The organism is Ruegeria sp. YKSD179, from assembly GCF_059612885.1.
Genome location: NZ_JBXWRL010000012.1, coordinates 57672 through 109515, shown reverse-complemented (window position 1 = coordinate 109515; position 51844 = coordinate 57672). Strand labels below are relative to the sequence as shown.

The window sequence follows — 51844 nt, the reverse complement described above, 5'->3', positions numbered from 1 at the left end:
GTCAGAGGTCACCCTGACATACTCTGTTTCAGGCGACATTCTTGAGGAACGCGACTTGCCCATTCGCATGACGGCTCATACGGTCTGTTTTCGTTCCGAGGCGGGCAGCGCTGGAAAGGACACCGCGGGAATGTTGCGACAGCACCAGTTCGAAAAGGTCGAAATGGTCTCTATCACACATCCCGAGAAATCGGATGACGAACAAAAGCGCATGTTGCGCTGTGCCGAAGGCATTCTGGAACAATTGGGTATTCCGTACCGTACGGTCGTTTTGTGCACTGGGGATATGGGATTTGGTGCACGCCGCACCTTTGATATCGAAGCTTGGCTGCCCGGCCAGGGTACCTATCGCGAGATCAGTTCGGTTTCGACCACCGGAGATTTTCAAGCACGTCGCATGAATGCTCGCTTCCGTCCCGAGGGAGGCGGTAAGCCAGAATACGTCCATACACTAAATGGATCGGGCCTCGCGGTCGGTCGTTGCTTGATTGCCGTTTTGGAAAACGGTCAAAACTCAGACGGCACCGTCACCCTTCCCGACGTCCTTGCGCCCTATCTCGGCGGTAAGCTGACGCTTTTGAATAACGGTTCGCTGTCATAGAAAACCAGCGCATTTGCGACGCACTGGTTTTGGAGTAAAAACGCGGAGAAGAACTACTTCTTCGCTTTTTTCTTGCCGGACTTTTTGTCTGATTTTTTGTCAGACTTTTTCTTTTCATCCTTCTTTGATTTCTTGTCCTTTTTGGACTTTTTCTTGACCTTTTCCTTGGCCTTTTTAAAGGCGGCTTCCATCTCAGACTTCTTTTTTGCGGCTTTTTCTGCCTTGGCTTTTGCTTTGGCCTTTTTCTTGGCCTTAGCCTCTGCTGCCGCCAACTCTGCAGCCGCGCGTTCCTCGGCCGCTTTGCGCTCAGCTTCCGCCTTTTTAGCGGCGGCAGTAGAGCGTGCAGCTGTTGGTCGCGTCGACGGTTTCCGGGTCGTCGTTTTGCGAGCCGGCGCACGGCGGGCAGGAGCCTTAGCTGCGGGTTTTGACGCAGCGGCCTGTTTTGCGGCAGCTATCAGTATCGGAGCGCGCGAAGCACCGATGCGTGGGACTTTCAGCAAGTCTTCAGGCTTGGCCTTTGCCAAGTCTTCGGCAGTTTTGAAGCCATTCGCGCTCAGAGCTTGCGCCAGAGCGGGTCCTACGCCTCGCACTTCGGTAACAGCGGTCATTTGAGGTCCTTTCTTTCTCTCCCTGCAGATTTATGTATATACTTTAAATATACATTTTAACAAGAGCGCACTACCTGAGCAAAGCCCAACGTATTCTCAACCATTTTGTATAACTTGCGAACCCGATATTTTCCCCGGGAATGGGACCAACCTGTTCGTTTCTTCATCCCATAGTTTTAGGTTCAAGGCAGCAACGGCCTCGGGGAACTTGATCCGGCGGGGCGTAAATTCTGGCGGTAGGTTGTAGTGGCAAGCTCGTAACCGATAAGATGGAATGCGCGCATTGAAATGGTGAATGTCGTGTAGGGTGATACACGCGACGGCATTGTCGAACCACCAGCCAAAATCCAACGCTGATGACCCTTGCAAGGCAGCCAATTGCGGATCCAAATCCGGTCGCCGATCCCAATAAGTGTCTTCAAAATTATGCTGAAGATAAACAAGAAAGACGCCCAACATACCGCCCAGAAACGAAAATACCAGCCAGACTAAGATCCCCGTGGTACCTGAAACAAGGTATAAAAGCCCAAGGAAGACAACGATAGAAACGTTGTGCAAAAGCACGCCTTTAGCTCCAAAACGCATTGTATTCTTGGGCCAACGATAGCGGATAAAATAAGTAAACAACGCGCCAGCAGGAACCAGAATGAACGGGTTTCTATACAGACGATAAAACAAACGTGTTTTCCAGTCGGCCGCGTTCCATTCCCGCAGGGTCATTGTGTGGATTTCACCAGTCTCCCGGTGATCGAGATTGCCAATGCCAGCATGATGCAGGTTATGGTTCTGTTTCATCACCTCAAACGGTGCGAAGGTGAAAGGTGAAAGGCCATGGCCCGCCCATTCATTCTGCTGTCTCGTTTCAAACAAAGAATGGTGGCCGCAGTCGTGCTGCAGTACATAAAGTCGAACGGCAGAAAACGCAAAAACGACTCCGGCCGGGACCATGACATACCATTTTTCGACATAAACAATCGCCAAAGCCAGCGACGCGAAATAAACCGCAAAAGTCCCGAAATAGCTTAGCGCGGCCAACCGGTTGTCCTGCACCGCGTATTGCCGCGTGTATTCCCTCAAATCCATCAAGACCGCTCCCACGATGCCCGGCCGAAATCTAATTCAAAGCTAAGGCGGAATTCCCGCAAATCATGGTACGAGAACAAATTCTCGCAATCAAATGCTAATGCGCCGCAGCTGGGCTGTCACGCCTTCAACTTGAAAATGTAAGAATTGGGCAGGGTTATGCCCTGCCCTTAAGATGTTTAGCCAATGCACCAGCGTTCTTTTTTCGGCGCCCTTTGTAGGGGTTCTTGTCACCTTGCCCGCGTAACGTCAGGCGAATTGGGGTCCCCGGCATGTCAAAGTCCTCGCGCAGGCCGTTAATCAGATAACGCGAATAGCTGTCCGGCATTTTGTCTGGGTGCGAGCACATAACGACAAATCCAGGCGGGCGCGTCTTGGCCTGGGTCATATAGCGCAGTTTGATTCTGCGACCTTGAGGCGCAGGAGGCGGGTGTTGTTCCAACATAGCCGTCAACCAACGGTTCAAGGCGGCGGTTGGCACTCGGCGGTTCCAAACTTCGTGTGCCTTTAAGATAGCTTCGCGAAGACGCTCTAACCCCCGTCCTGTTTTGGCTGAAACCGTAATCAGCGGTGCGCCTCGCAACTGGGGAAGCAGTCGTTCAAACGATTCTTTCAAGTCGCGCAGTTTTTGCTGCTTTTCGTCTTCAATATCCCATTTGTTGACAGCGACAACCACGGCGCGGCCTTCCCGCTCGGCAAGATCAGCGATCCGCAGATCCTGCTGTTCAAATGGAATGGCTGCATCCAACAACACTACGACGACTTCGGCAAATTTCACTGCTCTCAGGCCGTCAGAGACTGATAACTTTTCAAGTTTTTCCTGAACCTTGGCCTTTTTGCGCATGCCAGCGGTATCAAATATCCGCATTGGAGTGCTGTCACCGTCAGGCCCGGCCCAATCCACCCTCAGGCTAATTGCATCTCGGGTAATGCCGGCCTCGGGACCGGTCAACAGACGATCTTCGCCAATTATCTTGTTGATCAGAGTGGATTTTCCAGCATTGGGACGCCCTACAACCGCCACCTGAAGCGGTTTCGCATCAGATATTATGGGCTCTTCGCCCTCGCCCTCTTCATTCAATTCTATGTCGGTCGCTGGCGCATCGTTTGTTTGTTGCGCTTCTGCTGCGTCGGCCAATGGCATTAGCTGCGCATACAGGTCCGTCATCCCTTCGCCATGTTCGCCCGACATCCGTACAGGCTCGCCGAGGCCCAAATTATAAGCTTCAAGCACACCAGCGTCCGCCGCGGAACCCTCAGCCTTATTGGCTGCTAAGATCACATGTTTTGCCCGTTTTCGCAGGATTTCAGCAAACATCTCATCAGTTGGAGTAAGGCCGGTTCGCGCATCGATCATGAACAGGCAAACGTCTGCCATATCAACTGCGCGTTCAGTCAGGCGACGCATCCGCCCTTGCAAACTGTCGTCCGTCGCGTCCTCAAGACCTGCGGTGTCGATCACAGTAAATCGAAGATCGCCCAGCCGACCTTCGCCTTCACGCAGATCCCGCGTTACCCCCGGTTGATCGTCAACCAAGGCCAATCGTTTGCCGACAAGGCGATTGAACAGAGTGGATTTACCCACATTGGGGCGCCCCACAATTGCGAGGGTCAGCGACATGATACTCAACTTTCAAAACTCAAGAAGCGCCCTTTAGCGCATCTTTCCGTCAACGGAAAGCGTGCAGTTCGCCCTTGGTCGAAACGACGTATAGCGTTTGCCCTGCTACGACAGGGGCGGTAGTCGCGCCGTTCGGAACCTCGACTTGGTGCACCAGCGACCCATCGACCGGGCTAAAAAAGCGCAAGAATCCGTCATTTGAGGCGACAACAACTCGGCCTCCGGCAACAATTGGGCCGTAATGGGCAAAGATTGGTCCCCGACGCCCTGGCCTGTCCTTGACAAAACCTGGCAGGTCTTGGGCCCAGACTATCGATCCGTCAGAAGCATCCAGGCGGACCAACTGACTGCGATCGCTGATCAGAAAGATGCTGTTACCTGCAGGCCAGACCGTATCAACTGCGCCTTCAGGCGCGGTCCAGCGGCGCTCACCCGTGGCGGCATCAAAGGCGACAGTGCGACCAGAATGGTTTCCGATATAGATCGTGCCGCCTGAGACCATGGGACCTCCGGTTACGTCTACGACACGCGCAGCAGCGCGCCCGCGACGTCCACCGGCAACAGAAGCGTTCCAGCGCCGGATACCTCCTTTGCGAAAAGTCGCCGCGACATCGCCGGACCCAAATGCGAAAACCGCTAAGTCCGAGGTCACAACCGGAGCTGGAGCCCCAAGCACGTTGCCAACGCTTGGAGTGCCTTGAACCTGCCAAGCAATGCGCCCATCCTTGGTGTTGACTGCCCAACCAGTATCGTCACCAGCAACAAGATACAGCAGCCCGTCGCTAACCAATGGCGCACCACTGCCTGTAGCATTCAAACGCTTTTGCCAACGCTGAACTCCAGTTTTGGCATCCAAAGCCGTCAGCCGACCAAATCCGGACGAGACGTATAGAATCCCGTTCGCATATGCTATGCCACCGCCGGTCGCATCAATTTCTTTTTCGGTGGCAGGGATAACATTAGTGCTCCACGCGACTGCCCCTTGAGGAGTAACGGCTGAAACTGTTGCCGCTGCATCGAGCGTGTAAATCAATCCCCCAGCAACAACCGGATCAGCAGTTATGCGCTGTTTGCGCGCGTCGCCCGCTCCGATCGAGGTTGACCAAATCCGCTGAGGCGTAGCGCGAAGAGCGGCATTTGTTGTCCGAAATGCAGCTGTACCTGGGCTTTGCGGCCAGCTGGCATTCGCAGACTGCCCGGGCAAACTGATCGGTTTTGATCCCCGCGTCTCAACTGTTTCATTGTCTATCGCAGGACGAATGTCTTCACGCTCGCCAGGTAAAATAACCTCAGGCTCCTGACAGGCGCTGAGAGTCATTAGGGTCAGCGCAGAAACCACTAGTCCAAAATGAGAAATATATTTTGCTGCCATGATCTCTTGCACCAGCCTGTCACATCCCGTTTTGCCGACCCGAAGGATCAACCTTTCTGCGCCACAAGTGGTTCCGGCTCACCGCCGAGTGCCACAATCAGCTGACCAGCACGTTGTTGAAGGTCAAAGCTGGCCTCTGCGTCCTGGCGAAGAGCCTGCAGGCGTTCAATCGCGGCCTGTGTCTCTCCCTCTGAAATCTCGATAAGAGCGAGCTGCTCTTCGGCCAGCAGCCGCAAAGGTGCACCAGGTGCTGCCAGGGCCTCAAATTGCTGACGCCGATCAGCGGCCGGCAAAGAATCAGTTTGCAGTAACAACGCTTTGAAACTGGCGATAGCGCGATAAATCTCCGGCAGATCGCCCTGAACCGCGATAGCATTCAACTTTTCGACAGCCTCAGCCTCGGAACCCGCCTCGAATTGTGATGCGGACGAAAGCATGTTCAGAACCGCGTCCCCGCCAGCTGATTCAGCATCAATCTGGCTTAGACGTTCAGCGCGCTCGGTCGACCCGTTCTCGGCCAGCGCGGAAAGGATTGCGTCGCCCAGTGCCTCGGCTTGGCCGGTTTCGCGGGCCTTACGGTATTCGTTGAACGCTGCGCCGCCAACGATCGCGACTACAGCAACTACCCCGATCCATCCCCAACGACGCAAAAGCAGGTACATGCGGTCGCGTCGTACCTCTTCGGTGACTTCATCAATAAAACTATCGGCGTCGCTCATCCTGCCCCCGGGCGTTGTATTCGGCTTTCTGGCGCCATGTCATACCCCGCCGCCACGGCCAAGCCAAGTGCCCGAATTCACACATTCTGTGATATACTGGCGCCTCTTGCCTAAAAAAGTGAACCGAACTATTCAGTTCAGTATGGACATGCATGGGGTTCGGCCCCATTTCAAGGCATGTGCGCCAAGGTTCAGTTTGGCCAAGGTATTGGTAGAGAGGCTTTGTATGCGGTTGATTTCCCTGATCAACGCGGTTTTGGTCACCGTCGCATTGTATTTCTTGGTTTTTCAACGGGATGAACTGTTTGCGTTCGCTGGTCGTGGCGAAGATCAATCCGCATCGGCCGAAGAATCCGTTGAACAGGGTTCTGTCGTCGCCGAAAACGCTGTTGGAGTCGTCGCACTCCGATCGACCGCACGCGAGATAGGCAGTGCCGTGCTCTTGCGGGGACAAACAAAAGCGAACCGTCAGGTTGAAGTTTTGGCAGAAACTACGTCGACAGTGGTCTCCGAACCGATGCGCAAAGGCGCATTTGTCGAAGCGGGTGATCTTCTTTGCGAACTTGACCCCGGCACACGTCCTGCGGGTCTGGCCGAAGCGATGGCAGGAAAACTTGAAGCAGAAAGCCGAATACCCGAGGCTGAGGCTCGTTTGGAAGAAGCTCACGCTCTGGTCGCCGAAGCCGAAATCAATCTGAAAGCAGCCAGCCGACTATCTGAAAGTGGATTTGGATCAGAAACACGCCGAATTTCCAGCGAGGCCGCTATGAGCAGCGCCGATGCCGGCGTGAAATCTGCTGAAGCAGGATTGGAAGCCACTCAAGCGGGTATCGAGGCAGCCGTAGCCGAAGTCGCCGCAGCCCGTCGCGAAATGGACAGGCTTACCATCGAGGCTCCGTTCAAAGGTTTGCTGGAAAGCGATACCGCAGAACTAGGGAGCTTGATGCAACCCGGATCACTGTGCGCGACTGTTATACAGCTTGATCCGATAAAACTGGTCGGTTTTGTTCCGGAAACTGAAGTGAATCGCATTATTGTAGGGTCCTTGGCCTCGGCCAAACTGGTTACAGGGCTTCAGGTTGAAGGTCGCGTAACTTTCTTAAGTCGTTCGGCAGACGAAACAACTCGCACATTTGAGGTGGAAGTAACCGTACCCAACCCCGAACTGTTGATTCGAGACGGCCAAACCGCAGAAATTCAGATTGCAGCGGAAGGCGTCAAAGCTCACTTGCTACCGCAATCTGCTCTTACACTCAACAATGACGGCCAGTTGGGTGTACGTACAGTCGGGGCGGGCAACATCGTCGATTTCATGCCGATTGAGTTGCTGCGCGACACGTCCGAAGGCGTATGGATCGGTGGCCTTCCAGAAACAACTGATGTGATTGTTGTAGGGCAGGAATTTGTGACAAGCGGTGTGGCCGTGGCGCCGACTTACATGGAAGAATCGCAATGACGGGTATCGTCAGTTGGGCCGCTGGCCGCGCCAGAATGGTTCTGGCGTTCATTGCGATCTCACTTGTTGTGGGGGGGTTCGCCTATGTCAGCTTGCCTAAGGAAGGCGAGCCGGACATTGAAATCCCCGCCCTGTTCGTTTCAGTGTCATTCCCCGGAATCTCGGCAGAGGATTCCGAAAACCTTTTGGTCAAACCAATGGAAACCGAACTGGCGGATTTGGATGGCCTAAAGGAAATGACCGCCACCGCTGCTGAAGGCTATGCCGGCATCGGGCTGGAATTTGACTTCGGCTGGGACAAGACAGCCATAACCGCCGATGTGCGTGATGCAATGAACAGCGCACAGGCCGAATTTCCCGATGGCGCTGAACAATATTCACTGTTCGAAATCAACTTTTCGGAATTCCCGATAGTCATCGTGAACTTGACGGGCGCTGTACCTGAACGCACAATGGCCCGCATTGCCAAAGACTTGCAGGATGAACTTGAAGCATTGGATTCTGTGCTTGAAGCTGGAATAGCGGGTAATCGCGACGAGTTGCTGGAAGTTATCATCGATCCACTTCGACTCGAATCCTATAACGTTACAGCGGCCGAATTGATCGACGTCGTGCGCAACAACAACCAATTGATTGCGGCAGGCGAAGTAGAAACGGCGCAAGGCACATTCTCGGTTAAAATTCCGTCCTCGTTCAAAACCGCACGGGATGTGTACGAACTGCCCGTCAAAGTTAACGGCGACCGCGTCGTAACTCTGGGTGAGTTGGCCGAAATCAATTACACCTTCGAAGACCGCTCGGGTACTGCCCGCTTCAATGGCGAAGCCACCGTGGCGTTGCAAGTGGTCAAACGCAAGGGATTCAACCTGATTGACACAGTTGAACAGGTGAAACAGACAATTGATGCAGCCCAGACTAAATGGCCACCTGAATTGCAGGCGGCCGTCGATGTCGGAACTTCTAACGACCAGAGCCGTATCGTTGGATCAATGGTCAGTCAGCTGGAAGGATCTGTTCTGACTGCGATCGCTTTGGTGATGATCGTAGTGCTTGCGTCATTAGGAACGCGTGCCGCGCTTTTGGTTGGATTTGCCATTCCGACATCATTCCTCCTTTGTTTTGCATTTCTTGCTGTAATGGGTGTCAGCATTTCCAATATCGTGATGTTCGGTCTCATTCTGGCAGTCGGAATGTTGGTAGATGGCGCCATCGTTGTTGTCGAATACGCTGACAAACGCATCAAAGAAGGCGTTGGCCCCATGCACGCCTACGTTCAGGCCGCTCAACGGATGTTTTGGCCGATCGTGTCGTCAACGGCCACTACACTTTGTGCCTTTCTTCCCATGCTGTTTTGGCCCGGTGTTCCTGGCGAGTTCATGGGGATGTTGCCCGTTACGCTTATTTTCGTACTTTCGGCGTCGTTAATCGTCGCGCTTATCTATCTTCCGGTCATGGGCGGCGTTTCCGGACGCCTTAGCCGCACTTTCGACCGTATGTCGAAATGGTTAAGGGCACGTACTCCATGGTGGGTACGCGCAGCATTGGTCCCGCCTTCACTTTATTTGATTTTCCTTGGCGCGATGCAGATGCTGAACCCCAGCTATTTGTTGCCCGGCGGCTCTATCGTTGGAGCGTTTCTATTTTTGTTTGGAGCTTTTGCAGGTTCGGTTACGCTCAGCGCGGCGCGAATTGAACGTAAGGTCGACGAGAAGGTTCAAACATCAAAAGAACACACCCCTTTTGGTTATTTCGTCAAATTTCTGGTTGGAAATCCGGTAATGCCGATCGTCGCTATCGCAGCGGTGTTCGCAATGGTTTTCTACATTGCTTTTGTACTTTTCCCACAGAACTCTCGCGGAGTTGAGTTTTTCGTCGAAAACGAACCGGAACAAGCCACTGCGTATGTGCGCGCCCGGGGAAACCTGTCTCTGGCTGAAAAAGACGCGATGGTATTGGCGGCAGAAGAGGTCATCAGCGCCCATCCCGCAGTTATTAATGTCTTTTCCTTTGCTGGCGAAGGCGGTTTGGATCAAAACAATGGCGGTGCCCAAGCCCCGGCTGATACGGTAGGGCGAGTTCAGTTCGAGATCATACCATGGGAGGATCGGCCCACCGTATCGGAACCTGTCGCTGGAGGACGTTTGGAACGGCAGGTTATTGCGCCTGAATTCGATGGCGATTTCGTGCTGGAAGAGTTGAGTTCCGAACTTGCCAAGTTACCGGGTATCGTGGTCGAAATTTTGGCCTTAGAACAGGGACCCGCGTCGGCCAAACCGGTACATTTGCGTATCAAAGGCGACAGCTGGGAAGATCTGACCACAGCCGCGTCAAACGCACGCTCGGTGTTTGATTCAATGCCCGGCCTGATCAAAGTCGAAGACACCCTACCGCTTCCCGGAATCGACTGGCAAATCGACGTCGATGTCGCCAAGGCCGGGCGTTTTGGCGCCGATGTTGCGACCGTTGGTGCAATGGTACAATTGGTGACACGCGGCATCCTGTTGGGCGAAATGCGCCCTGACAGCACGGATGAGGAAATCGAAATAAGGGTCCGCCTGCCCGAGGAAGACCGAGTGTTATCAACTTTGGATACTCTAAAAGTGCGAACCCAGGATGGGTTGGTGCCTCTTTCGAACTTTGTCACGCGTAAGCCAGTGGCCAAACTCGCGGTAATCGACCGGGTCAATCAGGAACGTTACTATGACGTAAAAGCGGATGTCGAACCCAGTTTGAGCAAAGTGTTCATCGAAGGTTCAGATGGGGCAGAACAACGTTTGGCCGTAATGAAAGAGGTCGCCGAAGGGGCAGAACCTTCCGGAACGGTTTTGACCAACTCAGAAGGCAAGGCTTTTGAGCTTGTGCAGCTAACAGGCGCCGAAAGTATCGATGACCTGCAAAATGCCATTGAAAGCGGAGATGCCAAGTTTGGTCTGATCAACCCGAATGAACGTATCGCGGTTCTGACCGAATGGTTAAACACCGATCCCTTTACCAACACGGTAAGTTGGGAATGGACCGGAGACCAGGAAGATCAAGAAGAATCGGGCGCCTTTCTGGTCAACGCGTTTGCTGGTGCGTTGGGGCTAATGTTCGTAATTCTGCTGGCGCAATTCAATTCGTTCTACAACTCTGTTCTTGTTCTTTTGGCCGTCGTGCTTTCCACAACCGGTGTACTGATCGGAATGATGTGGATGCAACAGCCCTTTTCGATCATCATGACCGGGACAGGTATTGTGGCGCTTGCAGGGATTGTGGTGAACAACAACATTGTTCTGATTGACACTTATCAGGAATACAGCCGCCAAATGCCCAGAATCGAGGCTATTGTACGAACGGCCGAGGCGCGAATTCGACCCGTTTTGCTAACAACTTTGACAACTATGGCGGGCCTCACGCCAATGATGTTCGGTTTGTCTCTGGACTTTATCAATGGTGGATATTCAATCGACAGCCCCACTGCGCTTTGGTGGAAGCAGCTTGCGACAGCAGTTGTTTTCGGCCTGGGCACGGCAACCGTGCTGACTCTGATCGTAACGCCATCGTTTCTTGCGCTTCGGGTTTGGGTTGTCACCTACTCGGTCTGGCTGGCCAAGGCATTGGCCGGTCTAACCGGGGGCCGGTCCAGTCAAATTGCGCAAGATATGAAAATTGGCCGCACGGCGCGCCAGATGCAATCCACCGAAGTCGTCTGGACTGACAACGCCGACGTAATTTTCGAGTCGCAAAGAACAGATAATGACAATCCGGACCATCCTCCTTCAACGCCATTGAAGGCCGCTGAATAGTCTGTTGCGACGGCGTTTCGATTTAGAGTTTAACCTTAAAGTATGCAGTGATCACGCAACCTGCGCATCCAGTTGCTGCCTGTTCCAAAGCTGTGCATAGCGCCCCTCATGCAAAAGCAATGCATCATGGGTGCCTTGCTCTATGATTTTGCCTTTTTCCAAAACGACAATCTGGTCGGCCTCGGCAATAGTACTTAGACGGTGCGCGATCGTTATCACAGTCCGCCCTTCACCAGCACGAGCAAGCGCATCCTTGATATCCTGTTCCGTATCTGTGTCCAAAGCTGATGTCGCTTCGTCCAGCAGCAGAATCGGAGGGTTCTTCAACAGTGTTCGTGCAATGCCGACGCGTTGCTTTTCTCCCCCTGATAACTTAAGTCCGCGTTCGCCGACTTTGGTATCATAACCTTGCGGCAAACCTTCGATAAACTCGTGTATTTGGGCCGCTTTAGCAGCGGCCTCGACATCTGCTTGGCTAGCACCATCCCGACCGTAGGCGATGTTGTAGCGGATCGTGTCGTTGAACAGGACCGTGTCTTGAGGAACTACTCCAATAGCTGAATGAAGGCTGGATTGTGTAACGTTCCGAACGTCTTGCCCGTCAATCTTCAACGCGCCACCGGTAACATCATAAAAACGGAACAACAAACGCCCAATTGTGGACTTTCCTGAACCGGTTGCACCCACAATAGCCACGGTTTTCCCGGCTGGCACTGTCAAGGACACTCCACGCAAGATCTCCCGATCTGGATCATATCCGAAACGAACATTGTCGAGGGTGACTTGCCCCCCAGCCACCTCAAGATCACGCGCACCGGGCTTGTCGGTTACCTCAGATGGCTGTTCCAGCAAATCGAACATTTGTCCCATATCAACCAACGACTGACGGATTTCGCGGTAAACCGTGCCAAGGAAATTCAGTGGGACCGTAATTTGGATCATGTACGCATTGACCATGACGAAATCCCCCACAGTGAGCGTTCCGTTTTGTACTCCAATGGCCGCCAGAACCATGACACCAATCAATCCCGCAGTGATCAGCATGGATTGACCAAAATTCAAAAACGCAAGCGAATAAGCCGTTTTTAGCGCTGCCTGAGCATACGCCTTCATCGACACATCGTAACGTTCAGCTTCGCGCGTTTCCGCATTGAAATACTTGACAGTTTCGAAGTTCAATAGGCTGTCGATCGCTCGTTGATTGGCTTCGGTATCCTGATCGTTCATTTCACGACGCAGTTTTACGCGCCATTCGGTCACCGCAAATGTGAACCAGATGTACAGTGTGATTGTCGCTGCGACCACGACCAGATACCATACATCGAACAACCACATTAATATGACCGCCACCATCAAAAGTTCTAAAATCAGCGGTCCAATGGAAAAGAGTAAAAACCGCAGCAGGAATTCTACGCCTTTGACGCCCCTTTCGATAATGCGGCTTAGGCCACCAGTGCGCCGGGTCACGTGATAGCGCATCGACAATTGGTGGATGTGCCGAAATGTTTCTAGCGCCAGCGCTCGCAGTGCCCTTTGCCCCACCGGTGCGAACAGCGCGTCCCGCAACTGCTGAAATCCAACGGTCATCATTCGAGCTATGCCATAGGCAACGGTCAAACCCACCGCTCCCAACGCCAGCGGGGGCACACCTTCGCCAGCTAACCCATCAACTGCGCCTTTATATAAAATCGGGGTGTAGACAGCGATCAGCTTGGCCAAGACAAGCATCAACAATGCTATTACCACACGCCGCTTTACCCACGGCTCATCATCAGGCCATAGATATGGTGCAACTTTGCGGATGGTGCGCCATCCCGACTTGCGCTCGTCCTGGTCTCGCGTCTCAATAGGCGGATTCGCGGGCTTTCGTCTCATCACGTACCTTAACATCGGTCTGAGATTGACCCTGGCCCGCACTGGGCCAGTGTCAGCGTTCTATTCGGGGATCGTGAAGATTTGCCCGGGATAAATCAGGTCTGGGTCGCGGATTGACTCGCGATTGGCATCGAACAGCCTGACATACAACACTCCATCGCCATAACGCTCGCGCGAAATAGCCCACAAGGTGTCGCCTTTTTGAACTGTGACGGACCTGATCGGAGCTGCCGTCGACGAGTTGGGGATGGCCGCTGCCTCGGCAGCCTTCAACGTTTCGATGGGTTCACGTTGGAAAGGTGTCTCGATCCGGCTAACCACGTCGCCTTCGGGTGAAACCTCGTCTACGCGCAATGTATAGACACCGGGATCCACACCTTCGATTTCTCCGCGCCACTGACCGTCGTTCGAAGGATCCAAATCTGCCACAAGATTGTTGTCCAAATACAGACGCACCGAGGAATCATCCTGAACGCGGCCTGTCAGCTCAACCTCGCCTTCGTCTGAATACCCAATTGTGTCGAGTTCAACTTGATCCGGCGGTGTTTCGCTTGCTGCAGGCGGCTTAACCAGTTCGACGCCATCTTCGCCAGACCTCAGGATAGCCACCTGTTGGCTCGGCTTGTCGGGGTTCGTGGTTGGGGTGATAGCCGCAGGTTCTTCGTCGGTTTCGGTTTCAGCAACAGAGGTTGCTGTCTCCGAAGACTCTGTCTGCGGCTCTTCTAATTCTTCGATTTTTGGGTCAGGGCTTTCTGCGTCAGAAGCCTCCAATCCGGCGGTTTCGGGGTCCTCGGTTTCCTGAGGAGCATTATCCGTTAGCTCAGGCCCAGGCTCAGGCAGAGCGGCGATCAGATAGTCATCAGAACGAACAGGCTCATCCTCATTTTGAGTTTCCAATACCAACCCTCTCGCATCATCATCAAAAGGAATTGACAGAAATTCGGCGAACTGACCAGTTTCGTCCACGGTAAAGCTGTGAACAGTTTCGCCATCCAGCACGACGTCGACTTCGGAACCCGGATCTGCTGTTCCTGAAAGCAAAGAATTCCCGTCTGGTTCGACAAAAATCTGATCCAGAACCGGAGCGGCAGTGGCGATTTCATCAGTTGCGGGGTCTTCAGACTCAGATTCAACGGCGGGTTCGGAAATATCCGCCGATTGGTCCGTGCCGACATTTTGTTCCAGAGCTTCGGCCTGAATATCCTCTGTCGACGCCGCAGGCTCATCTGTTTGCAACTCTTCCGACGGTTGCTCAACAGCAACGTCGGTTTCGGTCGGTGACTGTGTAGGTGTCCTGTTGAAAATCCCCGATAGATAAAGCCCCCCTGCCACCAAAACAGCGACGAGCCCCGCAACCAGCCCCCAAATAAATGTTTTAGAGCTTCCGCTTCCCGATTCGGCGTTCATTCTTTTCCTTTCACCCCGCCACACAAATACCCCGAGTGTCGAGCATTCGATCGGACGGTTGAGCCAATCTATCAATGTCGCTATCAGGGGTCAAAACCTCTGACACAAGCCCGGAGAAGTCATTCCATGTCTCAGAAATCTGTTTGTGTGTATTGCGGGTCACGCAATGGCACTAATCCGGCCTATTCACAAGCTGCCAACCAATTTGGACAGTTGTTGGCTAAGGAAGGTTGGAGATTGGTTTACGGCGCCGGAGACGTAGGGTTGATGGGCGAAGTTGCGCGCGCAGCGCAATCGACCGGCGGTGAAACCTTTGGTGTGATCCCTGTTCACCTTTTGCAACGTGAAGTGGGTAAGACAGACCTTACGCGATTCATCGTAACCGAGACGATGCATGAACGTAAGAAAGTCATGATCATGAACGCTGATGCCGTCGTCGTGCTTCCCGGAGGAGCGGGGTCTTTGGACGAGTTGTTCGAGGCCCTGACCTGGCGACAGTTGGGTTTGCACGACAAGCCCATACTGGTCTTGAACATAGACGGTTACTGGGATGCATTGCGCACTCTTCTGCAGCAAGTCATCGATCAGGATTTCGCTGATGCATCACTGTTAGATTTTATTACCTGGGTCGACAGTCCTAACGCCGCGATGTCTGCCCTGCGGCAGGTTTTAGACTGACGTAATAGATGGGCGGTGTGTAACCGCCCTTATCTTTCCCGTTCACGGAACAGACGATTTCAACCGATTGCTCAACAAAGCTTCTACTTTGCGTAAGGGGTGATTGGTCATGGTCTTGTCGACTTCGGCGACAACTTTAGCCAAGACTTTACTGTGAAGCCGACGACGTAGAAGCCCCAGTACATGCGGACTTGCAACTAAAACCAATCGTTTATACGCGCCTTTTAAACCCTTTCGGTTCAGTAAATTTGCCAAATCTTGCACAAAAAGAGATTTCGCATGGGTTTTCCAGTCGGGCTCCTCTATGGCCGACTTTTGGTTCGGCCCCGCGTCATACCTACGACCGGCACGATCCGTAGGTCTGGGTTGAGGCGTATCAAGCTCCTCGACGGAGACGACAACCAGATTGGGGTCCTGCGCGTCGGTGATATTCTCCATCACCAGCGCCTTTTCTCCGTCCGCGATAATGACCCAAGTTCCCTGTTCAAGTGCAGCCATAGTGACCTCCTGTATCGATTTATTTGCTCATCCCTCATCCAGCGGGCACAGCCCATCTGGTCGCGTGAATGGTGTCTTTCACGCAGCACAGTGTTGTTTTTCAACGATTTGGCGGTTCTCTCCCTCCGCCTACTATAGCTAGGTACTGCGGGAGGCGGTGCAATAGGTTTCAACATGAAAGTTGACGTGTCGGCAGGTTTCCACCCGTCAGGTGGACAATTCGATCACCGTGATCTCAGGCGACACTCCGAATCGCACCGGCAAGATGGAGCACCCGATCCCGCCCGAGACAATCAGATCACGCCCATCCTCGTGCACGTGGCCATAGGCGTAACGGTTGCGGCACTGGGACGGGACAAACGGCGCCCAACCCGCAAACCGAATCTGCCCGCCATGGGTGTGACCAGAGACCGTCAAGGCAACCCGCTTGGGCATCTCGGGGAACATACCGGGCTCATGGGCCATCATGATGACAGGCGCGTCATCGATAACTTGCGCCAATGTTGCCGGTAAGTCGTGCAACCTTCGGCATTTTCGTAACCCGCGCGGGATCGCGCGTTGATCCTCCAACCGCGCCGACCAAACTCTGGCATCATCCAAATTGACCTCGGCATTGGACAAGACCTGAAAGCCCATACCGTTCAAGCGTCTGGACATAGCCATTCGACCCAACCGCGTCGTCGCACATGCCATTTGCGCACATGCAGCCGCAGCGCAGGTTCAAGAAAGAACCTGTAGCCCAAAGAAAAAAGGCCCGCTTGCTTTCGCGCCAGCAGGCCTTTGATAAACCGTCTTCGGTTCAAACGATCACATCCGCGACGCGACGTTTTCCCAGTTCACCAGATTGTCGAGGAAGTTCGACAGGTAAGCCGGGCGCTTGTTGCGGAAATCGATGTAATACGAATGCTCCCACACGTCACAACCCAGCAGTGCTGTCTGACCAAAGCACAATGGGTTCACGCCATTTTCTGTCTTAGTCACCGCCAGCGAGCCGTCTGCGTTCTTGACCAGCCACGCCCAGCCTGAACCGAACTGACCAGCGCCAGCCGCACTGAACTGTGACTTGAATTCGTCAACCGAGCCAAAGTTTTCCACCAATGCCGCTTCCAGCTCACCCGGCATCGCATTACCGCCAGGGCCCATCATTTCCCAGAATTGGTTGTGGTTCCAGAGCTGACTAATATTGTTAAAGATTCCGTTTTGCGCGACGGCATCTGCATCATAAGTGCCGACAATGATATCCTCCAAAGACTTGCCGTCCCATTCAGTGTCAGCGATCAATTTGTTGCCATTGTCCACATATGCCTTGTGGTGCAGGTCGTGGTGATACTCCAGCGTTTCCGCGGACATACCTTTGGCTGCAAGCGCGTCATGTGCATAAGGAAGATCAGGAAGTTCAAAAGCCATCTCGGCCCCCTGTTAAATATAAGTTTCGGTTCCCAAGGGTTAAATGCTTTGGCAAGTGGCCGAGGTCAAGGGCGGAGATTACAAATCCATGCGTCCGCCACCTTGATGAAGCCGCCCAAGAAGCGCTGCGCCTTCTAAAAATGTGAAACAAGTGTATCGACCGATAACGACCACATCTCACATGGTAAAATTGGATTTTTTGACGAGACTTCTGGACGACAAAAAGACAACTTTTTTAGACCAATTGAGCCGGACAAATGATGAGAATGCTGGGTCAGTAAACCCCAACCTCGCTGCCGGGCTGCGCCGCGACCTTCAACAGCTCAAAAACATATTCTGCAGCGGATCGAAAACAGACAACTCGGAACGTATCGGTGTCGTCCATCCAGAAAGCCGCCGCTACCTGCGCCAAGCGTGAACGCCGGATTTGACCCGGTTGGAAGGCCTCGGGCGACAAATCTACCGGTGCCAGTTTGGCCAGAACTTCGCGCGCCGAATTGCCGGATACACGAAACACAGCCCGCGCATCTGAGACGTTGACTGCCAGAGCATGAACGCCACTCAGCGCGTCTGTCATTGCTGCCAACTTTGCATTCAATTCGGCATAAGGCACCAGTACCAGCAGTTCGTCGGGCGACATCCAACAGACACCGGTGTCGCCTTCGACAAATGCTTCGCGCTGTCCGGGCACTTTTTGGCCGGTCGCATCCTTGACCGCCTTGGCTAACACTTTGTCGGACAGATTTCCACGCACGGTAATCATCCCCTGCAGGCCGCTTTCCTCAACCTTGGCAATGCCGTCATAGCTGGCATGGTTCAATGCGCTGATGGGCTCAGACATTCTGCTTCTCTCCACCTTTGTCGAAGAAGACCGGATCAACGATTTTGGCCTTGTAGATTTTGTCGTCAGTGCCGGGAAATTCGATGATCTCGCCCATCCGGTCCGGTCCGTTCTTGACTAACCCCATTGCGACACCCTTGCCCAGATTAGCCGAGAAATAAGTTGAGGTTACGCGTCCGATCATGTTCCGTTGACCGTTGGCGTTGACGCCCTCGCCTACTGCATAGGCGCCATCGGGGATAACAGAACCATCCACAGTCTCAAGCCCCACCAGTTTCCAGCGATCAGGATCCGTCATATGGCTACGCGAATGGGCACGTTTGCCCAGGTAATCCTCTTTCTTTTTTGAAAGCGCCCAGTGCAGGCCAAGATCTTGTGGGATCACGGTTCCGTCTGTTTCGTCTCCTATCATTATGAAGCCTTTTTCGGCGCGCAGAATATGCAAACATTCTGTGCCATAAGGCATCACACCAAACTCCTGCCCCGCCGCAAACAATGCATCCCAAAACGCTTGTCCCTGGCTGGCAGGTACTGCAATTTCATAACTGAGTTCACCGGAGAACGAGATGCGATAGGCGCGGCAATCGAAGTCACCTATTTTGCCATCTCGCCATTCCATGAACGGCAGGGCATCTTTCGATACATCCATACCATCCAACTTCTCAAGCACCTTGCGGGCATTCGGACCGACAACCGCAACCTGTGCATACTGTTCGGTCACATTGGCGACATAGACTTTCCAATCCCACCATTCGGTCTGAAGCCATTCTTCCATATGCGCGTGTATTCGCTCAGCCCCGCCTGTCGTCGTGTGGCAAAGCCATGTGTCCTCGTCGATACGAGCGACAACGCCATCATCTATCAAAAACCCGTTTTCCGAGCACATCAGACCATAGCGGCATTTACCCAATTTAAGCGTGGACATCATGTTCGTGTACAACATGTCCAGAAATTTGCCGGCGTCTGGGCCTTTGACGATCAATTTTCCCAGAGTCGAAGCGTCTAGAATGCCAAGATTATCGCGAGTATTTTTAACCTCTCGATTCACTGCGTCATGCACAGATTCCCCGGGACGGACATAGGCATAGGGGCGTCGCCATTGACCAACCGGTTCCCAGTCTGCACCGTTCGCGTCATGCCAATCGTGCATCGGTGTACGGCGGATAGGCTGGAAAACCTCGCCCCGCGCTTCGCCACCAATAGCGCCTAAGGAAATCGGGGTGTAAGGCGGACGAAATGTTGTCGTGCCAACCTTTGGAATATCGGAGTCTAATGAGTCAGCAAGTATAGCTAAGCCATTAATATTGCTTAGTTTGCCCTGATCGGTGGCCATGCCCAACGTTGTATAGCGCTTGGTGTGCTCAACGCTTTCATATCCCTCGCGCGCTGCCAGTTGAACATCCGACACTTTGACGTCGTTCTGAAAATCCAGCCAGGATTTCATACGCAGCTGCACCTCGGCATTCGCAGGCATCAACCAGATTGCCTCCATCGGTGCCTCTTCGGCTGCTTCACCTGATGGAGCTCTGGTGTTTTTAGGCTTAAAGCCAGCAGCCTTGGCAGCCGCCTTTCCGGCAGCATGTGCGTCGGCAATCGCTTCACCCAGCGACAAATGCCCATTGGACGACCCCGCAGCCACAACGAACCCGTCGCCATTTGCTCCCAAAGGTGGTCTATTGGGATCAGGACGGAAATGCGCGTTTGCGTCATCCCAGATCAGCTTACCTCCACAATGGGACCACAGATGGACAACCGGCGACCAGCCGCCCGACATTGCAACTGCATCGCACTCGATCTCTTCACGAGCACCACCGATACCGTCCTGGTTACATAGCTGGACATTCTTGACGCGCTTGCCACCTTTGACCTTGGCAATAGCTTTACCCGGATCGACACGTACCCCAAGCTGACGGACTTCCTCTGCCATTGGACCCGCCGTTGCACGCGTATCAACGACACGGATTACGTTCACACCGACCTGTTTCAGGGCAATTGCTGTTCGGTATGCATCATCGTTGTTGGTCGCGATCACGACCCGCTGTCCTGGAGTCACTCCCCAGTTCACAACATAATCGCGCATCGCGGATGCCAGCATGACTCCCGGCACATCATTCCCGGCAAACGACAACGGTCGCTCGATTGCACCTGTAGCGGTGACGACCTGTTTCGCCCGTATACGCCACAAACGATGGCGCGGACCCTGTGTCCCGGGTCTGTGGTCACTCAAACGCTCGTAGCCCAATACGTAACCGTGGTCGTATACTCCGGCCCCCATGCAGCGTGTGCGCATGGTCACGTTATCCATTGTTTCTAGCTCAGAAACCAATTGGTCCACGAACTTATCCACAGGTTTCCCGCCAACGGTTCCACCATCGACCAAAGTACGCCCGCCCCAATGCGCGGTCTGCTCGATCAGCATGACCTTGGCGCCGGACAGTGCTGCGGCTTTTGCCGACTGCAATCCTGCGATACCACCACCGATCACTAAAACGTCGGCAAAACTGTAAAAGTGCTCGTAAGTGTCCGCATCTCGAGAGTCCTTGTCTGGGGCTTTGCCCAGACCTGCAGATTGGCGGATGAACGGCTCGTAGATGTGTTTCCAGAACGGTTTAGGATGAATGAACATCTTATAGTAGAACCCGGCTGGCAAAAATCGGGCCAGCGCAGTGTTAACCGAACCGATGTCGAATTCCAGACTCGGCCAATGGTTCTGCGAGATCGCGGTCAGGCCATTGAAAAGTTCTGTGGTTGTGGCGCGCTGGTTCGGCTCGAACCTATTGCCCTGCCCCAAACCGACCAGAGCGTTGGGTTCCTCTGCACCGCTGGCAACAACTCCGCGAGGACGGTGGTACTTGAAAGAACGGCCAACCATCATCTGATCGTTCGCGAGCAGGGCCGAAGCGAGCGTATCTCCCTCGTACCCCTGCATTGAATTGCCGTTGAAGGAAAACGTGACCGGTTTGGAACGGTCAATCAAACGACCTTGTTTTGCCAGACGGGAGCTCATGCTGCGGACCTTTCGCAGGTTAAGGCGTAGACGCTTTGGGCAGAAGTTTTTTCAAGAACAAGCAGCATCAGGAGTGTCCCCTCCAAGACCACCCTGGGCGTTTAGCCGAGATGGCATTTTTGACTTCTTTCGGAGGCTCGGTGGTTTGCGCAGAATAAGTACCAAAAACTTCGAGCGTTTGCGTACAACGGGCGGCGTGAAACCACTTGCCACATCCGTATGAGTGGCGCCAGCGTTCAAAATGTACGCCTTTGGGATTTTCACGCATGAACAGGTAATCGTGGAATTCGTCATCTGACGAACCCGGGCCATAGCGTTTCAGATGCGCCTCTCCACCTGCGGACAGCTCGGTTTCTTCGGCTTCGACACCGCAATAAGGGCAAGTAAGGACTAGCATAGTTTCATCCTTTCAGTAGCCGGTTGCAGCCAAATCCGGCTGACATTCCACTCAAAAACACGCAAGAGCCTCGATCGAATGCTCGTACTCGGGGTCTGCGATCAAAACGTCTCATCAATGCGCCACCCCTGCTGCAACGCTTTCGTCGATAAAACGGCCTTCTTTGAAGCGGTCCAGCGTAAAGGCTTCGGTTAAAGGCGAATGACCGGTTGCCATCAACTGCGCCATGCCCCAGCCCGAGCCGGGAATGGCTTTAAACCCACCAGTGCCCCAACCACAGTTAATGAAGCAACCGGTCAACGGCGTTTTCGACAAAATGGGTGAGCGGTCGCCGGTCATATCGACGATCCCACCCCATTGACGCAGCATCTTCAGACGCGAAATCATCGGAAAAGTTTCGACAAGTGCACGCACAGTTTCCTCTATATGATGGAACGAGCCGCGCTGGGTATAGTTGTTGAACCCGTCGGTTCCACCACCGATCACCATCTCACCCTTGTCAGACTGTGACATGTAGCCATGTACGGTATTGGCCATCACGACCACGTCCATGCAGGGCTTGATCGGCTCGGACACCAGCGCCTGAAGAGCAATAGCTTCCAGCGGCAACCGGAAACCTGCCATTTCGGCCAATTGTCCCGAATGGCCAGCAACCACAATCCCCAGCTTATCGCAATCGATGGCACCTTTGGTGGTGTCGACACCCACAACGCGGCCGTTTTCCGATCTGACATCAGTGACTTCGCACTGCTGTATGATGTCCATCCCCATCGCCGAACACGCACGTGCATAGCCCCACGCAACGGCATCATGGCGCGCAGTACCGCCACGTTCCTGCCAAAGCGCGCCCAACACTGGGTATCGAGGGCCGTCGATATTGATGATCGGCACCAGTTCTTTCACACGCTCCGACCCGATCCACTCTGTCTTGACGCCCTGCAAAGCATTTGCATGAGCAGTGCGTTGATAGCCGCGTATTTCGTGCTGAGTCTGCGCCAGCATCATTACCCCGCGCGGACTGAACATAACGTTATAGTTCAGCTCTTGGCTCAGATCCTCGTAGAGGCTTCGAGCCTTTTCATAAAGCGCCGCCGATGGATCCTGCAGATAATTCGATCGAATAATGGTTGTGTTTCGGCCCGTATTGCCGCCACCCAACCAGCCTTTTTCGATCACAGCGACATTTTGAATGCCGTAGTTCTTGCCCAGGTAATATGCTGTCGCCAGCCCGTGACCCCCAGCACCGACAATAATGACATCATATCGCTTTTTTGGCTCGGGCGAACGCCACGCCCGTTCCCATCCCGTGTGATATCGCAGCGCCTCACGCGCTACAGCAAAGGCTGAATAGTGTTTCATAAGCGAATCCGTCCGGTCTTCGGTGATTGGGCGCAGATATGCCGCGTACCGTCATTTTACCTGTGCCGTGCAACGTCACAATATCGCATTATTGCGACATGATCGCGCTTCGCGGCTTTTTGCCCCTTTTTTCGTCCGGCCCGGGGGTCTAAGTCTGATGAGCCACTCCGGAGGGACAATGACATTCTGGATTATCACTTCGCTGATAGCATTGCTTATCGCTGGGTTTTTGATTGCCCCTCTTGTGCGTAACCGCCGGGCAGAGGAGTCAACCGCGGCGTATGATCTGAGGGTGTATCGCGAACAGTTGGCCAGTGTGGACCGTGACCTTTCCCGAGGTGTGATCGCAGAGGCTGACGCAGATCGTGTGCGGACCGAAATTTCCCGTAGGATATTGGCGGCCGACGCGCAGGCACGCACTACAGAAGACGCGAAAGGGCCGACAAGAACAGTTTCAGTCATTGCTGTCATTTTGTTGGTCTTATCGCTGGTCGGTGGTGCCTTGGTGATTTACCGGCAGATGGGGGCTGCTGGGTTTCCTGACATGCCACTGTCCGCAAGATTGGCGATGGCCCAGGATTTGCGCATAAACCGTCCTAGCCAAGCTGACGCTGAAAGCATGGCGACTCCGGTCGCTGCACCGACACTCGATGAAAACTACGCCGCGCTGCTTGCCCAGCTGCGGGAGACAGTGGCAGGGCGACCAGACGACATACAAGGCCACACTTTGCTGGCACAGCACGAAACAAACGCCGGAAACTTCAAGGCTGGATATGAAGCTCAGACCAGGGTCATCGAACTTTCTGACGGTGGAGCTTCTGCCGAAGCCTATGCCGATCTGGCCGAAATGATGATCCTTGCTGCCGGAGGCTATGTCTCACCACAAGCCGAGGAAGCGTTGCAGCAGGCACTTGAGCGTGATCCCGAGCAAGGTCCGGCGCGATATTACTGGGGGCAGATGCTGGCTCAGACCGGGCGACCGGACCTTGCCTATCGTGTTTGGGCGGATACGCTTCGCAGTGCTCCTCCGGGCGCTCCCTGGGCCAGCGCCATTCGAAGTCAGATCGACGACCTTGCTTTCCGCGCCGGGGTGTTCAACGCACCGAACCTAAGTTCTGCTCCGGCAATGCCGGGTCCCTCACAAGAAGACATGCAAGCTGCGGCGGACCTTAAACCTGAAGAACGTCAAGAAATGATTCAAGGCATGGTCAACCAGCTGTCTGACCGTTTGGCCACCGAAGGTGGAACACCCGAGGAATGGGCCCGCCTGATCGCAGCCTTGGGCGTTCTTGGCGACACCGAGCGCGCAAAGAACATTCGGGATGAAGCGTTGCTTGTGTTTTCTGGCAACGACGCCGCATTGGAAGTGATTCAAATCGCTTCGCAACGCGCTGGTCTAGACCAATGATCTCCGAAGAATTTCAGGACTTTGCCGACGCTCTACCTCAGATGAAGGCATTGATAGGTTTGGATCTTGGCGAAAAAACCATCGGGGTCGCAGTTTCCGATCGCATGCGCACAGTGGCCAGCCCGCTAGAGACGGTGCGGCGCAAAAAATTCTCACTCGACTCAGCTCGTCTTATCGAAATTGCAACAGATCGGGAGATTGGCGGAATAGTTCTGGGGCTTCCCAAAAATATGGACGGATCAGAAGGACCCCGCTGTCAGTCAACCCGCGCTTTTGCCCGAAATCTTTCTCGTTTGACCGATTTGCCAATCGGGTTTTGGGATGAAAGACTTAGTACTGTTGCGGCAGAAAAAGCACTGCTCGAGGCGGATACGACACGAAAACGTCGCGGACAGGTTATCGACCACGTCGCGGCAGGTTATATCTTGCAAGGGGCGCTGGACAGGTTGCGCTTTCTTTGACGGATCGGATGACATTGATGACAAATATGGTTTGGAGAAGGAATGAGGTGGAAAGCCCCTGTATCCAAATTTGTGTTGTGCATCCAACTGAACGCATTTGCACTGGTTGCTATCGCACCATCGAAGAAATCACGCGCTGGTCTAAAATGGAAAGTTCTGAACGCGCTGAAATCATGCAGGACCTGCCAAACCGAAAACCCAGGTTGGCAAAACGTCGTGGCGGTCGCTCTGCTCGGATGCACCGCGACTAGCTTTCATTCAGACTACTCATTTGGATCAGCCAAGTCCCGTTGGCCTGCCTTTCAAGCACGTTTAGGGAAACACCATTTTCAGCAGCTTCGCCTTCCGAAAAACTAGCAAGGCACCAAGCCAAGTTTCCCGATTGACCGGAATCCAAGACGGTGAGAGATTTATTTTCCGTGCCTTCGGTGAACCAATCCCGGTGAAGTTCGGCGATAGCTTTGCGACCCGTCGCAGAACCAAATGGCGAAAAGAGTTGAGCCTCAACTGAATACACGGCAGCACAGCCGTCAGCGTCGGCTTGACGGTAAGCAATCAGGTAGTCTTCGAAAAGTTTGTCCAGCTCATCTCGTACTGCCATGCGCATAGTCTTTCCATCATACATTCTACGGTGCGGTTATCCTGCGGCTAGCCAGGTTTTTGCGCTTTCAATTTCAGCTGACGGGAAATATTGCGCACGAGTGCCAAGAAGATGACTTGCTGTCCGTTGCGCCAACTTTTGCCAAGCCTTATCCCCGACAATCGCCGCGCGATCCAGCATTCCGATATGCCCTGCTGCCAAGCGGAAATGGGCGGCCAACGCCGTTAAACCTTGCCAGCCGTCAAATTCGCGCAAATCGATCAGCAAACGAAACCCCTCTTTGCCGCTCAGCAGCGCGTCCAGATCCGATTGCGCCTGCTTGTATTCATCCGGGTCCAACTTTCCTAGCAAGCTGATCTGAACGCATGGTCCACCTAGATCGGTCACATGAATAGAACCGAGAGACTCACGCATCCATCGACGTGCGGCCTCAAGTTCCTCCATCGAAAAAACCTGTACTGGACAGGGCAAGATCGGTGCAGCCAAACGAATACTGGTTTGCACCCATCCTTGGTCGGCCACCACACCAATACGGTCAAACCCGCGCCAGTGACTGAGACCCAGCTTGGTGTCAGACCACGCTGCACCCAAATCGTAGCCTTTGAATTCTGGCGTCACGATTGCCAATAACCGAACGGCGTCGTGATCGGCAAGTGCGCCTTCAATTGCCGGAACCAGAGTGTTTGTGTAATCCGCGCTGGTAACTTCACCAGACAATTCCACTTCGATCAGTGTACCGTCAGAATTCGTTTGGACCGTAATCATTGAAACCATCCTCCAAAACAGAGCAATGGCAGGAGGTTACGGGAATTCGAGCCATTGCGCCACTCCGCCGGGCAATTCTGGGCGGAAATAGGCGATCATCCGGCCGTCCGGCCCCGCTCGTGCGCTTTCCCCCCAAGGGGCAACACCATGCAGGCAGTGGCGATGAATGACATAAGCCTCGCCGGGGCTTGCTGGCAACTCGACGCGCGAACAGCGGTCGAAAACCTCCCGCCGGGTTGCCTGATATATATCGGTCACATCTGTCTGGGCCAACGCATCATTTGGCACCCCTGTCAGAGCCGTTCGAAACGCATCGCCCAGAATTTTGTGGCTGCCCTCCCAGACGACCATCGGCGACGCACTTGCAGAGACATCGCTAAGCGGAATACCCATCACCCACGCGTGAGGTTCATCAATAATTCGTCTGCGATCAGGGCCTGTCGGTTTCAAGCCGTCCACGTGGGCCGCATCCCGTTTTGCGCGATACCGCGCAGCGGCCTCGCTCTCATCCCGTCTTGGACGTGGGTACCCCGGATAAATAACCGAGACCTGACCTTTGTGCAGGTCGATGCCGCCGTAAAGCTGCGTCACGAAATCAACCGCCTGCCCGGTCAAAGGCTGGGAACCCCTTACTCTGCCCACCGCATCATTCTCCAAAACGTCGACGCCGACGAACCAGGTTCCCTCGCATTCATGCCATTGCGCATGAGCCGGATCTGTTACTGCTGCGCGTGCTGCAGGAAGGACGTGCGTTACCCAGCGTTCCAACGCCGGATCGTGTGGGAAAGTAATCCAACCCCTCTCCTCGAATGAGCCTACCAACCCAGTGCCTTTCGCAACATGTTCAATGCCACAAGCGTCAAGAATACCGCAAAGACGCGTTTCAAAGGTTTAGGATTCATTGCGTGAGCAAGTTTTACGCCCCAGGGTGCTGTTATCATAGTCATCGCGATTACAATCCCAAAAGCGATCAGATTAACGGCTCCGACGGTAAAAGGCGGACGATGTTCTGGCGCGATTTCAAAAAACAAAAAAACCAGAACTGAAGGTACCGCAATTATCACACCAAAGCCCGCGGCGGTTGCAACTGCGCGGTGAATGGGCGTGTTGTAAAGGCTCATCAATGGCACGCCAAAGCTGCCGCCACCGATGCCCATCAACACCGACAAAAATCCGACAGAAGGAGACAACAGAATGCGGCGCACCCCAATAGGCATCGCGTCGCCCAACCGCCACTCGGACCTGCCCAACCCCAGATATAGACCGATGACCATTCCAAGAACGCCAAAAAGGGCTTGCAAAACCTCAGTTCGCAACGATGACGCAACCAACACGCCCAAAAGCGCGCCGAGTGCGATTCCCGGACCCCAACCACGTAGAATATCCCAGTCTACCGCGCCTTTTTTATTGTGACTCAGTACGGACCGAACGGACGTGACCACAATCGTTGCCAACGATGTCGCCAAACATAGTTGCATCAGCTGTGGGCCGCCGTAACCCAAGGTTTGAAATGCGTAAAAAAACGCTGGAACCAGAACAATTCCACCGCCCACACCCAGCAAACCTGCCAGGACCCCTGCAAAAGCGCCAATCACAAGCAAAAGGCCCAGCATCTGGGCCAGCAACATAGTCTCGGGCATTATTCCCTCACCCTGGCTAAGGTTCGCATTAAACCGCCGCGTCCTCTTGCGCAGCGGACAAAACGCTTTCCAGCGCCTGCAGCATTATCATGGGCCCGGCGTCTTTCCGCACTGCGCCTTCGGACAGCATTCTGCGCCAGCTGCGCGCTCCGGGACGACCTGCAAACAGACCTAACATATGCCGGGTGATCTGGTGCAAACGCCCACCGCTGGCAAGGTGTCTCTCTACATATGGCACCATTTTTCTTACTACCTCAAAAGGATCAACGGTTTGCCCTGTTTGAAAAATCAGCCTATCCGCATCAGCCAGAATTTCGGCTGGGTGGTGATAGGCGGCGCGTCCGATCATGACCCCGTCCAAACCAGCGTCCAGCATTGCCCGGGCCTGAGTAAGCGAAGTGATGCCACCATTGACCGAGATATGCAGGTCCGGAAAGGCAGCCTTCATCTGGTGAACCAAGGCGTAATCCAGCGACGGAATATCCCTGTTTTCCTTGGGGCTTAATCCTTGCAACCAAGCTTTGCGTGCATGAATTATGACACGGCGGCAACCGCTGGCTCTGATTTGCTCTAAGAAATCGGGGAGGACTTCGGTCGGGTCTTGTTCGTCCACTCCGATCCTACACTTAACAGTGACATCGACATCGACCACTTCTCGCATGGCGCTGACACAGTCCGCGACGCGACCGGGCTCTCTCATCAAAACGGCGCCAAAAGTGCCGGATTGAACCCTGTCGGACGGGCAACCACAGTTCAGGTTGACCTCGTCATAACCGGCTTGCTCCCCAAGTATCGCGGCCTGAGCAAGCTCCTGCGGATCGGATCCCCCCAATTGCAGTGCAACTGGATGTTCTTGGGTGCTATGGTCGAGCAAATGCAACGCTCCTCCGCGCACCAGCGCCGGAGCCGTAACCATTTCGGTATAAAGCAAAGTCCGTGAGCTAAGCAGACGATGAAAGTAACGACAGTGACGGTCTGTCCAGTCCATCATAGGAGCGACCGAAAGGCGAAAATCACCATAATTATTTATAATATCTGAATTTTCGTCTTTTCTGTTCATTTTAACAACTGCCTGTTTACAGCCGATCGTTGTCTGCTCTGGTCTATTGGTACAACAAATGCCGCATCGCAACACCAAAAGCTGCAACTTGGCGGACCATCCGTAAGCGAGAACGCGGGATCAGCGTTTGTTTCTATTAAGTAAAATGTCCTACAGATCAAAGTCCATTGATGTCATTCCCAGCGTCATGCTGGCACTGCCTTCCCGTTTGAAATGCACGGGACGCCGCCACAACTTGCGGCATTGTTGAACCTTGGATCATTGTTGTCTCTTCAACACCATACCTGGTTCAAAGAGACCGTGGGCAAGTATGACGGCTCGGCGTCGACAAAAAAGCTCAACAAACTGATTAAGCCGAACGCCAAACAAGCACCAATCGTCCTAAGCAGGCAAGGCGATTGGTGCAATGCGGTTGTCAGTCTGAACCGAAACCCATCATTCATATGGGTTCGGCGGCGGTAGACCTTTAGCTTTTGCATCCTTACTGGACATAACATGCTTTTCAGCTCTTTCTGCCAAATCAACATCCACTTGGCGTAAGATGTCCCAGAACTCCTGACCATCTTTTGGGGTTTTATGATCCACAATATCGATGGTGTCAGGGGACCAAAGTTGAACCAGGCGCGTTAACTGGATTAACGACATGGTTCCGTTGTTTGTTTTCACTTCGGAGTATTGGCAGCCCCCTACTCCGCCACGGCCAGCTGAGATCAAACCAAGTTCGTCCTTGGGCAACAAAGCATATGACGAACTGTCCATTCCAAGTCGCCCCAAAGGAGAGCTAGCACCAAGTGCAGGTCGCCACGGGACACCAGCATCACCACCGTCTCCACCGACTGATGTTCCGGATCCGGTCACGAAAGCATTACCGCCTTTGCCTCCGTGACCGCTGCCACCACTTCGACCTCCGTTCCCTCCAACAGCGGTACCGTCTCGTCCGACGGAAGCGTTCCCGCCGTCTCCACCACCGCCTAATGTTCCTCGCGGGGGTCTTCTCCCGTGTTTCAAATACAGGGCCAAAGCAGAAATAATTACCATAGCCACCGCAGCAACACCGGCCATCCAATCAGGTATATCCATAAAATCACTCAACTTTTGATCAATCAATGATCAAACTATCGTAGCCCAACGCCGCTGTGGCAAGAAACTATTTTAGATTGTTTATACGATTGAAGTTAAACCCAAGGGTGCAGGACAATTGTTCCCATGCGTTTCCCCGGGGCCTTTTTACCGCCATATTTTCGGCAAAAAGTCACGACAGAGTTGGAGCCTTAGACAACTCGGTCGCAGTTCCGACGCGGCCATACGGAATTGTTCCCAACGATCCTTGTACTGAGCCTACCAATCTCGCGGCTTCCAATTCGACAGGATGCCGATCTGCAATCTAGGTGTGCAAATCGATAGGAATACATAAGCGGCCACTTATTTAGCCTCATATCGCAGCTCTATGGGTTTTTGTGGCCCCATCAATCCTGAAAACTCACTCTGAAACAAGCCTACAAAAGATGTCGAGCAGTCATAACTGCAAATAAGTTTTGCCAGTCCTGCAATTCCATCTGATCGAATTGGCTTTACCCAGCGATTGGACGCAATTCAGGTCAAACATGGGAAGATTTCGAATTTTTTACGGCGAAAGTGATCCGCAGCAAGTAATCTCGGGAAATCTTGTTACTCCATTCGTCCTGACGGATAAACATATTCTGAAAATCAAAGTTTATCTTCATACCTGCAACCTGTGATTGAAAAAATTTAGTTATCACGATCTGGCCACGCCGGTATGCGTCTTGGGAAGTAAACTCTAACTGGGTCCAAAAATGATAAATTCTTTTTTTTTTGCAATTTCTTTAGCGCCGTTGTAATGGCGAAAGCAGTTGCATTTGCATACTTTTGTATGCCTGGCGCCCGCATCCGCAAATGTTAAAGTCAAAATCACTCCGGTCGCTTTTTCCGGAGATGTAGTGGAAGGATTAGACGGCAAAAGGCTGCAATTCTTCAACGAGCCTGAAAAAACGATATCGGTCAACTTGTCTTTCGCGCGATCGCGGAACGAAAAAACTTTCTCCAGCAGGAATCGGAAAGCGGCAAATTTGTTTCAACCGATGGGCGTTTCAAACTCACCTATCGTGCATATTTTGGGGAATTGCTTTCTGGGAACCAGCCGTCAAACTGGACTTCATCAAGTCCGCGTATCGGCTCGGATGGAAATCTGATGTTCAATGTCTCAAGTGAAACCGGCCGCGCTTGGTATTTTGGCAATCCCGGCGCGTGTGCTGGTGTTTTCGAACCTGAAACTGTACTTGCATTGGGCCTTGTGCCCCTTGATCTACTGCCCCTTCACGACCTTTTTTGTGAAGGCCCATATTTTGCACTTCGCGCGTCGTAGCTGGACTAGGATACTCCAGGGTGTCTGGACAATGCTCTCCACTGTTTGGCCGGAAAATTAGTTTTTTCAGGACTTATGGCAAACCTTTTGGCTGAGCAACGGTGAAGAGATACAGAGCTACAATGGACCTATCGTATCAACTCTTACGGGCAGATTTTATTGCCCGTAAACTCGACAGAAGACGGTAGTCAGTGTGCCGGTATTTACGTTTTTGGAGGTGGGGCCAAGCGTATCGTGTATGAAGAACCCGCGCAAGCGGAAATGCCTCCGAAGGCCCTTTGGAATTACAAGCTGATCGATATAATAAATGCCGGTGATGCCGTTTTTGTCTTGCTTATAACTTTAGGCGAACGACGATCAGACTTAATCTTTTGGGGGAGTTTAGAAAAAGAAATAGTCTACACGTCTAAAATACCCTTGCCTCAAGGGTTGAGCAACGGTTCGATCAATAGCTTATGCGCCGAGGGGAGGGAACGTGTGTTTCATTCACAGCGAAACCCCAGCGGCAGCTACTTCTTGGCTGTCACAGTACCAAACCTGGCCCCTCAAACGTCGGACTATTCGGAATTCGATTTGCACGACAAAGTACTTGCTTAGTATTCGCTTTCCGGAACTTCAGGATAAAGTAATCCCTTAAGTTCCGGGGTAAGGTCATCAAAGCCCATATCATATTTGAGCATGAACTGGTCGCGCTTGGAATTGTGGGAAAACAGTGAAAGTAAGTCGAGCTCTTCAAGGTCCTGGACATCTGTACTGGATTCATCACCATCGTTGAACCAGCGCAATTTCCTTCCACTTTTCTTTAAATCTTCGGCTGTTACGGTATCAGGTTCGGCAAAACCCATCATTATGTACACATTACGGGCAATAACGTTGTCTTTCTTACCCTCACCGATTTCAACATCGAGCTCAGAGGGATGCACCGAAACAACGGTTTCCGTTGGGGCGTCGCCGGATACGGCAACCGTTCCGCCCAGCAACACCCGCTCCCCAAGTCGTTTAGAAATTTTTTGCTCGACTCGCCCTAATGACTTGCCCCCGTCAACATCAACAGTCAGCGTGAAATCATTGGCTTGATCGTCATAAAGCACAGAACCTCAAACCATTGCGACTTCGAAAGAACCATTTCTATCTGAGTTAAGTTTGTCACCGCCTGTTATGAGTTGTCCCAAAGTGGCAGAAGGAATTTTTGAATCTGGGCGAAAGACGTAATCTGGGTGCTCACGATCCAGAAACTCTACGTACCTTTTGTGCAGCGTTGCATAAGGATTTTTAGTGGACGAACTGGAGTGTTGACCCAGCATTTCGGCCAATACGACGTGTTCCTTCGCCAGCCTTGCCCTCATGAATTCCCGCCGCGCGGCTTGTTTCTCGCAGTGGCCAAGAAAAGTCGCCAAGATCGCCGACATGCGCTTTTTGAAAAGTTCGCAACCTCGGCCATTTCCAAGGTCAAAGGGTCTGACCATCATCCGGCTTGAAGCACCAGCGCCGTCGCTTCTAAAGAAATCCATCGTACACCGGTCATCGCCGAACATGTGAAACTTGGCTGTCGCCCCATTTTTGCCGTCCAAAGCATCGCCAATGTCTTTGTACGTTTCGAGATGTATATCTGACTCCGAAACTTTTCCGCTGAAGATTGCCCAATTGCGCAAACGATCAACGGTGCCGCTTGAAACAGAAACGACCACATCCTCTCTTTGTTCGGCATCTTCAATGGCGCTTGGCGACCCTGATGGGCAGGCTTGACCCAATGCGATTGAAGGAACCGTAAAGAAAGCTATTAGGAGTTGGGAACATAGTCGGGTTCGACCGCGTAATCCCCGAAAAAGGTCTCCACCTTGAACTCTGAAATTGGATAATTCTTTTTGCATATATCTTCGTTCGCCAAATTGTATTTACAAGATTCCTCAACTATCCCCGGAATGACGATCTTAATGACGCCATCTGGCGAAGCTGGATCGGGACTCAAATCAGTGTACGGCTCGTTAGCCACCCCCTCCGAATTGCCCAACTCGGAAACCGGCGTGTCAAAAATTGGTGTCACGATGACGTGGCTTGGCAGTCTTGACCTATCCGTCGAAGTTAAAATTAGCGAGCCATCTTCCACAGCCAAAGAGTAATTTGACTGAGCTATTTCTTCCAACCGTTCTGCACTTCGATCCATTCTATCCATAAAGATGGAGAAAATGGTAACTGCACCAGCAAGTCCCCCAACCACCGCAGCAACGTTGAGAGCAATTTGCCATTTTGGTAATGATTTTGACGTCTCGGTAGCGCTCATTACTGGTTCTCCTACCCCCCGATATGCCCAGCAGCAAATTTACGATATTATTCAAATCTAGTTTATTGAACAAAATTTCTAACCCCTACACCATACACCCTCGATCGAGAATTCTAAAGCCGAAGTGAAGATATCGCGTCGAATAGCCCCGCAAATGCGCAACAGAAATCAATTTTTCACAAAAAACAATGGGTACAGAAACAAAACTAACCTAGTACAGAGTTGATTTTGTGAAAAATTCCTTGGCAGAATCTAGCCGAAAACTCCAAAAAAGGCGAAAATTGAGCCTCGGACCAAATCGGATCTTTCGGGACAGCGACGCCTGAAAACGTTAATTTTGACCACACCAGATACGGGGACTCGCCAGGCTGCCAAAAGGTAATTTGGAGCAGGCCCGCTCTTGCACGGTCTGGGGCGCGCTGTTTTGGATCGTGTGTAAATTTTTTCTCGCGAAGGACGCGACTGGTTGAAACATGCTTGAGCGATCTCAAACGGCGCGAACGAGTCCGGCCAAGAAACACCCACCGTGTTGGCCACCATCTAGTTCATTATGAGGTCACACTGAATCTCGAAGCTTAATTCGTTGGATGTCACGCCACCAGAAATCCGATTAACGCGTAACAGCCCGGTTGAGGCGGAAACAACAGTGGATTTTTTTGCAAAGCCGGCGACCATGACGGCATTCGGCGTATGGATCGCAATCTGGCAGGACAAGTCTTCTGCGACCAAACGAAGCTGCATCCGAACAATTCCGATCGTAAGTCAGGTCGATCAAAATTCAGATCTTCTGAACGGCAACCTGCGCACCCTTTATCGCTTTGATGCGTAAATTTGCGGCGTTTTCGCCCAAAAACTCGTGAAAGGCGCGCATAACCCCATCTTTCCACCATCCTTTACGGTGGTAGTCATCCAACATGATGACACCCCCAGTCTGCATCTTAGGCAGAATTGCTTTTAGGTCCGCCTTTACACCTTCGTAGGAGTGATCCCCATCTACGTAGGCGAAGCCGATGCTGCCATCTTTGAACTGGTCCATCGCAGGGACAGAAAAATCCCGAATAACAGCAATTTTGCCGCGCGCGATCTCATCCTTATATTTGTTCTTCACAGACTCATAAATTCGATCCATGTCCTTCTTGCTGCGTGCGCCAGCCAGCGAAACACCATCTTCAGGGTCTTCCTGAACACCCCAAGGATCGATGAGGAACAACTTGGACGGCCGCAGACCTTCCAGCAAAATCTGCGAAAACTCGCCCTTCCAAACGCCTATCTCGATGCTCAGTTTGCCTTTTGGCATAAGCTCCAACAGTTCGCGTCGAAGACCATCTTTTCGCTCTCGCTGTTTGGCGCGCTTGCCCCGTCGCACGGTCGCGGTTACCGGATTCGCCACGGGCTTGGCTTCCACCTCAGTGTTTTGCAAAACATTAACAAAATCAGCCCAATCCGACCGGGCCCTGAGATTCTTGGCCTTAGACAAATGCCAAGCGCAAGTATCATCATGTAATTCAGCCAGTCGGGCATCGTTCATGATTTCCGCGCGTATTTTGTGCATTTTTGGCATATGGCCAAGGATAGAACGGTCCTCCACATGGTTGTGGTTCATCATTTTCCAGTATTCCAAACCCTGGTCTTGGCTTATGTGGTTTGTGCGGCCACGATCACGCTTAACCAGAAAGCTATCGGTACTGCGAACTGCATAGTGATGAATACGTGCATAATCGTGGCTGAAGCCACGCCATGCGCGCCACTTGACCTGATCAGCAGGAAAGAGATTGCCACCGGAGTCGCGCCAAAGAACACCTTGATAAGGAGCGTCGGGATCAATCGCGTGTTTCGCGTCGATCCGCGGGCGATGGGCGCGAAACCTATTGAACTTCCCATTATTTCGGAAAAGCGTTTTAAAGCCTTTCGCCCTTTGATGCGGGTATTTGTCTTCAGGTGCCGCGCGGAAAAAAGTCTCGGGCACCGGGCGATTTACAAAGTCGTTTTGACCGCCTTGACCAAACATGCGCCAGCACATCGAGATCGCATCTGCATCGCCGCTAGCCGCGACAAAACTGCGAATGTCGCCTCCGGGCACGCGAACATTGATATATTCGTCGACGTCCAGACTTAGAATCCAATCCGAAGCAAGATAACTGGAGTGACTTCTGGCCTTTGAAAAAGCAACAGTCTGCGGTTTCTCCTTGGGACCGACCGGATTACGTTCGTGATGGACCCAACCCAATTCCTGCATCCGCTCGGCAATCGCATCAGTTCCATCGTCGCAGTCGTTCGTAAAGATCAGAATATCATCAAAGCCTATCGATCGGTTGTATGCCACCCAATCGATCATGAAAGGCCCTTCATTCTTCATCGTTGTCACGATGAGAAATGTTTCATCCGTCATTCTTTGCTCTCTTGCCTGTACCACCCACGGATTATTGATTTTGTGTTTAAATTACAGCTTGGTTTTTGTCCAATCTGGATGGTGGTTGGCGGAATTAGCGCGGTGATCCGAATTGGCCCATGCCCCCGACCTTGCTTAAGATCGCTCGAGGTTGGTTACCCAGCTGCTCCTCGGTTGGCTGGGATCACCTCATAACCCGGCTCTTCTGGTTCATCGTCTTCCATCTCGGCGGGAAAACCGGGTGCTCGGATGTCCAATCCAGTCGCTTCCTCCAGTCGCCGTATGATATTGGGTGATAATTCCCTGTCGCCGTAACGCGCTATGCCGTCTTCGAAAATTTTTATCATCAGCGGGTTTATCTCAAGCGGAACGCCCGCGCGATCGGCAACGTCCTGAAACAGGCCAATGTCTTTTTTAACCAAATCCATCGTGAACGAGATATCACGGGAACCGTTCAAAATGACCTGACTTTCGGTTTCATGAACAAAAGATGTGCCCGACGAAATCTTGATTGCCTCATAGGTCGTGTTCAGGTCCATCCCAGCAGCTTTCGCAGTAACCAATGCCTCGGCGCATGTTATCAGGTTCGCCGTAGCGAGGTAGTTGGTAAGAACTTTCAATACAGAGGCCGACCCCAGCTCTCCAGTGTGCAGCACACGTCTACCCATTGTCGTTAGGAAGGGCAAAATCAGATCGAACGTACCTCGGTCGCAACCTGCAAAGATAGAAATGTTACCCGTGGCTGCTCGGTGGCATCCGCCAGAAACCGGACAGTCGACGGCAGATCCTCCTCGGTCGATAACCTGGGCCCCAAGCCGTTTGACCTCGGCCTCGTCGGTTGTGGACATCTCCATCCAAATTTTACCGTTTCCGACCTCAGGCAACATCATTTGCATTACCGCGTCTGATGCTGCAGGTGACGGCAAGCAAGTAATCACTGCGTCGCAATCACGCATCATCTGTGCCGGATCTTTTGCAGCCTTGGCTCCTTTGGCAACGAAGTCGCTGACAAGATCCGAATTCAGGTCATGCACGGTCAGATCGATGCCGTTGCGCAGCAGCGACCCCGAGAGTTTTCCGCCCACATTTCCAAGACCGATGAAACCAACTTTCATAAAGCGTCACTCCATGCTCGCACTCTTGCGGACATGCCAGCACGAGACAGTGGCGCACGTCGTGCCGCCCACCGACGCTGGCAGGTCGTTTTTAACCCCCCAATGCAATCCAGTGAAGCGACTCGCTTGACAAGGCGCCTGCAGGTGCCGCATGTCCGATCCGTTGGTGTCTGCAACAGCAGATGAAAAGGGAATGCGTCAGCGGGTTAAACCGTCAAACGCAGCCGCCCCCGCGACCGTGACCGGAGAGGGTGCCCAATGCCACTGGCCCGAATGGCCGGGAAGGCGGGACACCTGCCAGAGGCCTCCTCTGACATCCGTAAGCCGGGAGACCTGCCAGCGCCCGAAATCCAGACCGGACGGGGTGTTCCGGTGTCGGGACCATTGCGAACAGCGTGGCCCGCATGAGACCCCGTCCCCCACGTACCGCAGAAGGGGGATGAGAGAAGTGACAGAAACCGCACCAGTCGAACTGCTGGTTTGCACGACTTGTCGGCGCGGGCTTCCCATCGAGGATGACACCCAACGCCCCGGAACAGTGCTCCATCGGGCTTTAAAGCAGGCCGACTTGCCTTCTGGCGTAACACTAAAGGCGGTCGAGTGCCTTTCAAATTGTAATCAGGGGTGTTCCATCGTCCTGCGTGGTGGACCGACACGTTGGACCTTTGTCTATGAGAACCTGAACGAAATTGATCATATTGAGACGATTGTCGATGGCGCCACCAAGTACCTCGCCACAGGTGACGGCTTGGTCAAATGGCGTGAACGTCCTGAACATTTCCGCAAAAACTGTGCGGCCCGCATTCCACCGATTGGAGCCTGACAAATGAGCAACCTAGAAAAACTTCCCGTTACTGTGATCACTGGCTTTTTGGGTTCAGGCAAGACCACACTGGTCCGCCATCTGATGCAGAACCCTCAGGGTAAGCGTCTGGCTGTTGTGGTGAACGAGTTTGGCGATGTGGGTGTCGACGGTGACATTCTGAAATCATGCGCCATTCCGGATTGTCCAGCCGAAAACATTATGGAACTGGCCAATGGCTGTATTTGCTGCACTGTGGCCGACGACTTCATCCCGACTATCGAAGCGCTGATGGCGCTCGAGCCGCGCCCCGATCATATCCTGATTGAAACCTCAGGGCTGGCATTGCCCAAGCCATTGCTAAAGGCGTTTGACTGGCCGGATATCCGGTCAAAAATTACCGTTGACGGGGTAATTGCATTGGCGGATGCCGAAGCAGTTGCTGCAGGTCGGTTTGCGCCAAATGTCGAAGCCGTGGATGCCCAGCGCATGGCAGACGACTCGATTGACCATGAAACGCCACTGTCCGAGGTGTTTGAGGATCAGATTTCGTGCGCCGACATTATCCTGCTAACCAAACCTGATCTGGCCGGTCCCGAAGGCGTAGCCAAGGCGCGCGCGATCATCGCAGCCGAAGCCCCGCGCTCCCTGCCTGTTGTCGAGGTTGCCGAAGGTGCAGTAGATGTGCGCGTGGTCCTTGGTCTCGAAGCCGCAGCCGAAGATGATATGGATGCCCGTCCATCGCATCATGACGGTCACGATGATCACGAACACGATGATTTTGAAAGCATTATCGTCGATCTTCCTGAACAGAGCGATCCAGCAGATCTGGTCGCAAGGATAGAACATCTGGCCAATGAGTTGAATATCCTTCGCGTCAAAGGTTATGCGGCCGTCACCGGCAAACCTATGCGTTTGTTGGTTCAGGCAGTCGGATCGCGCGTGCGTCACCAATTTGACCGCCCGTGGAAACCTGACGAAGATCGCCGATCCCGTTTGGTGGTTATCGGAGAACATGACGACATCAAGGAAGCAGAAATTCGCAACATTCTTGTAGGTGTTGCCGAGCCAGCCGAGTAAAAAATGCACGTCGTCTTCCGCGAAAGCCACGGGCTTGAAGAAACAGAGACCCCAACCGATCTTGGCCAAAGCCCGGCAGATTTGGTTGTTTTATCTTTTTCTGACAGCGACCTGGGAGCTTTCGCGGCGGGTTGGCATCGTGGCGGCGGACCTGATGGTCGGATGCCGACACTGCGACTGGCTAATCTAACGGCATTGAAACACCCGCTTTCCGTCGACACCTATATCGAACAGACGCTGGAGGGCGCCAAAGGCATACTTGTCCGATTGATAGGGGGCGTTCCTTACTGGTCGTATGGCCTACAACAAGTTTTGGCGCTGGCACAGGCCAAGGGTCTGGCGCTGGCAGTATTACCAGCAGACGGGCGCGAAGATACCCGACTGGACGGCTATTCAACACTGCCTATTTCCACACTGCGCAGGTTGACGAATTTATGTGATACCGGCGGCGAAGTTGCGGCGCAGGCAGCGTTGGCGCAAATGGCGCTGGCAGCGGGCCTGTATGCCGGGCCGGTCATGGGCGCAAAAACCATCCCTGAATGTGGAGCATGGTGCCCGGATCGAGGGGTAATCTCGACCGACAACACGTTTTCAGAAAACCCGAGACGAATTCTGGTGACATTCTACCGCGCTTATCTGACCTCAGCCGATACAGCGCCTGTGACTGCCTTGATCCGCAGCTTGCGTTCACGCGGTTTCGAAGCGTTGGGTTTATTCGCTCCGTCATTAAAGGCGCCGTCATCTGCCGATTGGCTGCGTGATACGGTTTCGGCGCTAAAACCGGCAGCCATAATAAATGCCACGTCATTTTCGGGCAGAGGCGCCTCGGGCACCTCACCTTTGGACGCCGCCAACGTACCAGTTTTTCAAGTTGCGCTCGCTACTTCGCGCCGAAAGGCCTGGGCCGAAGCTGAACGCGGTCTTTCGCCTGCTGACCTCGCCATGCACGTGGTACTGCCCGAGGTAGACGGACGAATTTCGGCAGGTATTGCCTCGTTCAAAGAACCAGGCAAACGCGACGCCAGTTTGGAGTATTCGCGCTTCGCGCACCGGCCAGAACCGGAACGGATCGAAGCAATCGTCGACCGCGTTTTCGGCTGGCTGAAGCTGAACGAAAAACCAAAACCAGAGCAAGTTCCCGTTTTAGTGCTATCCACTTACCCCGGCAAGGATTGGCAAATGGCTCATGCCGTCGGCTTGGATGCATTGGCGTCGGCCGAGGTGATGCTGTCAGATTTAAAGACAGCCGGTTATGTGACCGGACCAGTAGAACAAATCGCAGATGCATTGCCGAACGCCCGGATTTCTTGGCCCCTTACAAAATATCAGGAGGCATTGAGTGACCTTCCCGATCAACTACGCGGTGACCTCGAAGCTGTTTGGGGCAAACCTGAAGACGACCCCGCATATTTTAATGGTGCGTTTCATTTTACTGCTTTGCAACGTGGCAAAGCGGTTGTTGCCCTTCAACCCGAGCGCGGAACGCCGGAGTTGCGGGATAACGAATATCACGATCTTTCCCGCACACCGCGGCACGGATATGTCGCCTTTTATCTTTGGTTGCGGCGTGGGTTGAATGCCGATGCGCTGATTCACATAGGTGCACATGGCACACTGGAGTGGCTTCCCGGCAAGTCGGTGGCACTTTCTGCAGAATGTTGGCCCGAAGCGTTAATCCGTGACCTACCGGTAATATATCCTTTCATCGTCAATGACCCCGGTGAGGCTGCTCAGGCCAAACGCCGGATCGGTGCAGTCACGTTAGGTCACATACCGCCGCCTATGAAGCAAAGCAGCACTCCAGACCGGATGGTGCGGTTGGAAACTCTGTTAGACGAGTTTTCAAACGCCGACGGCCTTGACCCCAAACGCCGAGACCGATTGCAGACCGATATCCGCGACGAGGCTCAAGCCATAGGGCTGGAGAGCGATCTGGGGTTGGATCAAACAATGTGCGCCGCCGAAGCGATTACCCGAATCGACCGTTTTGTCTGTGACATCAAGGAAAGTCAGTTTGGCGACGGATTGCATATCTATGGCCGCGCCACTGATGTTACGGGAATTTTTGACCCCGCTCCTTCTGCTGAAGCAGAACGAGTGGCTCTGTTGGATGCACTTGCGGGCAAACGGATAGCAGCCGGTCCATCCGGCTCTCCGTATCGTGGCCGTTCCGATGTTTTACCCACAGGACGCAATCTTTACACGACCGATCCGCGCTCGGTTCCCACGCGCGCGGCTTATGCGCAAGGTGTAAAACTGGCTGAGGAACTGGTGCGGCGACACCTGCAAGAAGAAGGCGATTATCCCAAGGGTCTTATCGTTGATTTGTGGGGTTCCGCCACTATGCGTACCGCCGGAGAGGAATTCGCCATGGCACTTCATTTGCTAGGTGTAAGACCAATCTGGGACAAGGGGTCCGAACGGGTCTCCGGTATTGAAGTTTTGCCAATCACCGATCTTGAGCGCCCGCGGCTGGACGTCACCTTACGTATTTCCGGCCTGTTTCGAGACGTATTCCCGACCCTTTCGGCTCTTTTTGGTCAAGCCGTGAAGGCCCTTTCAAGTAGGGATGAAGCGCCTGATTGGAACCCTTACGCAGGGAAAGAACCTGCTGCCCGGGTCTATGGACCCGCCCCGGGTAGCTATGGCTTGGACATTACCCACCTGTCTGAAACTTATACGGATGAGGCGCTCGGACAGGCTGGTGAGGCTTGGTTGGACGCCAGCTCATTCGCGTTTGAAGGCGAGCATATCGCGCAGGACAGGGAAGGTATCTCGCAATTAGTCGCTAATGCAGATAGTTTCGTACACCTGCAGGATTTGACCGAGACCGACCTTTTGCTTGCCAATGACTACGCCGCTCATGAGGCTGGTTTTGCAGCTGCTAAAAAGCTTACAGGCGGCAGCGCTCAACTCTACCACCTGGACAACACCAACCCGGAAAACCCACGAGCGCGTACTTTGCCCGAAGAGATCAGCCGCGTTGTCCACGCCCGCGCCGCCAATCCCAGTTGGATCGCCGGCATGCAAAGACATGGATTCCGGGGCGCGGCGGAAATTGCTGCAACGTTGGATCACATGGCGTCTTTCGCGCATCTTTCAGGGACGGTCGCGCCGCATTTGTTCGACCTTTATCACGATGCGACGTTGGGGAATGAAAAGGTCGAGGCTTTTTTGAAAGAAGCTAACCCACAGGCGCATCTGGCAATGCAGGATCGTTTCCGCGCGTTGTTGGAAGCTGGTCTCTGGGATACGCGCCGAAACTCTATTCGGGCTGACTTGGAGGGTCTCGGATGAGCCCGCCGCTGATAAAGGGCTGGTGTCCCAGCGCGCACCGACCAATGATGTCGGGAGATGGTTTAATAGTGAGAGTGCGACCTCGGCTGGCGCGTTTGGATGTAAGACAGGCTATTGCGCTTTGCGAGCTTGCAGATCGGTTCGGAAACGGCACAATTGACCTGACCAATCGTGCAAACCTTCAGCTTCGCGGAGTAGCACAAGCAAACCACAAAAAATTACTTACAGAGCTGGCCGAATTAAACCTTTTGGATGCCGAACCCGGCATTGAGGTCCGGCGCAATATTCTTGTTTCACCGCTGTATCGAAACGGAGACCAGACGACGACGCTTGCTGAAGAGTTGATGAGAAGACTGGCGGAACTTCCTGAACTGCCAGCAAAATTTGGACTTGCAGTCGATGTCGGCCAAACCAGATTGCTTGCGGCAGATTCCGCCGATATCCGGTTGGAGAGAGGTTTGGACGGGCTGGTTTTGCGTGCTGACGGTGCCGAGACCGGGTGCTCGATTACTGAAGATGAGGCCGTTGATCAGGTGATCCATTTGGCGCGTTGGTTCGCCCAATCCTTTACACCTAGCTTGCGTCGTATGGCCCAGCTGATTGCTGAACGCGATCTGCCGCTGAAATGGCAAGGCAAGGAAGTAGTTCCGATTGGGCCTATTATCCAACCCGGATCGAGTGAAATCGGACCAGTTTACGGTGCTGCTTTCGGCCAGCTTCCTGCCAGCAAGCTCTCGGAGCTGATCGAGGCATCTGGTGCCACTGCTATTCGAGTCACCCCGTGGCGAATGTTTATTTTGGAAGGCGGATCAGTGAAACAGGCATCGGCATTTGTCACTCACGAAAGCGATCCACTTGTCACCGCCGACGCCTGCCCCGGTGCCCCTCATTGTCCACAGGCGGAAATGGAAACGCGTACAATCGCCCGAGCCCTTGCGCCCCGCGTCTCCGGCAGCCTTCATGTTTCTGGATGCGCCAAAGGATGTGCCCGAAAGAAACCAGCAGACATAGTTTTGGTCGGCAATTCTGGACGATTTGATCTTGTAAAACGGGGCCGTGCAGGGGATGAGCCCTGCCAACGCGGACTGACATCCGAAACGCTTATGACTATGGACCTGACGTGATGCCCTATGAATATGAAACCGACGGCGCAGCGATCTACAAACAAAGCTTTGCAACCATCCGGTCCGAAGCCGACCTTGCCGGTTTCGATGCAAATGAAGAGCAGGTCGCTGTCCGCATGATTCACGCGGCAGGAATGGTCGGGCTTGAGGAATTCGTGCGTTTCTCTCCCGGGTTTGTTGTCACCGCCCGAACGGCATTGGAAAACGGGGCGCCAATCTTGTGCGATGCACGGATGGTTTCTGAAGGCGTCACGCGGTTCCGCTTACCTGCCAATAACGAAGTGATTTGCACTCTGCATGACGAGCGTGTCCGCCCTATGGCCGCAGATATGAGCAACACCCGCTCAGCTGCAGCATTGGAGCTTTGGCGCCCGCATCTTGATGGCGCTTTGGTCGCCATTGGAAACGCACCGACGGCACTGTTCCATCTGCTCAATATGCTTGAAGACCCTGATTGCCCAAGGCCTGCCGCAATTATCGGCTGCCCAGTTGGATTTGTTGGAGCGGTGGAGTCTAAGGATGCATTGTGGGAGGCGCAACCTGTGCCTTCTTGTATTGTCAAAGGCCGACTTGGTGGCAGTGCAATAACCGTTGCGGCGATCAACGCCATAGCGAGCCGCGCGGAATGAGCGCTGGCACTATATATGGCGTGGGTTTAGGTCCCGGCGACCCGGACCTTATTAGCGTCCGCGCCGATCGCTTGCTGCGCAATTCCCGGCACGTCGCGTTTTTTCGCAAACCCGGTCGCAGCGGTCAGGCCCGCAACATTGTGAATGGTATTATCCCAAGAGATGCCGTCGAATTCCCCATGGAATATCCGGTCACAACGGAAATCCCGATCCAAGACCCTCGCTACAACGAATTGCTGTCTGCGTTCTACGAAAGCTGCGCAGCGCATCTAAAGTCAATAACTGATCGAGGGGACGATGTCGTCGTGCTTTGCGAAGGAGATCCATTTTTCTATGGTTCTTTCATGCACCTTTACAGTAGGTTACGGGAGTATTCTAAAGTCGAGATCGTTCCAGCAATTACCGGAATGTCCGGCGCTTGGACGGCGACCGGCGACCCTATCACTTGGGGTGACGACATACTTACTGTGCTTGTCGGTACGTTGCCCGAAGAGGTTCTTACCGAACGCATGGCGCAAACCGATGCGCTGGTTGTGATGAAGATAGGGCGCAATATCGACAAGGTGAAACGATCATTGCAATCCGCGGGGCTCTATGATCGCGCATGGATCGTCGAATACGCGCAGATGCCTAATCAGCGGGTTTGCAAACTGTCGGAAAATTGTGAAGGTATCACACCTTACTTTTCGATCATCATCGTGCACGGTCAAGGTCGCAGGCCATGAGTGGATGGGTCAAGATCGCGGGGTTGGGACCTGGTGACAAAGCTTTGGTGACACCAGAAGTTACGCAATCATTAGCTGAAGCCACTGACGTAGTGGGTTACATCCCGTACGTTGCTCGGATAGCTGAACGACCCGGCCTTACCCTGCATGTCAGCGACAACCGCGTTGAGATCGACCGATCAAACCACGCCCTGAAAATGGCAGCAGAGGGCAAACGGGTGGTTGTGGTGTCCTCGGGCGACCCAGGCGTTTTCGCCATGGCAGCAGCCGTGTTCGAGGCGTTAGAAAACGGCCCAAATGAATGGCGAAACATTCAAATTGACGTCCTGCCGGGAATTACGGCGATGCTGGCCGCATCGGCACGGGCCGGTGCGCCGCTGGGCCACGACTTCTGCGCCATAAATCTGAGCGACAACCTTAAACCCTGGTCCCTGATCGAAAAACGCCTGCGCCTTGCAGCGCAGGGAGATTTTGCCATGGGATTTTACAACCCACGATCAAAATCACGCCCCCAAGGATTTGAAAGAACCTTGGGAATACTACGCGAAGAATGTGAACCAGAACGTGTGATAATCTTCGCTCGGGCGGTGTCCCGACGCGACGAGACAATCAAATTCTCGACACTGGCTGACGCCACGCCAGAAATGGCTGATATGCAAACGGTGGTTATCGTTGGCTCATCACGCACGCGAATTATCGAAAGAAATTTAAAACCAATTGCTTACACACCGAGGTTCACTCCAGAATGAGCCAGCCATTCCAAAACCTGCGGGACACTCGAAAACTCGGTTCGCTTTGGCAGGATCGGACGATCTATCATCAGCACCGGAATACCCAGTGCACGTGCGGCGTCCAGCTTGGCACGTGCTCCGGAACCACCCGCATTCTTGGAAACCACCAAATCGCTTTGGTGAGACTCGATCAAAGCCCTGTCATTTTCGACGGTGAAAGGCCCGCGCGAAACGACCACTTTGCGCCGCGGCAACGGCAAGCTCTCAGCATCATCAACGACTCGAAGAAGATAGTGATGTTGAGGCAGCGCGGCAAATTCCTCAAGGTGCATACGCCCCACAGCCAGAAAGATTCGCTTGGCTGGTCCTTGCAGCGCAGCAACCGCGCCAGCAAAGTCGGGCACGCGCTGCCAGCGATCCCCGGGCTGTGGGGACCAAGCAGGTCGCGTAAGCGCTGCCAGCGGAACCTCTGCTCTGTGGCAAGCCGCGATCGCGTTACTGCTCATTCGGGCGGCAAAAGGATGGGTCGCGTCAATGACATGGCTGACAGAATGGTCTCTGAGGTATTGCTCCAGCGCCATCATTCCGCCGAAGCCCCCAACGCGCACAGGCAAAGGTTGCGGACGCGGCTCGGTGACTCGACCGGCATAGGAATACGTTGCAGTGATACCTTGATACGCGATTTCTTTGGCCAGCGCGTTAGCCTCGGTCGTGCCCCCAAGGATAAGGAGGTTTGGCATGTCTGAGACTCCGTGGTTGACCGTTTTGGGACTGGGAGAGGATGGACTGGATGGCCTGCCCCGTTCAAGCCGTCAAGTTCTGAAGCGTGCCGAAGTGATCATGGGTCCGCCCCGGCACCTGGCATTGGTCCCGGAAACCGGAGCCGAGCGGATCGAATGGCCGGTGCCTTTTTCCGATGGACTTCCGGTTCTGAAAGCACTGAAAGGTCGAAACACAGTGGTGCTCGCCTCAGGTGATCCTTTTTGGTTTGGCGCAGGATCTGTCATTGCCCGCGAAATCGACCCGGCGGAATGGGTCGCGTTGCCTGGTCAATCGACCTTTTCGCTGGCAGCCGCGCGGCTGGGTTGGCCGCTGGAGGGCACACTTACTTTTGGATTGCACGCGGCCCCTTTGACCCGTTTGAGACCGCATTTGTCCTCGGGGTTACGTACCATTTTGCTGCTGCGTGATGGACCGGCAGTTGCAGAGCTTGCAACCTACCTCTCAGAAACGGGTTTCGCAGACAGTAAGTTACATGTGATGGAAGCTCTCGGAGGTTCGCGAGAACGCGCGCAGAGCGTTTCACTAACCGAAGCTCTTTTAGGTTCTTTTGAACACCCGGTTTGTGTCGGATTGGAAGTTAAAGGTAAAGGCAGTTCCTTTCCCAAAGCCTCTGGCAAGCCTGACGAAATATTTGAATCTGACGGTCAGATTACAAAGCGCCCTGTTCGGGCACTGACCCTATCCGCCTTAGCCCCCCAGCGGGGCGAACATCTTTGGGACATCGGCGGTGGAACTGGGTCAATCAGCATTGAATGGCTAATGTGCGATCCCACTCTTACAGCAACCTCGATTGAACCGCGAATTGATCGCGCTGAACGCATTAGACGTAACGCAGACGCGCTGGGTCAGGACCGCCTGCATGTTGTCCATGGTACTGCGCCGGACGTGCTGTCTGAACTTAGATTGCCTGATGCTGTTTTTATTGGCGGTGGACTTAGCGATCAATTGATCGATTGGCTTAGCGCGAACCTTCGACCGGGCACCCGACTAGTGGCGAACGCAGTTACACTTGAAAGCGAAGCAACGTTGGCAAACTATCACGAAGCGTTAGGAGGAGATCTCCTGCGAATCGAATTGGCCCATGCTTCAGCCTTGGGAACTCAGCGTGGCTGGAAACCCACCCATCCAATCGTGCAATGGAGCGTTACGTTATGATTGTCGCAGGGCTTGGGTTTTCCACAGCCGCAACAGCGGACAGCCTGCGCGCCGCATACGAATTGGCGGCGCGAGGGTGCACCATCGATGCGCTAGCAACCGTCGCGAACAAAGAAGGCCATAAGGCACTGACTGAATTTGTGCGGTTAACTGGCCTGCCCCTGTGTTACATCCGGGCCGCAGAACTCGCCGAACAACGCACTCTTACCTGCTCGCCCCAGAGCCAAGCGACTTACGGAACCGGCAGCGTTGCCGAGGCGTCCGCTTTGGCCGCGGCAGGCAGCGACGCGCGTCTGGTTTCCCCAAGACATATTTCGAATGATCGGCTCGCCACTTGCGCCATCGCCATCGGAGGACAAACATGACCGTTCATTTCATTGGCGCCGGACCAGGCGCTGCCGATCTATTAACTCTGCGTGGGCGCGATATCATCGCGTCATGCCCCGTATGTCTCTATGCTGGATCTCTGGTGCCAGAAGGGATTTTGGCGCATTGCCCCGAAGATGCAAAAATCGTGAACACTGCGCCGATGGACTTGGATCAGATCATGGCCGAAATCGCGAACGCACATTCAAATGGACATGATATTGCGAGGCTGCACTCTGGGGATTTATCGGTTTGGTCCGCGATGGGCGAACAGATACGGCGACTAAAGGAAATGGGTATTCCTGTCAGCGTCACGCCTGGCGTACCTTCATTCGCTGCAGCCGCTGCCTCTCTCGGCACCGAACTTACGCTGCCTGGTCTGGCACAATCGGTTGTACTGACCCGAACGCCGGGGCGAGCTTCGTCTATGCCCGAGGGAGAAACACTTAGCAACTTCGCCCGCACTGGGGCTACGCTGGCAATCCATCTGTCGATCGGGAATTTGGACAAGGTTATCGCGGATTTGACTCCGACCTACGGCGCGGATTGCCCGGTTGCAGTTGTCTATCGTGCCAGTTGGCCGGATGAACGAATAATTCGCGCTACATTAGCGTCCCTAAAAGACGCCGTGGACGAGAGCATTTCTCGCACGGCTCTGATCATGGTCGGACCCGCTTTGGCAGGTGAAGGATTTGACGAAAGTTGCCTGTATTCCAAAACTTATGACCGTCGATACCGTCCGCAAAGCGCAGATAGTCCATGGTCCAGTTGGAGCCACGGAGATGACTAACCCCCCGGGTGTCCTGATATCTGCCCCGTCCTCTGGCACGGGGAAAACAACGGTCATGTTGGGCCTTTTGCGGGCACTTGCAGAAGACGGGATGGTCGTGCAGCCATTCAAAAGTGGGCCGGACTACATCGACCCTGCTTTTCATCGTGCGGCGGCGGGAAGAGCTTCGTTCAACTTGGACAGTTGGGCAATGGGGCCGTCCTTGATCGGGGCGATTGCGGCCCAAGCAACCGGCGCAGATATCGTAGTGGCCGAAGGCTCGATGGGTCTATTTGATGGGGTGGCAAAAACAGGTGAATCGGGTCACGGCACCAGCGCTGAAACGGCGCAACGCATGGGTTGGCCTGTGGTTTTGGTTTTAGACGTCGGTGGTCAGGCCCAATCTGCGGCCGCAACTGCGTTGGGATTTCGGATGTACAACCCCGAACTACCCTTTGCCGGGGTTATCCTGAACCGTTGTGCAAGCCCTCGCCACGAACGTTTGACACGTCTGGGTATGGAACGCGCAGGCATGCCAGTTCTGGGTGTATTACCGCGCCGTGGCGACCTGACCCTTCCAGAACGGCATCTGGGCTTGATACAGGCCGTAGAGCATCCAAATCTTGAAAAAGCCATCGTTGGATACGCGGCGTTTCTACGTGAACATGTGGATCTTGAGGCAATCAAGCGCGCGGCTTCTTCAGGCCCATATCGGCAAACGTCTTCGGCGCTGCCGCGCCCGCCCGCGCAACGTATCGCATTAGCGCAAGATGCGGCATTTTCCTTTGCTTATCCACATTTGGTGGAGGGGTGGCGCGCAGCAGGTGCTGAAATTCTTCCGTTTTCACCGCTGGCTGACGAGGCTCCGGCCAAGGATAGCGATCTGGTTTGGCTTCCTGGGGGGTATCCTGAACTTCACGCTGACAGAATTGCAGCCGCGGAAACATTTAAAACCGGCTTGCGCGCGCACGCAAAAACGAAACCTGTGCACGGGGAGTGCGGAGGCTATATGGCGCTCGGTCGCGGTCTGATCGATAAGGAAGGCCAGCTCCACCCCATGGTTGGGCTCTTGGGACTGGTGACCTCATATGAAAAACGCAAATTCAACCTTGGTTATCGGCGGGCCGAGTTGCTGGAACAAATGCCCGGATTTTCTGCAGGAACCGCGCTACGTGGGCATGAGTTCCATTACTCTTCCATCGTCGAACAACCTGACGCCCCTCTGGCAAAGGTCTTTGATGCCGAAGGGGCGGAGGGACCACAGACGGGTTCAGTGCGAGGAAACGTGACCGGAACATTTTTTCATTTGATCGCAGAGGCATCTGGATGAGCGGTTTTGTTTCCTTTGTCGGATCGGGTCCCGGCGATCCGGAACTGCTTACACTTAAAGCCGTTGACAGGATGCAAAAGGCAAACGCGGTTTTATTCGACGACCTAAGCAGCGGTCCGATCCTTGCTCATGCCCACGAGGACGCCGATTTGGTCGGTGTCGGCAAACGGGCAGGACGCCCCTCGCCCAAGCAAAACCATGTCAGCCGCCTTTTGGTCGATTATGCAAAAACCGGTGCCCGCGTTGTACGCCTGAAGTCGGGCGATGGCGGATTGTTCGGACGGCTGGAGGAAGAGTTGGTCGCTTTGCAGGAGGCCGGCATTGAATACGAGGTAATTCCAGGCATCCCATCGGCCGTGGCTGCAGCCGCAGCGGCTGGTATCCCTTTGACCCGTCGTTTGACGGCACGGAGGGTTCAGTTTGTTACCGGGCATGATGTCAGCGGCAAATTGCCAGAGGATCTTAACCTGCCTGCCCTTGCTGACCCTTTCGCTACTACTGTGGTGTTTATGGGAAAGCGTACTTTTCCTCTTTTGGTCCAAACTTTGCATGGCCACGGTCTGCCCTTGGATACACCTGCATTGATAGCCGAAGCTGTCTCGACCCCAGAGCAATCGCTTTGCCGCACGACGATCGGCGAACTGTCGAAACGGCTCAAATCCGAGGTTGGAACTGCCCCAGCTTTGATCCTGTATGGCCCACTGGCGGAGCCTGGGAATGTATGACCTGACCCTCATCGGTATCGGTACCGGAAACCCTGATCACGTGACTATTCAAGGTATCCAAGCAATACGGAGGGCCGATCTGATCCTTATCCCCAGAAAGGGTGAAAACAAGTCGGATTTGGCCGGTCTACGCGAAGAAATCATTTCTCGGGCGACGGACAAGGCGCCGCTCATTGCTTATTTCGATATACCGAAACGGCAAGCGGGTGACGGATATTTACGCGGCGTGGATGAATGGCACGATGCAATCGCTGAACGCTGGAAGGCTGCGATTGAATTGCATCCAGATGCACGGAACATAGCGCTGTTAATATGGGGGGACCCGTCGCTTTACGATAGTGCGTTGCGGATCGCTGCGCGCCTTGATCCACGACCCAAAACGCGAGTGGTGCCCGGTATCACCGCCCTTCAGGCGCTAACTGCCGCCCATGCGATACCAATCAACGAAATCGGTGATCCGTTCGTGGTGACCACAGGAAGGCGTATCCGCGAAGAAGGTTGGCCCAGCGCAACAAAAAAAATGGCGGTTATGCTGGATGGCGAATGTTCGTTTCAATCCCTGAAGATGGATGACTTTGATATCTGGTGGGGGGCCTATGTCGGTATGAAAGAGGAAATTCTGATCAACGGTCCGTTGGCTGAAAAATGTCAAGAAATTATGTCAACCCGGGCAAAGGCACGCGCAGACCATGGCTGGATCATGGATGTATACTTGCTGGCCAAACGTACGGCGACTTGATAGCGACCTTCGTTTGCCACACAAGAACGTGACTGCACGCAAGTTCAAAATCTGGCATCAAAGCGTTGTGCAAATCCAGTTGGGTATCATGCGATGAAGCGACTTCTGTGGGCTACGTTAATTGTTTTAGCAGCAAAGGCATGGGCGGGCGATATCCAGCCGCGTCAAGGTTGGTATTCGCACACATCCAGCAAAACCTACGACACTCTGGTCAAAGACACTGTCGCTGCAATTAAAGAAACAGGATTGATTGTAGTAACCCAAGCAGGCCCGACCAAGGCCGCAGCAGCGCGAGGCATTACTATACCGGGCAATCGGGTGATAGGCGCATTTAACAACGATTATGCAGTGCGTATTCTCGCCACTTCGACCGCTGCTATGATCGAAGCCCCGATCAGGTTTTATGTCACCGAAAACGGCGATGGTACTGCGACGCTGTCATACAAAACTCCCAGTTTTGTTTTTTCACCTTACGCAGATGAAGGCGGTGCAGCATTAGGGGAAATCGCTGCCGAACTGGATGCAAAGTTTCTTTCGGTGGCGGAAATCGCAGTCAAATAGTCACACTGACGTGAATGCACTTGCTTCCGGTGCCGGGCTCCGCAATCTGCTCGGAAGTGAATAGATCGGAGCACGACCAATGCAGGACCTTCAGCCCCGCGCTGCGGATCTTTTGGCACAAAGACTTTACGAAGCTGGATGTCGTCACGCATTCGGTATGCCCGGCGGAGAAGTTCTGACGCTTGTGGATGCGTTAGAAAAGGCTGGTATC

At 53.7% G+C, this 51844-nt stretch carries 49 protein-coding genes and 1 riboswitch (1 of these 50 running past the window's edge); of the genes, 22 read left to right on the top strand and 27 right to left on the bottom strand.

Annotated elements, in window-relative coordinates; translation table 11 throughout:
- Positions 1-601, top strand: a 601-nt coding sequence (locus AC2FNE_RS09315; protein ID WP_496805231.1) for an aminoacyl--tRNA ligase-related protein, incomplete at its 5' end; no start/stop codon positions are given.
- A 53-nt stretch (positions 602-654) separates the two neighbouring features.
- Here the strand turns inward: AC2FNE_RS09315 and AC2FNE_RS09310 are convergent.
- From AC2FNE_RS09310 to AC2FNE_RS09290, 5 genes are all read right to left on the bottom strand, one after another.
- Positions 655-1209 (bottom strand): helix-hairpin-helix domain-containing protein, encoded by a 555-nt coding sequence (locus AC2FNE_RS09310; RefSeq protein WP_170605147.1) that lies wholly within the window; start codon positions 1207-1209, stop codon positions 655-657.
- A gap of 96 nt (positions 1210-1305) precedes the next feature.
- Positions 1306-2292, bottom strand: coding sequence for a fatty acid desaturase (locus tag AC2FNE_RS09305; protein ID WP_170472839.1), 987 nt, complete (start codon positions 2290-2292; stop codon positions 1306-1308).
- 157 nt (positions 2293-2449) lie between these two features.
- On the bottom strand, positions 2450-3913 hold the full coding sequence (gene der / locus AC2FNE_RS09300) for a ribosome biogenesis GTPase Der (protein ID WP_496805230.1): 1464 nt from the start codon (positions 3911-3913) through the stop codon (positions 2450-2452).
- A 49-nt stretch (positions 3914-3962) separates the two neighbouring features.
- Complete coding sequence (locus AC2FNE_RS09295) at positions 3963-5285, bottom strand: PQQ-like beta-propeller repeat protein (RefSeq protein ID WP_170605141.1); 1323 nt, start codon at positions 5283-5285, stop codon at positions 3963-3965.
- Between the two features lie 47 nt (positions 5286-5332).
- Entirely contained in the window at positions 5333-6004 is a 672-nt protein-coding gene (locus AC2FNE_RS09290) for a hypothetical protein (RefSeq protein WP_496805229.1), read from the bottom strand.
- 226 nt (positions 6005-6230) lie between these two features.
- Here AC2FNE_RS09290 and AC2FNE_RS09285 point away from each other — a divergent pair, with 226 nt between their 5' ends.
- Together AC2FNE_RS09285 and AC2FNE_RS09280 are read left to right on the top strand one after the other, a co-directional pair.
- On the top strand, positions 6231-7460 hold the full coding sequence (locus AC2FNE_RS09285) for an efflux RND transporter periplasmic adaptor subunit (protein WP_496805228.1): 1230 nt from the start codon (positions 6231-6233) through the stop codon (positions 7458-7460).
- Positions 7457-11245: an efflux RND transporter permease subunit gene (locus AC2FNE_RS09280; protein WP_496805227.1), complete on the top strand. Its 3789-nt coding sequence runs from the start codon at positions 7457-7459 to the stop codon at positions 11243-11245. The genes AC2FNE_RS09285 and AC2FNE_RS09280 overlap by 4 nt, the downstream gene beginning before the upstream one ends.
- Before the next feature lie 51 nt (positions 11246-11296).
- On the opposite strand, the gene AC2FNE_RS09275 is transcribed toward AC2FNE_RS09280, so the two are convergent.
- On the bottom strand, positions 11297-13120 hold the full coding sequence (locus AC2FNE_RS09275) for an ABCB family ABC transporter ATP-binding protein/permease (RefSeq protein ID WP_170605134.1): 1824 nt from the start codon (positions 13118-13120) through the stop codon (positions 11297-11299).
- 60 nt (positions 13121-13180) lie between these two features.
- Positions 13181-14527: a LysM peptidoglycan-binding domain-containing protein gene (locus AC2FNE_RS09270; RefSeq protein ID WP_496805226.1), complete on the bottom strand. Its 1347-nt coding sequence runs from the start codon at positions 14525-14527 to the stop codon at positions 13181-13183.
- Between the two features lie 126 nt (positions 14528-14653).
- On the opposite strand from AC2FNE_RS09270, the gene AC2FNE_RS09265 reads away from it, so the two are divergent.
- A complete protein-coding gene (locus AC2FNE_RS09265; protein ID WP_170605130.1) occupies positions 14654-15205 on the top strand; it encodes an LOG family protein in 552 nt (183 codons plus the stop codon).
- Positions 15206-15247: 42 nt separating this feature from the next.
- On the opposite strand, the gene AC2FNE_RS09260 is transcribed toward AC2FNE_RS09265, so the two are convergent.
- The 7 genes from AC2FNE_RS09260 to AC2FNE_RS09230 form a co-directional block, all read right to left on the bottom strand.
- Positions 15248-15703 (bottom strand): baeRF12 domain-containing protein, encoded by a 456-nt coding sequence (locus tag AC2FNE_RS09260; RefSeq protein WP_496774534.1) that lies wholly within the window; start codon positions 15701-15703, stop codon positions 15248-15250.
- Positions 15704-15910: 207 nt separating this feature from the next.
- Positions 15911-16366, bottom strand: coding sequence for a metallophosphoesterase (locus AC2FNE_RS09255; protein ID WP_170610487.1), 456 nt, complete (start codon positions 16364-16366; stop codon positions 15911-15913).
- A gap of 144 nt (positions 16367-16510) precedes the next feature.
- The gene (locus tag AC2FNE_RS09250; RefSeq protein ID WP_170605124.1) at positions 16511-17110 is read right to left on the bottom strand and encodes a superoxide dismutase; all 600 of its coding nucleotides are present in this window, start codon (positions 17108-17110) and stop codon (positions 16511-16513) included.
- 274 nt (positions 17111-17384) lie between these two features.
- A complete protein-coding gene (locus tag AC2FNE_RS09245; RefSeq protein WP_170472877.1) occupies positions 17385-17951 on the bottom strand; it encodes a sarcosine oxidase subunit gamma in 567 nt (188 codons plus the stop codon).
- The gene (locus tag AC2FNE_RS09240; protein WP_496805225.1) at positions 17944-20958 is read right to left on the bottom strand and encodes a sarcosine oxidase subunit alpha family protein; all 3015 of its coding nucleotides are present in this window, start codon (positions 20956-20958) and stop codon (positions 17944-17946) included. The genes AC2FNE_RS09245 and AC2FNE_RS09240 overlap by 8 nt, the downstream gene beginning before the upstream one ends.
- A gap of 67 nt (positions 20959-21025) precedes the next feature.
- The gene (locus tag AC2FNE_RS09235) at positions 21026-21355 is read right to left on the bottom strand and encodes a sarcosine oxidase subunit delta (RefSeq protein WP_170605121.1); all 330 of its coding nucleotides are present in this window, start codon (positions 21353-21355) and stop codon (positions 21026-21028) included.
- A gap of 114 nt (positions 21356-21469) precedes the next feature.
- The gene (locus AC2FNE_RS09230) at positions 21470-22714 is read right to left on the bottom strand and encodes a sarcosine oxidase subunit beta family protein (protein WP_170605119.1); all 1245 of its coding nucleotides are present in this window, start codon (positions 22712-22714) and stop codon (positions 21470-21472) included.
- Between the two features lie 178 nt (positions 22715-22892).
- Here AC2FNE_RS09230 and ccmI point away from each other — a divergent pair, with 178 nt between their 5' ends.
- From ccmI to AC2FNE_RS09215, 3 genes are read left to right on the top strand one after another with little or no spacing between them, the layout of a single operon-like run.
- Positions 22893-24122 carry a c-type cytochrome biogenesis protein CcmI gene (gene ccmI / locus AC2FNE_RS09225; protein ID WP_496805224.1) on the top strand — a complete coding sequence of 410 codons (1230 nt, stop codon included), beginning with the start codon at positions 22893-22895 and terminating at the stop codon, positions 24120-24122.
- On the top strand, positions 24119-24583 hold the full coding sequence (gene ruvX / locus AC2FNE_RS09220; RefSeq protein ID WP_170605115.1) for a Holliday junction resolvase RuvX: 465 nt from the start codon (positions 24119-24121) through the stop codon (positions 24581-24583). The genes ccmI and ruvX overlap by 4 nt, the downstream gene beginning before the upstream one ends.
- 17 nt (positions 24584-24600) lie before the next feature.
- Complete coding sequence (locus AC2FNE_RS09215) at positions 24601-24834, top strand: DUF1289 domain-containing protein (RefSeq protein WP_170475309.1); 234 nt, start codon at positions 24601-24603, stop codon at positions 24832-24834.
- Here AC2FNE_RS09215 and AC2FNE_RS09210 read toward each other — a convergent pair.
- The 12 genes from AC2FNE_RS09210 to AC2FNE_RS09155 form a co-directional block, all read right to left on the bottom strand.
- Complete coding sequence (locus tag AC2FNE_RS09210) at positions 24831-25208, bottom strand: YybH family protein (RefSeq protein WP_496805223.1); 378 nt, start codon at positions 25206-25208, stop codon at positions 24831-24833. The genes AC2FNE_RS09215 and AC2FNE_RS09210 overlap by 4 nt on opposite strands.
- A gap of 12 nt (positions 25209-25220) precedes the next feature.
- The gene (locus AC2FNE_RS09205; protein ID WP_170605111.1) at positions 25221-25949 is read right to left on the bottom strand and encodes a SpoIIAA family protein; all 729 of its coding nucleotides are present in this window, start codon (positions 25947-25949) and stop codon (positions 25221-25223) included.
- A 36-nt stretch (positions 25950-25985) separates the two neighbouring features.
- Entirely contained in the window at positions 25986-26717 is a 732-nt protein-coding gene (locus tag AC2FNE_RS09200) for a hypothetical protein (RefSeq protein ID WP_496805222.1), read from the bottom strand.
- A 47-nt stretch (positions 26718-26764) separates the two neighbouring features.
- The gene (locus AC2FNE_RS09195) at positions 26765-27589 is read right to left on the bottom strand and encodes a sulfite exporter TauE/SafE family protein (protein ID WP_170605107.1); all 825 of its coding nucleotides are present in this window, start codon (positions 27587-27589) and stop codon (positions 26765-26767) included.
- A 28-nt stretch (positions 27590-27617) separates the two neighbouring features.
- Complete coding sequence (gene dusA, locus AC2FNE_RS09190; protein ID WP_170605105.1) at positions 27618-28649, bottom strand: tRNA dihydrouridine(20/20a) synthase DusA; 1032 nt, start codon at positions 28647-28649, stop codon at positions 27618-27620.
- A 435-nt stretch (positions 28650-29084) separates the two neighbouring features.
- The gene (locus AC2FNE_RS09185; RefSeq protein WP_496805221.1) at positions 29085-29729 is read right to left on the bottom strand and encodes a hypothetical protein; all 645 of its coding nucleotides are present in this window, start codon (positions 29727-29729) and stop codon (positions 29085-29087) included.
- A 1896-nt stretch (positions 29730-31625) separates the two neighbouring features.
- On the bottom strand, positions 31626-32123 hold the full coding sequence (locus AC2FNE_RS09180) for a hypothetical protein (protein WP_496805220.1): 498 nt from the start codon (positions 32121-32123) through the stop codon (positions 31626-31628).
- Between the two features lie 6 nt (positions 32124-32129).
- The gene (locus AC2FNE_RS09175; RefSeq protein WP_496805219.1) at positions 32130-32720 is read right to left on the bottom strand and encodes a hypothetical protein; all 591 of its coding nucleotides are present in this window, start codon (positions 32718-32720) and stop codon (positions 32130-32132) included.
- A 92-nt stretch (positions 32721-32812) separates the two neighbouring features.
- Positions 32813-33313: a hypothetical protein gene (locus AC2FNE_RS09170; protein WP_496805218.1), complete on the bottom strand. Its 501-nt coding sequence runs from the start codon at positions 33311-33313 to the stop codon at positions 32813-32815.
- Between the two features lie 540 nt (positions 33314-33853).
- The gene (locus tag AC2FNE_RS09165; protein ID WP_496805217.1) at positions 33854-34054 is read right to left on the bottom strand and encodes a hypothetical protein; all 201 of its coding nucleotides are present in this window, start codon (positions 34052-34054) and stop codon (positions 33854-33856) included.
- Between the two features lie 37 nt (positions 34055-34091).
- Complete coding sequence (locus AC2FNE_RS09160) at positions 34092-35702, bottom strand: class I SAM-dependent methyltransferase (protein WP_496805216.1); 1611 nt, start codon at positions 35700-35702, stop codon at positions 34092-34094.
- A 155-nt stretch (positions 35703-35857) separates the two neighbouring features.
- Positions 35858-36817, bottom strand: a complete 960-nt coding sequence (locus AC2FNE_RS09155) for an NAD(P)-dependent oxidoreductase (RefSeq protein ID WP_496805215.1) — start codon at positions 36815-36817, stop codon at positions 35858-35860.
- 147 nt (positions 36818-36964) lie between these two features.
- Positions 36965-37172: riboswitch (cobalamin riboswitch) on the top strand.
- 84 nt (positions 37173-37256) lie between these two features.
- On the opposite strand from AC2FNE_RS09155, the gene AC2FNE_RS09150 reads away from it, so the two are divergent.
- Genes AC2FNE_RS09150 through cobJ form a run of 7 tightly spaced genes read left to right on the top strand, consistent with a single transcriptional unit; the run spans position 37257 to position 45223 of the window.
- Complete coding sequence (locus tag AC2FNE_RS09150; RefSeq protein WP_170472939.1) at positions 37257-37640, top strand: DUF1636 family protein; 384 nt, start codon at positions 37257-37259, stop codon at positions 37638-37640.
- A 3-nt stretch (positions 37641-37643) separates the two neighbouring features.
- Positions 37644-38699, top strand: coding sequence for a cobalamin biosynthesis protein CobW (cobW, locus tag AC2FNE_RS09145; protein ID WP_170605099.1), 1056 nt, complete (start codon positions 37644-37646; stop codon positions 38697-38699).
- Positions 38700-38702: 3 nt separating this feature from the next.
- Positions 38703-41996: a cobaltochelatase subunit CobN gene (gene cobN, locus AC2FNE_RS09140; protein WP_496805214.1), complete on the top strand. Its 3294-nt coding sequence runs from the start codon at positions 38703-38705 to the stop codon at positions 41994-41996.
- A complete protein-coding gene (gene cobG, locus AC2FNE_RS09135) occupies positions 41993-43120 on the top strand; it encodes a precorrin-3B synthase (RefSeq protein ID WP_170605095.1) in 1128 nt (375 codons plus the stop codon). The genes cobN and cobG overlap by 4 nt, the downstream gene beginning before the upstream one ends.
- A complete protein-coding gene (locus AC2FNE_RS09130) occupies positions 43120-43749 on the top strand; it encodes a precorrin-8X methylmutase (protein ID WP_170472950.1) in 630 nt (209 codons plus the stop codon). Before cobG ends, AC2FNE_RS09130 begins: the two co-directional genes overlap by 1 nt.
- Positions 43746-44474 carry a precorrin-2 C(20)-methyltransferase gene (locus AC2FNE_RS09125; protein ID WP_170472954.1) on the top strand — a complete coding sequence of 243 codons (729 nt, stop codon included), beginning with the start codon at positions 43746-43748 and terminating at the stop codon, positions 44472-44474. The genes AC2FNE_RS09130 and AC2FNE_RS09125 overlap by 4 nt, the downstream gene beginning before the upstream one ends.
- The gene (gene cobJ / locus AC2FNE_RS09120) at positions 44471-45223 is read left to right on the top strand and encodes a precorrin-3B C(17)-methyltransferase (RefSeq protein ID WP_170605093.1); all 753 of its coding nucleotides are present in this window, start codon (positions 44471-44473) and stop codon (positions 45221-45223) included. The genes AC2FNE_RS09125 and cobJ overlap by 4 nt, the downstream gene beginning before the upstream one ends.
- Here the strand turns inward: cobJ and AC2FNE_RS09115 are convergent.
- Complete coding sequence (locus AC2FNE_RS09115) at positions 45196-45945, bottom strand: cobalt-precorrin-6A reductase (RefSeq protein WP_496805213.1); 750 nt, start codon at positions 45943-45945, stop codon at positions 45196-45198. The genes cobJ and AC2FNE_RS09115 overlap by 28 nt on opposite strands.
- Here AC2FNE_RS09115 and cbiE point away from each other — a divergent pair.
- From cbiE to AC2FNE_RS09075, 8 genes are all read left to right on the top strand, one after another.
- Positions 45944-47143, top strand: coding sequence for a precorrin-6y C5,15-methyltransferase (decarboxylating) subunit CbiE (cbiE, locus tag AC2FNE_RS09110; protein WP_170605089.1), 1200 nt, complete (start codon positions 45944-45946; stop codon positions 47141-47143). The two genes, AC2FNE_RS09115 and cbiE, sit on opposite strands and share 2 nt — an antisense overlap.
- Entirely contained in the window at positions 47140-47508 is a 369-nt protein-coding gene (locus AC2FNE_RS09105; RefSeq protein WP_170605318.1) for a cobalamin biosynthesis protein, read from the top strand. Before cbiE ends, AC2FNE_RS09105 begins: the two co-directional genes overlap by 4 nt.
- On the top strand, positions 47505-48299 hold the full coding sequence (gene cobM, locus AC2FNE_RS09100) for a precorrin-4 C(11)-methyltransferase (RefSeq protein WP_170472963.1): 795 nt from the start codon (positions 47505-47507) through the stop codon (positions 48297-48299). Before AC2FNE_RS09105 ends, cobM begins: the two co-directional genes overlap by 4 nt.
- Positions 48292-49608, top strand: a complete 1317-nt coding sequence (locus AC2FNE_RS09095) for a cobyrinic acid a,c-diamide synthase CobB (protein ID WP_170605087.1) — start codon at positions 48292-48294, stop codon at positions 49606-49608. The genes cobM and AC2FNE_RS09095 overlap by 8 nt, the downstream gene beginning before the upstream one ends.
- Entirely contained in the window at positions 49605-50333 is a 729-nt protein-coding gene (gene cobA, locus AC2FNE_RS09090; protein WP_170605085.1) for a uroporphyrinogen-III C-methyltransferase, read from the top strand. Before AC2FNE_RS09095 ends, cobA begins: the two co-directional genes overlap by 4 nt.
- Complete coding sequence (gene cobF / locus AC2FNE_RS09085; RefSeq protein ID WP_170605083.1) at positions 50326-51072, top strand: precorrin-6A synthase (deacetylating); 747 nt, start codon at positions 50326-50328, stop codon at positions 51070-51072. Before cobA ends, cobF begins: the two co-directional genes overlap by 8 nt.
- Before the next feature lie 93 nt (positions 51073-51165).
- Complete coding sequence (locus tag AC2FNE_RS09080) at positions 51166-51633, top strand: DUF302 domain-containing protein (protein WP_170472974.1); 468 nt, start codon at positions 51166-51168, stop codon at positions 51631-51633.
- Between the two features lie 79 nt (positions 51634-51712).
- Positions 51713-51844: the 5' end (the start) of a thiamine pyrophosphate-binding protein gene (locus AC2FNE_RS09075; RefSeq protein ID WP_170605078.1), read on the top strand. Its footprint extends 1488 nt past the window's final position; 132 of the gene's 1620 nt are visible here — the first part of the coding sequence; its start codon is at positions 51713-51715; the stop codon falls past the right edge of the window.

Excerpts from the sequence above, each read along its gene's own strand:
- AC2FNE_RS09310 (WP_170605147.1), bottom strand. The coding sequence starts at position 1,209 with ATGACCGCTGTTACCGAAGTGCGAGGCGTAGGACCCGCTCTGGCGCAA.
- AC2FNE_RS09305 (WP_170472839.1), bottom strand. The coding sequence starts at position 2,292 with ATGGATTTGAGGGAATACACGCGGCAATACGCGGTGCAGGACAACCGG.
- der (WP_496805230.1), bottom strand. The coding sequence starts at position 3,913 with ATGTCGCTGACCCTCGCAATTGTGGGGCGCCCCAATGTGGGTAAATCC.
- AC2FNE_RS09295 (WP_170605141.1), bottom strand. The coding sequence starts at position 5,285 with ATGGCAGCAAAATATATTTCTCATTTTGGACTAGTGGTTTCTGCGCTG.
- AC2FNE_RS09290 (WP_496805229.1), bottom strand. The coding sequence starts at position 6,004 with ATGAGCGACGCCGATAGTTTTATTGATGAAGTCACCGAAGAGGTACGA.
- AC2FNE_RS09285 (WP_496805228.1), top strand. The coding sequence starts at position 6,231 with ATGCGGTTGATTTCCCTGATCAACGCGGTTTTGGTCACCGTCGCATTG.
- AC2FNE_RS09280 (WP_496805227.1), top strand. The coding sequence starts at position 7,457 with ATGACGGGTATCGTCAGTTGGGCCGCTGGCCGCGCCAGAATGGTTCTG.
- AC2FNE_RS09275 (WP_170605134.1), bottom strand. The coding sequence starts at position 13,120 with ATGAGACGAAAGCCCGCGAATCCGCCTATTGAGACGCGAGACCAGGAC.
- AC2FNE_RS09270 (WP_496805226.1), bottom strand. The coding sequence starts at position 14,527 with ATGAACGCCGAATCGGGAAGCGGAAGCTCTAAAACATTTATTTGGGGG.
- AC2FNE_RS09265 (WP_170605130.1), top strand. The coding sequence starts at position 14,654 with ATGTCTCAGAAATCTGTTTGTGTGTATTGCGGGTCACGCAATGGCACT.
- AC2FNE_RS09260 (WP_496774534.1), bottom strand. The coding sequence starts at position 15,703 with ATGGCTGCACTTGAACAGGGAACTTGGGTCATTATCGCGGACGGAGAA.
- AC2FNE_RS09255 (WP_170610487.1), bottom strand. The coding sequence starts at position 16,366 with ATGGCTATGTCCAGACGCTTGAACGGTATGGGCTTTCAGGTCTTGTCC.
- AC2FNE_RS09250 (WP_170605124.1), bottom strand. The coding sequence starts at position 17,110 with ATGGCTTTTGAACTTCCTGATCTTCCTTATGCACATGACGCGCTTGCA.
- AC2FNE_RS09245 (WP_170472877.1), bottom strand. The coding sequence starts at position 17,951 with ATGTCTGAGCCCATCAGCGCATTGAACCATGCCAGCTATGACGGCATT.
- AC2FNE_RS09240 (WP_496805225.1), bottom strand. The coding sequence starts at position 20,958 with ATGAGCTCCCGTCTGGCAAAACAAGGTCGTTTGATTGACCGTTCCAAA.
- AC2FNE_RS09235 (WP_170605121.1), bottom strand. The coding sequence starts at position 21,355 with ATGCTAGTCCTTACTTGCCCTTATTGCGGTGTCGAAGCCGAAGAAACC.
- AC2FNE_RS09230 (WP_170605119.1), bottom strand. The coding sequence starts at position 22,714 with ATGAAACACTATTCAGCCTTTGCTGTAGCGCGTGAGGCGCTGCGATAT.
- ccmI (WP_496805224.1), top strand. The coding sequence starts at position 22,893 with ATGACATTCTGGATTATCACTTCGCTGATAGCATTGCTTATCGCTGGG.
- ruvX (WP_170605115.1), top strand. The coding sequence starts at position 24,119 with ATGATCTCCGAAGAATTTCAGGACTTTGCCGACGCTCTACCTCAGATG.
- AC2FNE_RS09215 (WP_170475309.1), top strand. The coding sequence starts at position 24,601 with ATGACAAATATGGTTTGGAGAAGGAATGAGGTGGAAAGCCCCTGTATC.
- AC2FNE_RS09210 (WP_496805223.1), bottom strand. The coding sequence starts at position 25,208 with ATGTATGATGGAAAGACTATGCGCATGGCAGTACGAGATGAGCTGGAC.
- AC2FNE_RS09205 (WP_170605111.1), bottom strand. The coding sequence starts at position 25,949 with ATGATTACGGTCCAAACGAATTCTGACGGTACACTGATCGAAGTGGAA.
- AC2FNE_RS09195 (WP_170605107.1), bottom strand. The coding sequence starts at position 27,589 with ATGCCCGAGACTATGTTGCTGGCCCAGATGCTGGGCCTTTTGCTTGTG.
- dusA (WP_170605105.1), bottom strand. The coding sequence starts at position 28,649 with ATGAACAGAAAAGACGAAAATTCAGATATTATAAATAATTATGGTGAT.
- AC2FNE_RS09185 (WP_496805221.1), bottom strand. The coding sequence starts at position 29,729 with ATGGATATACCTGATTGGATGGCCGGTGTTGCTGCGGTGGCTATGGTA.
- AC2FNE_RS09170 (WP_496805218.1), bottom strand. The coding sequence starts at position 33,313 with ATGAGCGCTACCGAGACGTCAAAATCATTACCAAAATGGCAAATTGCT.
- AC2FNE_RS09165 (WP_496805217.1), bottom strand. The coding sequence starts at position 34,054 with ATGCAGCTTCGTTTGGTCGCAGAAGACTTGTCCTGCCAGATTGCGATC.
- AC2FNE_RS09160 (WP_496805216.1), bottom strand. The coding sequence starts at position 35,702 with ATGACGGATGAAACATTTCTCATCGTGACAACGATGAAGAATGAAGGG.
- AC2FNE_RS09155 (WP_496805215.1), bottom strand. The coding sequence starts at position 36,817 with ATGAAAGTTGGTTTCATCGGTCTTGGAAATGTGGGCGGAAAACTCTCG.
- AC2FNE_RS09150 (WP_170472939.1), top strand. The coding sequence starts at position 37,257 with ATGAGAGAAGTGACAGAAACCGCACCAGTCGAACTGCTGGTTTGCACG.
- cobW (WP_170605099.1), top strand. The coding sequence starts at position 37,644 with ATGAGCAACCTAGAAAAACTTCCCGTTACTGTGATCACTGGCTTTTTG.
- cobN (WP_496805214.1), top strand. The coding sequence starts at position 38,703 with ATGCACGTCGTCTTCCGCGAAAGCCACGGGCTTGAAGAAACAGAGACC.
- cobG (WP_170605095.1), top strand. The coding sequence starts at position 41,993 with ATGAGCCCGCCGCTGATAAAGGGCTGGTGTCCCAGCGCGCACCGACCA.
- AC2FNE_RS09130 (WP_170472950.1), top strand. The coding sequence starts at position 43,120 with ATGCCCTATGAATATGAAACCGACGGCGCAGCGATCTACAAACAAAGC.
- AC2FNE_RS09125 (WP_170472954.1), top strand. The coding sequence starts at position 43,746 with ATGAGCGCTGGCACTATATATGGCGTGGGTTTAGGTCCCGGCGACCCG.
- cobJ (WP_170605093.1), top strand. The coding sequence starts at position 44,471 with ATGAGTGGATGGGTCAAGATCGCGGGGTTGGGACCTGGTGACAAAGCT.
- cbiE (WP_170605089.1), top strand. The coding sequence starts at position 45,944 with ATGTCTGAGACTCCGTGGTTGACCGTTTTGGGACTGGGAGAGGATGGA.
- AC2FNE_RS09115 (WP_496805213.1), bottom strand. The coding sequence starts at position 45,945 with ATGCCAAACCTCCTTATCCTTGGGGGCACGACCGAGGCTAACGCGCTG.
- AC2FNE_RS09105 (WP_170605318.1), top strand. The coding sequence starts at position 47,140 with ATGATTGTCGCAGGGCTTGGGTTTTCCACAGCCGCAACAGCGGACAGC.
- cobM (WP_170472963.1), top strand. The coding sequence starts at position 47,505 with ATGACCGTTCATTTCATTGGCGCCGGACCAGGCGCTGCCGATCTATTA.
- AC2FNE_RS09095 (WP_170605087.1), top strand. The coding sequence starts at position 48,292 with ATGACTAACCCCCCGGGTGTCCTGATATCTGCCCCGTCCTCTGGCACG.
- cobA (WP_170605085.1), top strand. The coding sequence starts at position 49,605 with ATGAGCGGTTTTGTTTCCTTTGTCGGATCGGGTCCCGGCGATCCGGAA.
- cobF (WP_170605083.1), top strand. The coding sequence starts at position 50,326 with ATGTATGACCTGACCCTCATCGGTATCGGTACCGGAAACCCTGATCAC.
- AC2FNE_RS09080 (WP_170472974.1), top strand. The coding sequence starts at position 51,166 with ATGAAGCGACTTCTGTGGGCTACGTTAATTGTTTTAGCAGCAAAGGCA.